Origin of the sequence: Pontitalea aquivivens (assembly GCF_046507575.1) — a bacterium.
GTDB classification, from domain to species: domain Bacteria; phylum Pseudomonadota; class Alphaproteobacteria; order Rhodobacterales; family Rhodobacteraceae; genus Pontitalea; species Pontitalea aquivivens.
This window is the reverse complement of sequence record NZ_JBKFEY010000003.1, coordinates 164,514-216,573: the sequence shown is the minus strand read 5'-3', so window position 1 is coordinate 216,573 and position 52,060 is coordinate 164,514. Positions and strand designations below refer to the sequence as shown.

Genomic DNA, 52,060 nt, shown 5'->3' with positions numbered 1-52,060 from the left:
GGCATGGATCGAACGCAACCCGTTGTGCCCGGCATGGCCGCCGCCCGTCTTGACCCGGCAGCGCCCGGGCGCCAGGTCCAGTTCGTCATGGAACACGGTCACATCATCGGGCGCGATCTTGTAAAACCGCATCGCCTCACCGACCGATTGGCCGGACAGGTTCATGAAGGTTTCGGGCTTCAGCAGGACCACCTTCGTCCCGCCCAGATTACCCTCGGATAGCTGGCCCTGAAACTTCGACCGCCAGGGCGCAAAGCCGTGATCGGCGGCGATCCGGTCCACCGCCATGAAGCCGATGTTGTGTCGGTTCGCGGCATATTTCGCGCCCGGATTGCCAAGCCCTACCCAGAGTTTCATGCCCCCTCCGTTTCGCGCGCGACCTTAACGGCGGGGCAGGGGGGCGCGCAACCCTGCCCCAAATGAAAACGCGGGGCCGGTGATGGCCCCGCGCTTCCCGGTTCGCTTGTGCGAAGATCACTCTTCGCCGGCTTCCTCATTGTCCGACGACCGCAGGCCCGAGGGCGCCGCGATGTTGGCGATGACGAAGTTGCGGTCGATCGTCGGCTTGGCGCCGGCGGGCAGGACCACGTCGTTGATGTGGATCACGTCGCCGATCTGCTTGCCGGTCAGGTCGACCACGATCTGTTCGGGGATGTCACCGGCCAGCACTTCCAGTTCCACCTCGGGGCGGACCACGGTCAGCGTGCCGCCACGCTTCAGCCCCGGCGAGGCTTCGTGGTTCACGAATTCGACGTGGATGAACAGCGCGATGCGCGAATTGCGGTGGGTGCGCATCAGGTCGATATGGGTCGGCAGATCCTTGACCACATCGCGCTGCACGCCGCGGCAGATCACGCGGACGTCTTCCTGGCCTTCAACCTTCAGGTTGAACAGCGTCGACAGGAAGCGGCCCTTGCGCAGGCGGGTCAGCAGCTTGTTGTAGTCGAGGTTGATCGGCTGCGGGTCCTTGCCGTCGCCATAGACGATGCCGGGCACATAGCCCTCGCGACGCGCTTGACGAGCGGCCCCCTTGCCTGTCCCCGTCCGCACCACAGCTTCGAGATTTTCGATCTCTTTGGCCATTGGTCTTCTCCATAGGTCAATAGGTTACCGGGCCTCCTCCAAGGGTGCAGGCCCGCAAGGTGGCCCGGTTACCCGCGATGGGCCCGAAAGGCAAGGGGGAATCTATCTGGCCCGGGTCCGGGGCGGCGGGCTATTCGTAGGCGCCCAGAAAGCCCTTGGGCAGAGCCAGGTTGTGCCGCCCCAGCGCGGTGACATCGCGTTCCCCGCACAGCGCCATGGTGATGTCCAGTTCCTTGCGGATCACCTCAAGCGCCTGGGTCACGCCGGCTTCGCCCATGGCGCCAAGCCCGTGGATATAGGCGCGCCCGATATAGGTGCTGCGCGCCCCCAGTGCCAGCGCCTTGAGCACGTCCTGCCCCGACCGGATGCCGCTGTCCATATGCACCTCGATCCGGTCGCCCACCGCCTCAACGATGTGTGGCAGCATGCGGATCGCGGACAGCGCGCCATCCAGCTGGCGCCCGCCGTGGTTCGACACGATGATCGCATCGGCGCCGAAATCGGCGGCCATGCGGGCATCGTCTTCATCCAGGATGCCCTTCAGGATCAGCTTGCCGCCCCACTGGTCGCGGATGCGTGCGATCTTGGACCAGTCCAGTTGCGGGTCGAACTGCTCGGCGGTCCAGCTCATCAGGCTTGACGCATCGCCCACGCCCTTGGCATGACCCACGATATTGCCAAAGAAACGCCGGGGCGTACCCAGCATTTCCAGACCCCAGGCCCATTTCGTCGCCAGGTTGACCAGCGTGGGCAGGGTCAGTTTCGGCGGGGCCGACAGGCCGTTCTTCAGGTCCTTGTGGCGCTGGCCCAGAATCTGCAGATCCAGCGTCAGCACCAGCGCCGAACAGTTCGCCTTCTTCGCGCGTTCGATGATGCGGTCGACGAAATCCTCGTCCTTCATCACATACAGCTGGAACCAGAACGGCTTGGTCGTATGGGCGGCCACATCCTCGATCGAGCAGATCGACATGGTCGACAGGGTAAAGGGCACGCCGAATTTCTCGGCTGCGCGGGCGGCCTTGATCTCGCCATCGGCGCGCTGCATCCCCGTCATGCCGACGGGGGCAAGGGCCACGGGCATCGTTACCTTCTGGCCGATCATCTGCGTTGCGGTGCTGCGCCCCGACATGTCCACCGCCACCTTCTGGCGCAGGCGGATCTGCGCGAAATCGGTGGTGTTTTCGCGGAAGGTCTGTTCGGTATAGCTGCCGCTTTCGGCATAATCATAGAACATCTTCGGCGTATGCCGGCGGTGCAGCCGCTTGAGGTCGTCGATGCAGGTGATCACGGGCATGCGGGACTCCTATGGCCGGATTTGGTCATTCGCTTTTACCAATCCCGGCGGGGCCGTGCAATCGGTACGGCGCGGCTTGCCTTTTTGCCGCGCCCGGTATCCAGTGCCGCAAACGGAGGGGGCGATGAGCGTCATTGTCTGGGGCCTTTTGGGGAGCCTCTGCGCCGGGCTGATGACCGGGGTGGGGGCGTTGCCCGTTTTGTTCGGCCGCAGCATTTCGCGGCAATCAAGCGATGCGCTGCTGGGCTTTGCGGCAGGGGTGATGCTGTCGGCCTCGTTCTTCTCGCTGATCCTGCCGGCGATCGAGGCCGCCGAACGGGCCGGCGGATCGACCTTTTCGGCCGCGCTGGTCGCGGCGGGGGGGATTGTTCTGGGGGCGATCGCGGTTGCCGCGATGAATGAGATGCTGCCACATGAACATTTCATCGAAGGCCGCGAAGGCGCCGATCCGGGCGCGTTGGCCCGGATCTGGCTGTTCGTGCTGGCGATCACGATCCACAATTTCCCCGAAGGCATGGCCGTTGGCATCGGCTTTGGCACGGGTGAGATTTCACACGGGATGTCCCTGGCCATCGGGATCGGGTTGCAGAACGCACCCGAGGGGCTGGCCGTGGCCGTGGCGCTGCGGGGGCAGGGCTATGACCGGCGCCGCGCCTTTGTGATCGCGCTGCTGACCGGGCTGGTCGAGCCGATCGGGGGGCTGTTGGGGGCGGGGGCCATGACGCTGGCCGCGCCGCTATTGCCCTGGGGGCTGGCCTTTGCGGCGGGGGCGATGCTGTATGTCATCAGCCACGAAATCATCCCCGAAACCCACCGCCACGGTCATCAGAACAGGGCGACCGCCGGGCTGATCCTGGGTCTGGTGCTGATGATGATCCTGGATGTGACACTGGGCTAAGGGCGCGTCCCGGGGCCGATCAGGCCCCCCGGTTCAGGCCCCCTGGATCAGGCCTTGTGCGCCCCGCCGGCCAGCGCGGCCACGCGGTCCAGCACCTCGGGCACGGGCTTGCCCTCGCCGATCAGCTTGACGATGGCCGATCCCACGACGCAGCCATCCGCAACCCCGGCAATGGATTCGGCGGCCTCGGGCGTGGTGATGCCAAAGCCCACGATCACGGGCAGATCGGTCTGCGCCTTGATCCGTGTCACCTCGGGGGCGACATCGCCGGCCTGCGCCGCCGCGGCCCCGGTGATGCCGGTGATCGAGACATAATAGACAAAGCCCGACGTGTTCTGCAGCACCTTGGGCAGACGCTTGTCATCGGTGGTGGGGGTCGCCAGGCGGATGAAGTTCAGCCCGGCCCTTTGCGCGGGAATGCACAGTTCGCTGTCTTCCTCGGGCGGCAGGTCCACCACGATCAGCCCGTCGATTCCGGCGGCACGCGCATCGTCCAGGAACCGGTCCACACCCCGGTTGTAGATCGGGTTGTAATAGCCCATCAGCACGATCGGGGTGGTGTCGTCGCCCTTGCGGAATTCGGCCACCATATCCAGCGTCTTTTGCAGCGTCTGCCCGCCATCCAGCGCGCGCTGGCCGGCCAGCTGGATCGTCGGGCCGTCGGCCATCGGATCGGTGAAGGGCATACCCAGTTCGATGATGTCCACGCCCGCGCCCGGAAGCCCCTTCATCACCTGAAACGATGTTTCAGGATCGGGATCGCCCGCCATGATATAGGCGACGAAGGCTTTCTTGCCCGCAGCCTTCAGTTCCGCGAATTTGGCGTCGATCCGAGTCATCTTGGCTTCCTCTTCTGCCCCGGTCCGGGTTTGCGGCATGGGGCGGGGAAAATCAATGGGCCTTGGCAGGGGATCGGGGAAGGGGGGATCGGGGCAGGCGGCCTGGCCCCGGTCTCTTGCCTTGCCTTGCGGCCCCCGCGCGCGTAATAGGCGCGCAAGGTCAGCGAAGGGGAAAGATCATGGGTTTCAAGATGGGCATCGTCGGGCTGCCGAACGTTGGCAAATCGACGCTTTTCAACGCACTGACCCGCACTGCCGCCGCGCAGGCCGCCAATTTCCCCTTCTGCACCATCGAACCCAACGTGGGTGAGGTTGCCGTGCCCGATGCGCGGCTGGACAAGCTGGCCGCCATCGCCGGGTCCAAACAGATCATTCCCACGCGCATGACCTTTGTGGATATCGCGGGTCTGGTAAAGGGCGCGTCCAAGGGTGAGGGGCTGGGCAACCAGTTCCTGGCCAACATCCGCGAGGTGGACGCGATCGCCCATGTGCTGCGCTGCTTTGAAGACGGCGACGTGACCCATGTCGAAGGCCGCGTCGATCCGGTCGCGGATGCCGAGACGATCGAGACCGAGCTGATGATCGCCGACATGGAAAGCATCGAAAAGCGGCTGGCGAACCTGCAACGCAAGATCAAGGGCGGCGACAAGGAAGCGGTCGAACAGGAACGCCTGCTGAAATCCGCGCTGGCCGCGCTGGAGGCGGGCCGCCCCGCGCGCACCGTTGCGGTGGCCGATGATGACCGCAAGGCCTGGGCCATGCTGCAACTGCTGACCGCCAAGCCCGTGCTCTATGTCTGCAACGTCGAAGAGGCCTCGGCCGCCAGTGGCAACAGCCAATCCGCCCGCGTGGCCGAAATGGCCGCGGCGCAGGGTGCGGCTTCGGTCGTGATTTCAGCCAGGATCGAGGAAGAAATCAGCCAGCTGCCCGAGGATGAGGCCGCGATGTTCCTGGACGAGATGGGCCTGGCCGAGGCCGGCCTCGACCGGCTGATCCGCGCGGGATATACGCTGCTGGGCCTGCAAACCTATTTCACCGTCGGCCCGAAAGAGGCGCGCGCGTGGACCATCCGCAAGGGCACCCTGGCCCCGCAGGCCGCCGGCGTCATCCACGGCGATTTCGAACGCGGTTTCATCCGCGCCGAGACCGTCGCCTATGAGGATTACATCGCCTTCAAGGGCGAGGCAGGCGCGAAAGAGGCCGGCAAGTTCCGCGTCGAGGGCAAGACCTACGAGGTCAAGGACGGCGACGTCCTGCATTTCCTGTTCAACGCCTGAGCCAAAGCCCCGGAACTTCGCGCAGATGCAGAATTTGCCCTTGTCGGGCGCGAGCAGGGCGGATAAACGGATCAGCGGAGACGTGGCCGAGCGGTCGAAGGCACACCCCTGCTAAGGGTGCAGACGGGAAACCGTCTCGAGGGTTCGAATCCCTTCGTCTCCGCCACATACCATTGACTTTATTGGATAATTCGGTGCTTTCGCGATCCCTTGCATGTCGCACTGCATGTCGGGGAAAGGTCTAGATCGGGCCGGTTCGCAGCCCAGAAGCGGCGCGGGCGATCACGCGAACGTGAAGATTCCGTGCGCGAGACCGCGCTAATTGCCGACCGAGAGATACAGCTTGCCTGTAAGCTTTTGCAGTAGCTGTTGCCAGTAGTCGAACAACTCTTCCGCACATGTGTCGAAGCTGATCTGGTTTCCGCCGTCATCGAAGACAACCTTGGTGCCCCCGCCATAGGCTTGACCGTAGCTTTGGCCGTAGCCAATCGCGACGATGTGGGTGTTGGCGATGTGGGACATGCCGGTAGAAGGCTTCATATTGCCCGCCCCAGAAATCCTCACATGTTTTGAAGCATTGGTCACATCGCGAATGTAGCCAAAGTTAAGGTTTGTAGCCTGAACCGCTCCCCAAAAATCGCCCTTCTTCGCGAAGGACTTTCCAAATTCCGTTTCCAATTGAGACTTGAATTCATCGAACAGCCATTCGTGAAAATGAAACAAGGATGTGGCAAAGTTAATCGCCGTAGCAAATTCGCTGGATGACCCAAAGAACGATTTTTTGTTTGGGCTAAGAACATTGAGGAAATAATCTTCGCAGCCTGAAAGAACTTGTGTATTCTGGCCTGTGCCGCTCATTTTCAACCCTCTGCTAAGTTCATACTGAACGATGCGCCGAAGACTGTCACGAAGCAACGAAAAAGCCCCGACCGAAGCCGGGGCAGTTTGGCCTTGCTGATCTTCCGCCACAGGCCCGCGACGGAAGCTTGTGAGCGGCACCGGCTGGACGGGCCGCAATGGGGTCATTCTTCGGCGGGCGGTTCGGCGAAGGGCGCTTCGGCGTCAACGAAGGTTTCCCGCGCCTTGTTCGACTGCGCCGTGTCATAGGCGGCTTGCCGCAGCTTCGACATGCCTTGTTCGATCTTGTCGGCTTCATTGCCCACATTGATCGCATGAACCATCGCTTCGGCATCTTCGGGCGAGAAGTGCGTTACAGCGGTCATCACAAGGTCCATGCGGCGGGTTTCGCTCATGTCCGAGTTAAAGGCCGGGGCCGCGTTAAGGGCGGCGGCAATGTCGCTTGACGACTTCACAAGGCGCGTTGCTTCGGCGGGCCAAGCCGGATCGCCCTTCGCAGCCATTTCGCGAAAGATGGCACGGGTTTCAGCGTATAGCGCGGCCTTGTCGGGGTCGGCTGCAATGGGCGAGAAAGCGCGTTGCTTCGCGGCTTCTGCGTCCTTGTCTGCCTTGTCGCGGATATACGCAATGTCCTTGGCGACATGCGCGGCCAGCCGGTCATAAAGCTGGCGCGAAATTTCGTGCTTGTGGGGTTCCGTCTTGGTCGCGTCACCGGCCAGCTTCGAAATCCGACCAATGCAGTCTTTCACGGCGAAGTTGATGCGGTTCGCCGCCGCCGCGATAGACCCTTCGACTTCGTTTGGGCCGTATTTCCAGAAGTGAACCTTGAACCCGACGGTCGGGGTCAACATCATGTCTAGAAACTCGGCATAGGCAGGGTTTAGATATTTGGGCATGGTTCAGACTTTCCATTTCTGCCCGGTAGAAACTTCGATCTGCCATTCGGTTCCGCTGGCGTCGGTTTCATACCGGAATTTCAGGGGCTTTGCGCCGGGCGCAAGTTGATCGTTGAAGCCCACACTTGCGGGCGACGTGTCCTTGCCATGTTCAACCGTTCCTTCTTCGCTTTCGGTTAGTTCAGCTTCATAAGCCGCAAGACGCTTCATTAGGTCAGCTTGCTGATTGCGGCACCTTTCGCCGAACTCTTGGTTCGTGTAGCGCGGCACAAAGCGCAAAATCCCGTCGGCACCTTCTTCGACGTTCCACATGGGCGTTCCGTCCAGAGAATAGCCGATCAAACGCGGCGGCGCTTCGGTTGCGGCGACCTTTTTTTCTAACCGCTTTAGCCTCGCCTTGATCGACATTTCAACCGATCCTGTTTTCCAGTTCTTCAAGCTTCCGCTCGGTTTCAGCTTGGTCGGTCAAGCGGGCAACCGTTTGAAGCAAGAAGGCAAGCTTCCCGGCCAGATCAGGCGAAATCTCATTCGACCGACATTTGCGATAAAGTGTCGCCGCCTCTTTGCGAATATCTTCGATGGTATCCAGCTTCACGCGAACCCGTTTCGCCCCTTCCGGCTTGTCACCAACGGGGGCAGATACGGATTGCACGGGTGCAGGCCATGCAGAGGGAGGCGGGGCGTTCATCGTTGATTGTCCTAAAAATGCATTTTGGCAGCACGATTGGGCCGCTTAATCCAGCATAAGGGGAATGCATTCCGTTTTGTCAATACGCCTCTGATCGAATAACGCGACAAACAACACCCCATCCAAGCGCGACCCGCTATTGGGCCGCGGGAATGCAGCTATCTGCCACTAATTGCCCCAAGCCGATTGCAGTCGCAGCTTGTCCGCTTCGCTCAATTCGCGCTTCATCCATTTTAATTTGCGGCGGTGCCTTTCGGCTGACTTCCTGCCTCTTTCGATTTGCACTTCATCCAATAACTCGCCGGCGTTTTCGATTTTATTCTTTCTATTTTTCCATTTCTTGCTTTCGACCAAAACGCGACGCTGCATTTCGGCAACGTCTTCGCTCGTGAGCGGCGCACCGCGAAAGGCGTTTCGAAGTCGTTCTTCGGCATTCATTTCGTTCATACCCACATTATCCGTCCAATCTGGCCCCCATCCCCGCATCGCCGCATCGCCCCGCAGAAGGCGCAGGAAGGGCCTTCTCGGTTCCGGCACCCTGGACCAACCCCAAGCCCTGCCACGCCCTGCCTGCGGCCCGCTGGCGCAGCTAGTGCGGCCTGCCCAGAAGGGGGCGGCGGCTTGCGCTCATGTGATGTTCAAGGGTGCTGTCCCCTACAAGCACCGGCTCACGCAAACCCCTGCGCCGGTATTCGCGCCTGATCTGTTCGCGGGCGTTCGGTATGGTCGCGGCGGCGATTTGGAAGAATGCCTTATACCGATACCCGGTCAGGTCTTCGTCGCTGGCATCTTGCAAGTGTTCGATGAAAATCTTGGTCAAGATCGCGTAGTAGTCGCGAAAATAGTAGGTCGCATGATAGATAAGCTGTCTCGCGCACTCACGTTCCCGTTGATTGGACAACTTCGGCAAACCGTAGGTATTGCACAGACCCCAAAGGAAAATCTTTGCCCCGTTCTCGGCTTCGGTCCGAACAAAGCTGCAAATCCCGAACGTCGTCACGGACAACTGTTCGATGTATTCGCGGCAAAGATATTCCTCAACATCATGAGGCGGACAGATGCCGCGATGAATTATTCTGTCTTCGGCCATGTCGAAACGCTTTCTTAGCGCCTCATGTGCGCGGTTGTCGAACTCTGGCCTTAACGGCTTGTTCTTTGAAATCTTCATCATTTCGTCGTTCCTTATGCTTCCGAAGCGTAGCCATGCAAACAAACATGCAGAGAAATCTTCGGTTGGCATTATGTCTTTGATTTCGTTTCATCTTACGCCGCTGATCGCGGACGTTTACTCCGTCGAACCGTTGTTCCGCGCTGCGATAGCGGCATTGATCTGGTTGCGCATGTCGTCAATATCGACTTCGACGTAGTGTTCGCCGCGCGACAGGCAGTCAATCGCGACAACGCTTTCGGTCAACCAAAACGGCCCTTCGGCTTCGTCATGGCAAATCGCGACCGTCATTGCAGTCGGGAACTGCGGATTGCGCGCAGGGTGAAAGCTGCGGATGAACGCGGTATTCAGGATGAAGTGTTCGCCATCGACGGCACTTTTCACAAGAATAAGCATGGATCATCCCCGCGCGTGACGTGCGGAAGCCAGTTCGATGACCAATGCCTTGATCGTTTCGTCATCTGCGCCAACCGCGCGGGCTTGCATAACGGCGTCGATTTCTTCGCCGATCCAGCCAACGGCGCGGGCACCGATCTTGACCCTTTTCGGCCAAAGCCCGTGCTTTTCCCAATAGTATTGCGTAGATTTCGGAATGCCATATTCGGTATCAATCCGTTGCTGGCGCTTGATCTGCATGGCAGGTTCCTTTGTGTCTAACTGGACTTGGAACCATAATGCGCAAAGCTGTGGTGACTGGAAGCGAGGCGCTGTCCGGCAGGGTCAGGATTTGCCGGACACATCAAGAATGGACAAAATTAGTCAATGAAATCAAAGAAACGGAAACGTCACATCTACATTGACTTCGAACATGGCGAACGGTCAAGCCAGTCGTTGACCGTGCTTCGGCTTGGGATTTGGTCTACGCCCGCCGCCGCCATTTCCCGCGATAATACTTTGAACGCATTGCGCGGCTGATACCCCCGTAGTTCGACGTATCGGGCAACCCAATGCGCCTTGAAAATTGCCGAATACCTGCCGTCATCACCAACTGCGTTTGCCAAACCCAATGCCCGCATGAAACGGTCGGGGTTGATCGCGGCGGGCGCATCGGGGTCAGCTTGGGGCACAAGACCGGCCTTCACCGCCTGAAAAAACCAAAGCGCCAATTCGGGCGACACGGGTTGCCCACATGCCATTGCGTTCGCGATCTTCACAAGCCGGTCGCCGGCTTCTTCGCCGACATGTGGCAAGTGACCGTTGAACCCGCCGAAGGGAAGTTCTGCCATTAGACCGCCCCCCGCATCGGCACAACGTTTTCGCCGTCCTTCGGCTGCACGACGCTGCAATATTTCGACCAGTCAGCCATTAATTTCCGGCGTTTGGGCAACAGCGTTCCCCGCTGATAGGCGGCTTCGGCCTTGTCCTTCAAGCTATGGGCAAGCGCGTGTTCAATGACTTCTCGGGGATACGCGGTCATTTCACCGGCCCATTCGCGGAAGGTGCTACGGAAGCCGTGTTGCGTCAGATCAGCACGACCCATGCGATTCAAGACGTTGTTCAGTGCATTTTCTGACATTCCTCCGTTCCGCGACGTGCCGACGAAAACAAACGGATTGTCTTCTTCGCGCGGCAAGCCTTCCAGAAGGGCAATCATTTCATCGGTAAGCGGGATTTCGTGTTCTTTTCCCTTCTTCATCCTTTCGGCAGGAATGGCCCAAAGGCGATTTTTCAAGTCGAACTCTGCCCACACGGCAAGGCGCGTCTCGGAAGAACGGGTCGCCGTGAGTATGGAAAATTCAAGGGCGCGGGCTGCGGGTGCATCGCGGCCCCGAAGTTCGGCCATGAATGCGCCAATTTCGGGATACGGCAACGCGGCGTGATGCTTGGTAACTTGCAGGTCTTTCGGCGGGGTCAGTTCAACGTCCAGATGCCCTTTCCAGCGGGCGGGATTTTCACCTTTCGGCCTAAGACCCCGGAATGTCGCCCAATCAAGGATGTTTTCCATACGACCACGAAGGCGCATCGCGGTTTCATTTTTCTTGTTCCACAGGTTGCCGACGACTTCGCCCGACTTGTCTTGAACGTCCTGTTGCAGCACCTTCAAAACAAGGTCGGTATCAATGTGGGCAACGTTGAACTTGCCGATGATCGGGTTCGCGTAGGTTTCGAGCGTGTTACGCCATTGTTGCCGGTGCTTCGCGTTCTTGAACCCGCCTTCTTTCACGTCAACCTTCGCGGCGATGAAAGCCGATGCCGCTTCGGCGAATGTCATGATCCTGACTGCGGATTTTTCGCGCTTCCGTTCTTCCAGCGGGTCGATACCTTCGGCGATCTTCGTTCGCTCTGCCCTTGCCCGTTCACGGGCTACGGCTAGGCTGATCGCGGGGAACGGGCCAAGTCCCATCGCGCGGGGCTTGTTGCGCCCCGCCGTGGCCCCTGCGGCGCGCGTGGTGATCGTTCCGGCCAGCGCCGGGGGCACATAGCGCAGCACCCAAGACCGGCTTCCAGACGCGCCCACAGCGAGGTAAAGCCCCGGCACGGTGCCGTCGCTGTGGTATCCCGGTTTCAAGTTCCCTTCGACCGCCTTTGCGGTCAGCTTCTTTCCAGCCATGACCCATCATCCAAATGCATGTTCCTTTGCATGTTAGGATGCTGGAAAGTGTGGAATCCAACAAGGTCTAATTAGACGAGCAATCCCGGCAAGCCGTTGTGTTTCAAGGGATAATTTGGACGCCTTTGGACTTCCTTGGACGCCAGAGACGCGGACTTCCACTCCGCCACTCGCACAGTGCGAACCCGAAAACAGGTCCCTCGCGGGGCCTTTTTCTTTATGTGCCAAAGGGGTTGCAGGGACCATCCGCCCTTCGAGACGGCCCACCCGCGCGAGATCAGTCTCTGAACGCCCACCGTCTCTTTCCACCCGCCCCTCGCTCTCGGCGAGACGGGTTCAAAACCCCCGTATATTTCAGTGAACTGACGGGGTCGCGCTGCGCCCCTGTTTCACTGGTTCCGGCTTGTCTCAAAGCAGACGTAGACGCGACACGGGCGGCGTGGTGGTTGGTATGTCTTGGGAGTCTTGCGCGAAGTCTCTGATGACAAACGCAGTTTCCGCCCCTGGCCTGGTGCGATGTCAAACGGGGCCTGGACAGATCAAGAAAACGACCTGATCGTCGCGGATTACTTCGCGATGTTGGCCAACGACGTCTCTGGTCGTCCCTACAACAAGGCCGAGCATCGGCGCGGGCTCTCGCGGTCGGCAGTGCGGGACAAAGCTGGTGTTCCTGCCCACTGGATCAAGGACCGCCTTTGGTTCATGTTGGGCCTATGCGTTGCCCTGCCAATGATAACAATCCGCGCGTTCATCGCTGGACCTACACCTCTGCGGCGGATGAGGTATCGGTCGTATTGCCCGATGGATGTGTCGATATCCTTGTCTCTTCCTGTGGCAAGACCGGACGTGATCTGGTTCGCGTTACCGATTGGGATTTTTCGCCAAGACAGGTGAGGATCGCGGCGGGAATGTCCTTGATTGGCTATCGCTTGCGGCCTGGGGTTATCGTATCGCTGGCCGACCTCCAGATCGAAAACTACGACCTTTCAAATCTGGATGCAGAGATCGGGGATAGGATAAGGCATGATCAGGAAATTACCGAGATCATTGATGTCCTCGGCCTTCCAGGCAGCAGCGTGGAGCGGCTGGCCAGGCAACAGGGCGTATCCGAGCGGACCCTGCAACGTCACTTCAAGAAACTGTCCCTTCCCACCCCGGTCTTCTGGCGTCAGCTGGGACGGGCCAGACGGGCTGTTCAGGCATTGCCATACCGCGTTCCTCTCTCAGAGATCGCGTTGGAATATGGCTACAGCGATCAGGCCCATATGACGAGAGAGTTCGTGCGGTGGTTTGGACGGACGCCCGAACAACTGCGCCGAAACTCAAGCGTCATGGACGATCTGGCGCAACCTGGTCTGGGTAACTGGTCAGAGGAAATCACCCTGAAGCCTGCGGGCTTGGCGTAGAAAATCTTCGCATCGCTTTTGGGTGATGTCAGACAGGCGGGCGACTTTGATGTGACGGCGATGTTTGCCACGGCCTTCCAGAATTCCATCGGGATCGTCCAGCTGCGCGCCATGGGTAAACTCCAGGGACATGTGGCCTGTGTAGGCGAAGACACCGCAGAACTGCGATTTGGCATGCCCGGGATCGTTTTCGACAATGAGGCCGCCATATTTTTCAACGAATGCCGCGTTTGGCTCAACCGCCAGGATCAGGGCTTTCACCCGCTCGATCATCTCGTTCATCATGGCGTCACTCTGGCAGTTGCACCGCAGAGCAAATCTCGATCAGGTAGCCATTCGGATCGGCAACATATGAGGTCGTCTGCCCCCATGGCTCATCCCGCGCATCCTGAATGAGCGTAGCGCCAGCATCGATGGCCCTTTTCAAAGCGCCCTTGACGTCATCCGTCTCGAAGGCGATCTCGAATGTCGGGGCGTCCGGTCTGGGTGAAGCAGGGTTCTTTTCCAGCTGGCGCATCAGCGTTTTTGAGGAAAAGGCCAGTTTGGTGGCCCCGGTCACCAGTTCACCGTAATCGCCGCTTTCGTGAAGGAAAGCGCGTTCAAAACCGAATGCCTTTTCGAAGAAATCCACGGACGACGGGACGTCATCCACATACAAAATTGTATAGCGAAAGATCATTTGAAGGTCCTCAGACTGGGTTGGTGCAAGTTGGCACTACACCCCATTGACATTATATGTCTTGAAAAAAGCCGACAATCATCGGCTGTGCCGCGTTCGTTGTTTTGGGGTTCAGCGGTCCGCCGCTGCTCTTTTCATGAACATCGGCGTTGTCGGTCGAACTGCCCACACCTGCCGACAGTCTTCGACGGCCCCATGCCCACTTTGTCCTTGGCCAAAGCGATCTGGATCAGTTGCGTTGCGTTTTGCGCGCGCCTTTTCAATTGCGTCACTGTCTACGCCGCCGATCCGACAAAAGACCGTTAACATCCATAGCAGCACCGAATACATTTCCTGTACCTTCCTACTGGTTGGTTCAGACCAAGGCCGATGCCACCGCCCAGACGCCAAAGCCGATCAGCACCGCGCCGGACAGGCGCGAAACCCGGATCGTGAAACCTTCGGGCAGGCGGTGATGTGCCAGCGCGACACCGCCGCTCAGCAGGCCCCACCACAGCATCGACCCGGCGAAAACGCCGACCACCACCGGCCATGCGCCCGCAAACCCCGAGACCGAGGCAAGCCCCAGACCAGCAAACAGCGCCGCGAAGGACAGGATTGTCATCGGGTTGGTGATCGTCAGCAGGAAGGTTGCCGCAGTCGTGCCCAGCAGGTCGTGCGCCGATATCTTCGCTGTCGCGCGGGGCGGTTTCGGTGTCAGGCTTTTCCAGCCCAGCCACAGCATGAACGCCCCGCCGATCAGCCGCAGCGGCGTGTCGATCTGCGCCAGCACGCCTGAGAACGCGGCAAACCCCATGGCCGCGAGCGTCGCGTAGACACCATCGGCCAGCGCCGTGCCCAGACCGCCTGCCGCCCCGGCAACGAAACCGCGCTCCAGCGTGCGGTTGATGCAAAGCGCCCCGATCGGGCCGAGCGGCGCGGCGATGGCCAGCCCGAGTAGAACGGACTTCAGGAACAGGGTAGGGTCCATGACTACACTTCCTTTGGCGTGAACAAGCCGGGCACGGGCGAGGACAGGGCGATCACGGTTTCGCTGCGCCCGAGGAAACGATGCTCCTTCAGGCCGGCCAGAAACCCCTCGATCTCGGGCGGGGCGTTGACGCGGAGCTTGATCAGGTAGGCCCATGCCCCGGTGACATGGTGGCATTCCAGGATCAGCGGGTGGTTTTCCGCATAATCGCGAAAAGCCGTCTCATCCGCGTCTTCGCGCAATGCTATCCAGACGAACACCAGCGTCTGCATCCCCATCGCTGCCGGATCAAGATCGAGGGTGAACCGGCGAATGGCGCCCGAGGCAGTCAGCCGCCGGATGCGCTCGTTCACGCTGGACGGGGCCAGCCCGACACTGCCGCCGATATCAGCCAGCGATCTTTTCGCATCCAGGGCCAGAAGGCCGATGATTTTAAGGTCAATGTCATCCATGTCTGAAAAATAACCTATATTTACGCGATTTCAATATAAAATATTCCACCATAAGTGAATTTGACAGAATTTTTTATGGAAACATTCTGTCTTGCCCGTAAAATTGGTGCGAGAGCGGGGGCTTTGTAATCGCTGTTCTGGCCCCACCTTTCTGCTGAATCCGTAAGCTGCGATGCGCCCTTGTGTGAAGATTTGCACGGGAGATGTCAGTGGGAGTTCATCGGGATCGCGATATGGAGGCCGTTGGGTTCGTCGAACTTCTGGCGGCTCCGGGGCCCAAGCGACGCTGTTCGGATGAAGCGAAGGGGTGGATCGTGGCCGAGACGCTGATGGCGGATGTGACCGTGCCACGAAGCACAGGTCGTAGATGCTGATCGTGTTGGGCTCAGAGAAGGTCCGGCGCCGTGCCCATGCCCTTCGCCATCATACCCGCTGCCCGCAGCGGTGCGGGTCTGGCATGGGGAACGTCGCGCCGGCCTTTGCCGTTGGAGATGCGGGTCACGCGCCTGGCGCGCGCCTGTCATCAGGGGGCGAAGCCGGGTCTGTCCTGCGGGGTATGGATCAGCTGTTCAAGATACTTGCCGTAGTCGCTTTTCCCGAATTTCTCGGCGCGTTTCATCAGGGCATCGGCATCGATCCAGCCATTGCCGAAGGCGACCTCGTCGGGGCTGCCGGTCTGCAGGCCCTGGCGCTTTTCCAGCGTCCTGACGAAATTGCTGGCATCCAGCAGCGAGCTGTGCGTGCCGGTATCAAGCCAGGCATAGCCCCGGCCCATGCGGTTCACGCGCAGCTGGCCTTCGGTCAGGTAGCTTTCCAGAAGCGATGTGATCTCAAGCTCGCCGCGTGCCGAGGGTTGTACATCGCGCGCGCGGGCGGGCGCGGTGCCGTCCAGGAAATACAGCCCGGTCACCGCATAGTTCGACGGCGGAACGGTCGGCTTTTCGATGATCCGTGTTACCTGGCCCGCATCGTCAAAGGCGACCACGCCATAGCGTTCGGGATCGGCGACGCGATAGCCAAAGACCGTTCCCCCCGCGCCATTCTGGTCCGCCTCGCGCAGCAGGCGTTGCAGATCATGGCCGAAGAACAGATTGTCGCCCAGCACCATGGCGCTGGGGGCGCCGGCCAGAAAGTCCGCGGCCAGCAGATAGGCCTGGGCCAGACCGTCGGGCGAGGGCTGCGCGATGAAGGTGAAGGTCAGGCCCCACTGGCTGCCGTCGCCCAGCGTGCGGCGGAACTGGTCCTGGTCCTGCGGGGTGGTGATGATCGCGATTTCACGGATGCCCGCCAGCATCAGCACGCTGAGCGGGTAATAGATCATCGGCTTGTCATAGACCGGCAGCAGCTGTTTCGAGACGCCCAGCGTGATCGGGTAAAGCCGGGTGCCAGAGCCGCCGGCCAGGATGATCCCTTTGCGATTGGTCATTTAAAAACTCTCTTTCTGGTAATCATCTGCCTTCGCCCCCTGCCGCCATCTGGGTCAGGATCTGCCCCACATGGTCACGCCAATCGGGCCGCGGGATGCCAAAGGCCGCCGTCGTGGCGCTGCAATCCAGGCGGGAATTTTGCGGGCGGGCCGCGGGCAGGGGGTATTCGGCGCTGGGAATGCCGGTCAGCGTAACCGGACGGTTGGCCTGGCGGAAAATCTCGGCGGCGAAACCGTACCAGCTGACATCCGGGGCGCCCGAGAAATGGTAGATGCCCGATTTCGACGGATCGGCGATCAGCGCATCGGCAATTTCCAGGCAGGCCTCGGCAATCGCAAAGGCCGGGGTCGGGCCGCCGATCTGGTCGTCCACGACGCGCAGGCTGTCGCGGGTTTCGGACAGGCGCAGCATCGTCTTGAGAAAATTCTGCCCATGCGCCGAAAACACCCAGGAGGTGCGCAGGATCGCATGCACCGCGCCGCTGGCGCGCACGGCCTCTTCGCCGGCCAGCTTGCTGCGGCCATAGGCGCCCAGGGGGCCCCGGGCGTGATCGGGCGCGAAGGGCGCCGAGCCTGTGCCGGAAAAGACATAGTCGGTCGAGATATGGACCAGCGGGATCCCCAGATCGGCGCAGGCGGCGGCTATGGCGCGGGGGGCGGCGGCGTTGATGGTGGTGGCCAGCGGCTCTTCATCCTCGGCGCGGTCGACGGCGGTATAGGCGGCGGCATTGATCACCGCGCGGGGCGCGGTTTCGCGGATCGCATGGGCGCAGGCGTCGGGATCGGCCAGATCCGCCCGATCGCGCCCCAGCGCCAGCACCTCGGCCTGTGCCTGCAGCTCCGTCGCGACCTGCCCGGTCTTGCCAAAGACAAGGATGGTCATGCCGTCACCCCCAGCCGTTCGCCCACCCCCTTGCGGGCCAGCAGCGGGCGCCACCAGGATTCATTGTCCAGATACCATTGCACGGTGCGGCGCAGGCCCTGTTCCACCGTGACGCTGGGCCGCCAGCCCAGTTCGGTGCGGATGCGCGTGGGATCGATCGCATAGCGCGCATCATGGCCGGGGCGGTCGGCGACGAAGGTGATCTGATCGGCATGGCTGCCGCTGGCCCTGGGGCGCAGATCATCCAGAATGGCGCACAGGCTGCGCACAAGATCCAGGTTGCTGCGCTCATTCTCGCCGCCGATGTTGTAGGACCGCCCGATCCGTCCCTGTTCCAGCACCAGCAGCAGCGCATCGGCGTGATCCTCGACATACAGCCAGTCGCGGATATTGGCGCCGGTGCCATAGATCGGCAGCGGCTTGCCCGCCAGCGCGTTCAGGATCACCACCGGGATCAGCTTTTCGGGAAAGTGACAGGGCCCGTAATTGTTCGAACAATTCGTCAGAACCACCGGCAGGCCATAGGTTTCATGCCAGGCGCGGACCAGATGGTCGGAACTGGCCTTTGAGGCCGAATAGGGGCTGCGCGGGTCATAGGGCGTGTCTTCGGTGAATTTCACCGCCGGATCATCGGGCAGCGAGCCAAAAACCTCATCGGTGGAAATGTGATGAAAGCGGAACGCCTCGGGCCGGCCCTGCGCGACCCAATAGGCGCGCGCGGCCTCCAGCAGGTTGTAGGTGCCCACCACATTGGTCTGGATGAAGTCGCCCGGCCCGTCAATCGACCGGTCGACATGGGATTCCGCCGCCAGATGCATGATCGCATCGGGGCGATGGGTGGCCAGGATGCGGTCCAGCGCCGCGCGGTCACGGATATCGGCCCGTTCAAAGGCATAAAGCGGGCTGTCGGCGACGCCCGCCACATTGTCCAGGCAGGCCGCATAGGTCAGCGCATCAAGGTTGACCACCGCATGGCCCCGCGCCACCGCCAGCCGCACCACGGCCGACCCGATGAACCCCGCGCCGCCCGTCACAAGAATTTTCATCCGTTCAGTCCTTGTAAGCAAAGGGGCTGTCGAAATCGCGCAGCAGGGGCGCGGCGGCATCCTTGTCCGACAGGACCGGCGTCTGTCCGCCCAGGCCCCAGTCGATGCCGATGTCCGGGTCGTCGAAGCGCACCGCGCCATCGCATTCGGGCGCGTAATAATCGGAACATTTGTAGATGATTTCCGTATCCGGCGCGCGGGTGACAAAGCCGTGCAGAAAGCCCGCCGGGATCAGCAGCTGGCGGCCGTTGTCAAAGCTCAGCTCAGCCCCCACCCACTGGCCAAAGGTCGGGCTGCCCTTGCGGACATCGACGGCGACATCGAACAGGCACCCGCGTCCGCAGCGCACCAGCTTTGCCTGCGCATGGGGCGGGGATTGAAAATGCAGCCCCCGCACCGTTCCCACCTCGCGGCTGAGCGAATGATTGTCCTGCACGAAATCAAGATCGATCCCGTGTTCGGCCATGCGCGCCCGGTTCCAGCTTTCGCTGAAGAACCCGCGATGGTCGCCAAACCGGCGCGGTGTCAACATATAGACGCCCGGTAGGGTGGTTTCCTGCACATCCAGCAATGACATCGTTCAAATCCTGCTCGGTCCCTGGCCGTTCTAACCTGCAATCCGCCTTACCGGAAGGCGCCGGATGCCATCATCGGAACTGCCGTGCAAATCCCGCCCGTATCCGGCCCGGAAAGCCCGGCAGATACAGGCTGGCCGTGCCGCGGGGCTTTGCCGGTGCAGCCCGGGATCGCGCGACACTGCCCCGCGCCCTTGCATGCGGCAAGCCCGGCGCGCGGGCGGCATCATGTTGGCGGCTTTGCGCGGGAAAGCACATTTTCAAGCCGCTTGAAGCTGTTTGCGATACCGGCGGGTTCGGGATCGGACAAAAACGAATCAAGCGCGGGCCAGACCCGGATGGCGGCGTCGATCATCGGGTCAGATCCGGCGGCATAAAGCCCCGCCTGAATCATCAACTCTGCCCGGTCATAGCTTCCCAGAAGCCTGCGGGCCTGCGCGATCAGGTTGTTTTCGGCCCCGGTCGCCGCATCGGGCAGCGATCGGGAAACCGAGCGCAGCAGATCGATCGCAGGATAGCGACCGCGCTCGGCGATGGCGCGGTCAAGCACCACATGCCCGTCCAGCACGCCGCGCAGGATATCGGCGACCGGCTCTTCCATGTCCGATCCGGCCACCAGAACCGAAAAGACCGCCGTGATGTCGCCGCTGCCCTGATGCCCTGGTCCGCTGCGTTCGGCCAGCGCCATGATCATGTGCGACGTTGAGGGCGGAAATCCCCGCAGACTAGGCGCCTCGCCGCCCGCAAGGGCCACCTCACGGTGGGCCTCGGCAAAGCGCGTCACGCTGTCGGCCAGAAACAGCACATGATCGCCCCGGTCGCGGAAATGTTCGGCCACGGCCATCGCCGCCCAGGCGCAGCGACGCCGGATCAGGGGCGATTGGTCGGATGTGGCCGCGATGATGACAGCACGTTGCATGCCCTCGGGGCCCAGTGTGTTTTCGACGAATTCACGCAGTTCGCGGCCCCGTTCGCCGATCAGGGCGATAACGACGACATCTGCGGCGATACCCTTGGCAAGCTGGGCCAGCAGGGTCGATTTGCCCACGCCCGAGCCTGCGAACAGGCCGATCCGCTGGCCGCGGACAATCGGCAGCAGGGTGTTGAACACCGCGACCCCGGTTTCCAGCCGCTGGCCCAACCGGCGGCGTTGCGCGGCGGGGGGGGGCGGTGCGCGCAACGGGCGTTCCACCTTGCCGCGCATCAGCGCCCGCCCATCCAGCGGTGCGCCGAACGGATCGACGATGCGGCCGACCCAGCTGTCGTCGGGGGCGATTCCGGCCTGGCCCAGCAGATCGACAGCGTCGTTGATGGCGATGCCATCGGCCGCCCCGTCGGGCAAAAGCGTCACCCTGTCGGGGCGCAGCGCCAACACTTCGGCCCCGATGTCGCGCCCGTTCTGGCACCGGATCATGGTCCGGTCGCCCAGTGCGGCGCGGGACGACAGACCGGCCACCTCGACCGTGCCCGCGCCTACCGACATGACCCGCCCGATGGTGCGCAGCCTGCCCATGTCCGCGATTTCGGCACGCAGCAGTTCCAGACTTTGTGAAACCATTCTGGCCTCCCTGTGTTCTCGAAACGTTTTCTAAATGATTCGACCTTAAGCCTTGGTGAAAGTTCGGAGGAGAAGCCCCGATGTTCGAGAAACTTGAAATCATGCAGATGGCGCAGGCCATGGCCCGCCATGCCGCGCTGCGCCAGAACGCCGTGGCGCAAAACATCGCCAATGCCGACACCCCCGGCTATGTCGCGCGCGACGCCCCCGCCTTTTCGGAAACCTACCAGCAAGCCGATGGTCGCGGCATGCAGGCGTCCCGGCCCGGTCATGTCGGCGGCGCCGACCGGCTGCAGGTCGCCATCACCGCGCGGCGCGAACCGGGCGTCATGTCGCCCGACGGAAACTCGGTCTCGCTGGAATCCGAGATGGTCAAGGGCATCGAGGTCAAGCGCCAGCACGATCTGGCGCTTGCCGTCTACAAAAGCTCGCTCAACCTGCTGCGCGCCAGCCTTGGGAAGGGATGATCATGACCGATTTTTCAAATGCCCTGGGTCTTTCGGCGTCCGCAATGAAGGCCCAGTCGATGCGGCTTCGGCATGTTTCGGAAAACATCGCCAATGCCGACACGCCCGGTTATCGCCGCAAGACGACCTCTTTCGAAGAGGTGAAGGACACCGGGCGCCCCACCGGCGCCGTCCGGCTTGGCGATGTGCGACTTGACCGGCGGGATCTGACGCGGATCCACGATCCGGGTCATCCGCTGGCGGATGAAAGTGGCTACTACGACGGCTCGAATGTCGATCTGGTGGTCGAAATCGCTGACGCGCGCGAAGCGCAGCGCAGCTACGAGGCGAACCTCAGGATGTTTGATCAGGCGCGGCAGATGTCGTCCTCGCTGCTTGAACTTCTGCGCCGATAGACGACGGGAGATCCAGAATGGATATCAGAAGCACTTTCGCAAGTCAGGCCTATGTGCAGGGCCGCAACGCGGCCGCCCCGGTCGCTGAGGCCGGGGGCGGACAATCCGCCCTTGGCCAGATGGCCGACAATTTCCTTGACACCCTGAAGGCGGGTGAGGAAACGGCGCGGGCCGCCATGGCCGGCCAGGCCGACCCGCATGCGCTGGTTCAGGCGCTGGCCGCGACCGAACTTGCGGTGGAAACCGCGGTGACCGTGCGCAACAAGGTCGTCGAGGCCTACCAGGAAATCCTGCGGATGCCTGTGTGATCATGCGGGAATTGGTTTTCTTTGACACGATGCGCCAGGGGCTTTGGGTCGCGGTGATGATTTCCGCCCCGATGCTGACGGTCGCGCTGATCGCAGGCATTGCGATCGGTCTTTTCCAGGCGCTGACCTCGGTGCAGGAAATGACCCTGACCTTTGTTCCCAAGGTCGGCGCGATGCTGGTCGTGTTCTGGGTGTCGATGTCGTTCATGACCGAGGCGCTGGTTGCCTTTTTCACCACGCGCATCGTTCCGATCATCGCAGGGGGGTAGGATGGACAATGCCATCTATGCGACGCTGACCCGGCAATCGGGCTTGATGCGCGAAATGCGCGTGGTCGCCAACAACATTGCGAATGTCTCGACCACCGGCTTCCGGCGCGAGGGCGTCTTGTTCGCCGAACATGTCGCGGCGCTGGGCGGGGCGGAACCTTCGCTGTCGATGTCCCATGCGAATGGTCGGCATGTCGACCTTACGCAGGGGTCGTTGGCCCAGACCGGCGGCACCTTCGACTTCGCCATCGAGGGCGAGGGGTTCTTTCAGATCGAGACGCCGCAGGGCGTGCAGCTGACGCGGGCGGGCAGTTTCATCCCTTCGGCCGAGGGCGAGTTGCTGACCGTGGATGGCCATCGCCTGCTGGACATTGGTGGCGCCCCGGTTTTCGTGCCTGCCGCCGCGCGCGCGATTGCGGTGGCGCAGGATGGCACGCTGTCCGCCGATGGCGCGCCCCTGGCACAGATCGGGATCGTGCTGCCCGCCGATCGCACCTCGCTCCGGCATGGCGGGGGCACGCGCTTCGCCTATGAGGGCGAGGTCGAGCCGGTCGAGGGCGCCGTTTTGCTGCAGGGCTATGTCGAGGAATCGAATGTCGATCCTATCTCCGAGATCGCGCGAATGATCGAGGTTCAGCGGGCCTATGAACTGGGTCAGACCTTCCTGGACCGCGAGGATGAGCGCATCCGCACCACCATTTCAACTCTTGGCCGATGAGGTTTCACCATGCGCGCACTTCAGATTGCCGCGACCGGCATGAGCGCCCAGCAGATGCGGGTGGAGGTTATTTCCAACAACCTCGCGAACATGTCGACCACGGGCTACAATGCCCGGCGGGCGGAATTCGCCGATCTGCATTATCAGCAAATGACGCGCCCGGGCACGATCACCGCCAATGACGGGACGGTCGTGCCGGCAGGCGTTCAGCTGGGGCTTGGCGTACGCCCGGCTGCGGTTTCGGTCACCCTGGCGCAGGGGTCGCTTGTGGCGACCAATGGCGATCTGGACGTGGCGATTGACGGGCACGGCTATCTTGAGGTGTCCTTGCCCTCGGGTCTTTCCGCCTATACGCGCGACGGCGGGCTGAAACGTTCGCCCGACGGCCAGATCGTCAATTCCGACGGCTACCCGGTGGTGCCGGGGATCACGATCCCCCAGGAAACGCGGGCGCTGGCAATCAATGCCGCAGGTGAGGTCTATGCCTATTTCTCTGACCGCACCGAGCCTGAGCTTCTGGGTCAGTTCACGTTGTCCAGTTTCACGAATGAAAAGGGCCTGGAAGCGATCGGGTCGAACCTCTTTCTTGAAACCGGCGCCTCCGGGCCGCCGCAGGTTGCCGCGCCTGGCGAGGTGGGGTTGGGCACGCTGCGTCAGGGCTATCTCGAAGAAAGCTCGGTCGATGCGGTCCGTGAGATCACCGAACTGATCAAGGCGCAGCGCGGGTATGAATTGAATGCCAAGGTGATCACGGCCGCTGACCAGATGCTTGGCGCAACGACGCAGGTGCGCTGATGCACCGGCGCGGCATCATCACGGCGCTTGGTGTGCTTGTGGCCTGCGGCACGCAGGCCTGGGGCGATACCGTCGTGGCCACACGGACGATCCGTGCCTTGTCCGTGATCCAGCCCGAGGATGTGGACATCGTGGCCGAAGTCATCCCCGGTGCGCTGACCCATCCCGAAGACGCCATCGGACTTGAGGCGCGCGTGTCGCTTTATGCCGGGCGCCCCATTCGCCCCGGCGATCTGGCGGCCCCGGCCCTGATCGAGCGCAACCAGATCATCCCGCTGATCTACCGCAATGGCACACTGACCATAAAGACAGCCGGGCGCGCCCTTGCCCGTGGCGGCGAGGGAGAGGCCATCCGGGTGCTGAACCTGTCATCCAAAGTCACCGTAACGGCGACTGTTGACGCCACAGGCGCGGCCGTCGTCGGGTCCTATTGAAGGAAATCACCATGCGTGGCGCATTTTTGATCCTGTTGCTCTCTGCCGGTCTGATGGCCTGTCAAAGGCTTGAAGAGGTGGGCAAGGCACCGGCCTTCACCCCGGCCGAGGCCGGCAATGAATTTTACGCAATGTCAAGCGTGCCCATGCCGATGGATCACGCGCCGCCGTCGGGTACGACCGAGGCATCGCTGTGGTCGGGGGGGCGTGGCTCGCTTCTGGGGGATCGCCGTGCCGCTCAGCGTGGCGATATTCTGACGGTCGTGATCGAAATCGACGAGAAAGCCGAGATATCGAACAGCAGCGGGCGCAGTCGAAGCGGATCGGAAACGATGGGTATCCCCTCGATGCTTGGCATTCCGCAGCGGCTTGACCGCAAGCTGCCCGAGGGCGCCAGCATGGCCGATGCCGTTTCCACCGATTCCAGTTCCTCTTACCAGGGAAACGGCTCGGTCGCGCGCAAGGAAAAGCTGACCCTGCGCGTGGCGGCGACGGTGCTGGACCGCCTGCCCAATGGCGTCTTGCGCATTCAGGGCAGTCAGGAGGTACGCGTCAATTTCGAGGTGCGTGAGCTGATCGTCACCGGATTCGTGCGCCCCGAAGATGTCAGTCGCCTGAATGAGGTGACCTATGACAAGATCGCCGGCGCGCGCATTTCCTATGGCGGGCGGGGGCAGATCACGGACGTTCAGCAACCACGCATCGGCCAGCAGATCGCCGATGTCCTGCTTCCGTTCTAGGGGGGAACAATGCGCAAAATTCTTCCGATCATCCTGGCCCTGATCGGGCTGGCCGGGGGCGTTGGCGCGGGATACTTCCTGCGTCCGCCCGCCGAAGCCGCGGCGGAAAGCCAGGGTGCCGATCCCCCCCCGGGCGCGCCGCCTGCGCAAGCTGCGGCGGATAGGGCCGCCGCGGTTGAATATGTGAAGCTGAACAATCAGTTCATCATTCCGGTCGTGCAAAAGGCGCGCGTCGAGGCGCTTGTGATCCTGTCGCTCAGCCTGGAGGTGAAGACCGGCGCCACGGAACGGGTCTATTCGGTCGAACCGAAGCTGCGCGATTCCTTCCTCCAGGTCTTGTTCGAACATGCGAATGCGGGGGGCTTCAGCGGCGCGTTTACCGAGACGATCAATATTTCGGCCCTGCGCCGCGCTTTGCTTGAGGCTGCCCGGAAGACGCTTCGGGATGATGTCTCGGATGTGCTGATCTCTGACATCGTCCGGCAGGATACCAGCTGATTTCGGGGTGGTGCGGTCCATGGCTGCGTCCCGGGCAGGCCGGCGCAGCCCAACCGCCCGCCTGGATGACCTTGATTTGCCGGCCTGCCTGCGGGCCCGGTGCGGCCAGGGCCTGCCGACATGCGGCACCGCGGCTGATGTGCCGATTTTCGCTTTACAAATGACATAAAGAGATAACATTATCCGTGGAGGCGGCGCGCCAGGGTGCAGGGCGGGGTACGCTGAAAGGGCCTCGTCCGGGGCCACCTGCGATGCAGAGGAGCTCGACCATGGAAATGTCATCGCTGACGGCGCGTCAAATTTATGAACATGCCAAGGCAAATCCCACCCGCCGCCGCTTTGGCTTTGGCCGCAAGCCGATGCTGATCAACATCGATCTGCAGCGCGCCTATACCGCGGTGGGTGAATTTGCCACCGCCTATGAAACCGATCCCAGGCAGCTGGATCACATCAATCGGCTGGCCGGTCTGGCCCGCGCCAAAGGGCTGCCGATCACCTGGACCTATGTCGCCTACATGCAATCGGGCGAGGATTGCGGCGTCTGGGGAACCCGCACCGACACCCCGGATTCGTTGCAGAACATCAAGGTCGGCTCGCCCCGGTCGGAACTGGATCCGCGCCTGAACGTGGACACGGTCAAGGACATCCTCATCAACAAGCGCATGGCCTCGGCCTTCCACGAAACCAATCTGCAATCGCTGATGGTCTGGCATCAATGCGATACCGTGGTGCTGACCGGGGGCTCGACCTCGGGCTGCGTACGGGCGACGGTGGTGGATGCAATCTCGCGCGGCTATCGCGTGATCGTCCCCGAGGAATGCGTGGCCGACAAGCACGAAAGCCCGCATTTTGCCAATCTTTACGATATCTCGGTGAAATATGGCGACGTGATCCCGGTGGCCGAGGCGATCGCCTGGTACGAAGCCTGCCAGCCCGAGGGGCGCTGATATGACCGAGTCCGTGAACGAAATCCGCTCGGACCTGGGGCTTTACGGTTATCTGCCCTGGCCTGGCCGGCCAAAGATCACCTGGCCCGGCGGCGCGAAGATCGCCGTCTGGATCGCGCCGAATATCGAGTTCTATGAATACGATCCGCCGAACAACCCGACCCGCACCCCCTGGGCGCGGCCCAACCCCGACGTGCTGCAATATTCGCACCGCGACTATGGCAACCGCGCCGGCTGGCAGCGGATGATGGCGGCGATGGATCGGGCGGGGTTCCGCGGGTCTGTCTCGCTGAACGTGGCGCTGTGCGATCATCACCCGGAAATCATCCGCGCCTGCGCCGATCGGGGGTGGGAATTCTTTTCCCATGGCATCTACAACACCCGCTATGTCTACAACATGACGATCGGGCAGGAACGCGCGATCATCAAGGATGCCTTTGATACGGTGCGCCGGCACACGGGCCAGGAACTGGCGGGCTGGCTGTCGCCGGCGCTGTCCAACAACCTGTGGACGATGGACATCCTGTCCGAGGCGGGCATTCAATATACCTGTGACATGTTCCACGATGACCAGCCGATGCCGGTGAAGGTCAAGTCGGGCAAGCTGATCTCGATGCCCTATTCGCTCGAGATGAACGACGTGATCGTCTACAACAGCCAGAAGGTCACGCCGCGCCATTATGGCGAGATCATCAAGCGCCAGTTCGACCAGCTTTACAAGGAAGGCGCGGAAAGCGGCACCGTGATGTGCATCCCGCTGCATCCTTATCTGGTGGGACAGCCGCACCGGATCGAGGCCTTTGCCGAGGCGATCGACTATATCGCCGGGCATGAGGGCGTGTGGAAAGCGACCGGGCGCGAGATTGCCGCGCATTACCACGCCTCGGGCGCCTATGATGCGATAACCACGGCGATTGAAGCCCATGAACGGGGGACCCGCTGATGCCGATGCCCGACAGCTATCTGGAATATCCGGCGCGCCGCTATGGCATGGACCATGACCGCTATGACTGGTCCGATATGTTCACGCGCAAGCCGATCGTCTGGCCCGGTGGGGCGCGGGTCGCGCTATCGATCGTGACGCATGTGCAGCACTTCCCGCTTGACATGCCGGCCAAGCCCTTCAAGGCGCCGGGCGCGCTGTCGATGCCCTATCCCGACTTCCGCTATTTCACCAACCGCGACTATGGCAACCGGATCGGCGTGTTCCGGGTGCTGCGGCTTCTGGCGGACAAGGGGCTGCGCACCAGCTTTGCGATCAACGGCATCATCGCTGAACGTTATCCGGCGGTGATCCGCGCGGTGGTTGAAGGCGGGCATGAGGTGGTGGCGCATGGGCTTGACATGGGCAAGGTGCACCATTCGGGCCTGGATGCCGCGACCGAAGAGGCGACCATCACGCAGGCGTTGGCGCTGTTGCGCAAGGCCAGTGGCCAGACGGTCGGGGGCTGGCTGTCGCCGGGCCGCGCGCAGGGGGGCCACACGCCGGAACTGTTGGCGAAGAGCGGCGTCGAGTGGACGCTGGACTGGGCCAATGACGACCTGCCTTATGAAATGCGCACCGGCGAAGGCCCGCTGCTGGCGATGCCGCAGGCCTATGAGACCGACGATCAGGTCGTGGCCAACGAATATTTCCATTCCGAACCCGACTGGGTGCGGCAGGTCAAGGACCGCTTCGACGTGCTCTATCGCGAAAGCGCCGAATACGGTGGCCGGGTGATGAGCCTGCCGTTGCATTCCTGGGTTTCGGGCATGCCCTATCGCGTGGAATATCTGCGTGAGGCACTGGACTACATCCTGTCGCACGAGGGCGTCTGGTCCGCGCCGACGGGCGAAATCGCGGCGGCCTTCCGCGCGCAGGTGTAAGCCATGACCGAAGCACGCACCATGTTCGCCAAGATCTGGGAGGCGCATGAGATTCTGCGCCACCCTTCGGGCCCGTCGCTGCTGTATATCGACCGGGACATGATCCACGAAGGCAGCTTTCACGCCTTCGCCGATCTGAAGCGGCGGGGGCTGAAGCCGCGCCGGCCAGGCCAGATATTCGGCATCGCCGATCACTATGTGCCCACCACCGGGCGCAGCGCGGCGCAGGCCGCAAGCCCCGCCATCGCGCGGATGATCGACACCTTTGACGAGAACATGGAATGGGGCGGGGTGCGGCACTTCAGCCTGTCCAGCCGCCAGCAGGGGATCGTGCATGTGGTGGCGCCTGAACAGGGGATCACCCTGCCGGGGCTGACCATCGTCTGTTCGGACAGCCACACCTCAACCCAAGGTGCGCTGGGCGCGATCGCCTTTGGCATCGGACAGTCGGAAAACGCCCATGTGCTGGCCACGCAGACGCTGTGGCAGACCCGGCCGAAAACCATGCGCGTGACGGTGGATGGCGCGCTGGGGCGGGGTGTCAGCGCCAAGGATGTGATGCTGACGCTGATCGCGCAGATCGGCGCGGCCGGGGCAGGGGGCCATGCCATCGAATTCGCCGGATCGGTGGTGCGGAACCTCTCGGTCGAGGGGCGGCTGACGCTGTGCAACATGTCGATCGAGGCGGCGGCGCGGCTGGGCATGGTGGCGCCCGATGAAACCACCTTTACCTATATCCGGGGCCGTCACTATGCCCCAAGCGACCAGGAATGGGATGGCGCGCTGGATCAATGGCGCCGCCTGCCCACCGATGCGGCCGCCGTCTTTGACCGCGAGGTCACGCTGGATGGGGCCGCGATCGCGCCGATGGTCACCTGGGGCACCAGCCCCGAGGATGCGCTGCCGATCACCGGCCGTGTGCCCGACCCCACCAGCTTTGCCGGCGCCGACAAGCGCACGGCCGTGGCCCGGGCACTGGACTATATGGACCTGACGCCCGGCACCCCGCTGGAGGGTCTGGGGATCGACAAGGTCTTCATCGGGTCCTGCACCAATGCCAGGATCGAGGATCTGCGCGCCGCCGCCGCCGTTCTGAAGGGGCGCAAGGCCGTGGTGCCCGCGATCATCGTGCCGGGGTCCACCCCCGTGCGCGATCAGGCCGAGGCTGAGGGAATCGCGCAGCTCTTCCGCGACGCGGGCTTTGACTGGCGCCAGTCGGGCTGTTCGATGTGCGCGGCGATGAACGGCGATGTGGTGGGGCCGGGGGAACGCTGCGCCTCGACCTCGAACCGCAATTTCGTGGGCCGCCAGGGTCCGGGCGCGCGCACCCATCTGGTCAGCCCCGCCATGGCCGCCGCCGCCGCGATCACCGGCCGGCTGACCGATGTGCGCCGGATCTGAGAGGACAGTATGAAAGCCTTCATTCGTGAAACCTCGGCCGTGGCGGTGGTGCCGATCGTCAATTGCGACACCGACCAGATCATCCCGGGCAGGTTCCTCAAGGCCGACCGGGCGCAGGGCTATGGCCAGTTCCTGTTCCATGACATCCGCCGCGATGCCGGCGGGAACCTGGACCCGGCCTTCGCGCTGAACCGTCCGGGGGCGGAACGTGCCACGATCTTGCTGGTGGGTGACAATTTCGGCTGCGGATCATCGCGCGAAGGGGCGGTTTATGCGCTGGCCGACCACGGCATCCGCGCGCTGCTGGCACCCGGCTTTGGCGACATCTTCTATAACAACGCGCTGAAGAACGGCCTTGTGCCGGTGCGCCTGGCCGCGCCGGTCTGCGACGCGCTGGCCGATCACCTGGCCCGCCACCCCGAAGACCCGGTGACGGTCGATCTTGAGGCCGGACAGGTGCTGTTGCCCGCCGGTCTGGGCCCCCATCCGATCACGATCGAACCCTTCGCGCGCGACTGCATCCTGCGTGGCCTGGATGAGATTGAACTGACCCTGACCCATCTGGACCAGATCGAGGCGTTTGAGGCGGCCCGTATCGCCGCCAACCCCTGGCTGGGCCGCTGAGACCGAAAAAGGACCGACAGATGACCCTTACCCGCACGAAACGACTTCGGCAGGCCCTTGCGGGCGACCGGGCGATCATGGCCCCGGGCGTGGTCGATGCGATGTATGCCCGCCTGGTGGCCGAGGCCGGATTTCCGGCGATGTACATGACCGGTGCGGGCACCTCGGCCACGCGGCTGGGCTATCCCGATGTGGGCCTGTTGACGATGACGGAAATGGTCGACAACGCCACCCGCATCGCCGATGCATCCGACGTGCCGCTGATCGCGGATGCCGACAACGGCTTTGGCGGGCCCTTGAACGTGCGCCGGGCGATCCAGCTTTATGAACGCGGCGGGGTTGCGGCGGTCCATCTGGAGGATCAGGTCCTGCCCAAGCGTTGCGGCCATTTGTCGGGCAAGCAGCTGATCCCGGCCGAGGATATGGTGGCCAAGGTCAAGGCCGCTGTGGATGCGCGGGTGGACCCGGATTTCGTGGTCATCGCGCGTACCGACGCACTGGCGCTGCAGGGCCGCGACGCCGCCTTCGACCGGGCCGAGATGTATCGCGAGGCCGGCGCCGATATGATTTTCATCGAAAGCCCCGGCCCCGATGACCTGTCCCATATCGCGCCGCGCTTCCCGGGCGTGCCGCTGTTGTACAACATGGCGACGTCGGGCAAGACACCATTCCTGTCGCGGTCCGAGGTTGAGGCGCTGGGTTTCAAGCTGATCATCTACCCCAACTGGCTTTTGCTGTCGGCCTGCGAGGCGGCGCGCCGCACGCTGGAGGTGATGAAGACCGAGGAAAGCATCGCCTCGATCGCGCCCACCGTCATGAGCTTCAAGCAGTTCTTCGACATGGCCCGGATGGCCGAGGTGCAGGAACTTGAGGCGCGCTATGGCACGCCCGAACACAGCCGCACCGATTATTGAAACCATCCCGGCGCCCCCGGCGCCGCCTTGCCAAAGAGGCCGAAGATGGCAGTTCTGTCCGCCGAAGGCGTAAAGTTCGATTTCGAAATGCCGGTCGTTGTGGTCGGCGCGGGGGCCTGTGGCCTTGTCGCGGCGCTGGCGGCACATGACGCGGGCGCCGAGGTGATGATCCTGGAACGCGACGAAAGCCCGCGCGGATCGACCTCGCTGTCGGCCGGGCTGATCCCGGCGCCGGGCACGCGGCTGCAACGCGCGGCCGGGATCGAGGACAGCGCCGAACTGTTCGCCGCCGATCTGGTGGCCAAGACCCACGGCCACACCCCGCCGGACATGGCGCTGGTTGCGGCGCAGGCGGCGGGCCCGATGATCGACTGGCTGATGGACAGCCACGGCATCGAATTCGAACTGGTGACGGGCTTCCTGTATCCCGGCCATTCGCGGATGCGGATGCATGGCCCCAAAAGCCGCACCGGCGCCGATCTGGAACAGGCGCTTCTGGCGGCGGTGGCGGCGGCGGGGATCGACCTGGTCACCGGCGCCTCGGTCGAGGATCTGTATGCCGATGCCGACGGGCGCGTCACCGGGTTGCGGTTCCGTCGTCCCGATGGCGCGCTGGAAAGCCTGGGTTGCCGGGCGCTGGTGCTGGCCTGCTGCGGATTTGCGGGCGATGTCGACATGGTGCGCCGTTTCATCCCCGAAATCGCCGATGCCGAATGCTGTGGGCATCTGTCGAACACGGGTGATGCGGTGAAATGGGGCGAGGGGCTGGGCGCCGCGCTGGCCGACATGGGCGCCTATCAGGGCCATGGCTCGGTCGCGCATCCGCATGGTCTGCCGCTGACCTGGGCGGTGATCACCAAGGGTGGGGTGCTGGTGAATACAGAGGGGCGGCGCTTTTCGAATGAAATGCGCGGCTATTCCGAACATGGCGCCGAAGTGGCGGCGCAGCCCGGCCACATCGCTTGGGACATTTTCGATGCCAGGGGCGAACACGAGGCGCTGGGCTTTCACGACTATCGTGAAATCCGTGCGCTGGGCGCGGTCAGGACCGCCGCGACGCTGGGCGAACTGGCCGCGGCCACCGGCCTGCCGCTTGCGGTGCTGCACGCGGAATTCGACGCGATCGCCAAGGCCGCCCGTACCGGCACGCCCGACCGTTTTGGCCGCCGCTTCACGCCCGACGATCTGCTGCAGCCGCCCTTTCATGCGGTCAAGGTCAATGGCGCGCTGTTCCACACCCAGGGCGGGCTTGTGATCGATGCCAAGGCGCGGGTGCTGCGGCCCGATGGCCGCGCGCTGCCCAATCTGATGGCGGGCGGTGGTGCCGCGCGGGGGGTGTCGGGCGATTCCAATTATGGCTATCTGTCGGGCAACGGCCTTTTGTCGGCCACCGCCTTCGGGCGCCTGGCCGGGATCAGCGCCGCGCGCATCGCCGGCTGATCCGGGCGCCTAGCCCGGCTGCGTGCCGTCCAGGGTGAAATCCTTGCCCTGATCGCGCCGCAGCGTGACGCGGTATTCGTAGCGATCCGCGCAATACAGGATTTCTGCGGCGTAAAAAGGTACCAGCGCGGTATCGTAGAACACCCGGTTGACCCGCATCAGCGGCGCCCCCACCGGGATCTGCAGGTGCTGCGAGGCATGTTCATCCGCCAGCGTCGCGGTCAGCGCCTGTTCGACCTGTTCCACCTCGGCGCCTGCGCGCTGGACCAGATCGATCATGTTCGTTGTCGCCAGATCCTCATGGCGCAGTGCGGCCCCGACCCTGGGAACCAGATATGCCATCGACAGCGAATAGGGCTTGCCGTCCAGGTCGCGCACACGCACCGCGCGCACCAGTTCGGCGGTTGGTGCCACGCCCATCTGCGCGCAGATCCGCGGCGGGGCCTCGCCCCGGTCCAGGCTGATGACGCGCAGGCGCGTGCTTTGCCCGACCGCGTTCAGATAATTCAAAAGCCCGCTGACATTCGACACGACCGCGCGGTTGAGCGTGTTTTCCCGCGCGCGGTCGGTGACAAAGGTGCCGCGGCCGCGGGTGCGGGTCACCAGGCCTTCGGCGGTCAGCATTTCCATCGCGCGGCGGACCGTGATCCGGCTGACGGAAAAGTTTTCGGCCAGGTCCGCCTCGGTCGGGACGGGAACGTCCGCCGGATAGTAGCCGTTCACGATCCGCTCACGCATGACCGCGTAGATCCTGTGATACAGCGGGGTGGGCGAGCTTGTCTCGGCCATGTGCGGGGTCACCTCTTGCGCGGGGGCAGATCATACACACCGAATGGGCCGCCCAAGTCAACGCCCCCCGCGGCTGTGGCGCTGCTGCGCCCGGTCAGCGCCCCTGCCAGCGGGGCGGGCGGCGTTCCAGAAAGGCACGCGCGCCTTCGGTCGCATCCGCGCTGGCCATGACCCGGCGCAATGTCGCCGTGTTTTCCGCCCAAAGTGCGGGAAACGCGGCGCGTTCGGCCGCCCGGCTCAGGCCAAGCGAGGCGGATACCGCAAGCGGCGCGTTCTGCGCGATCTCTTCGGCCAGGGCCAGCGCGGCATCCAGCGCGCCGCCTTGGGGGGCGCGGCGCGCGATCAGGCCCAGATCCCAGGCCTCGGCCGTGTCGATCAGCCGTCCCGTCAGGATGATTTCGCGCGCCCGTCCCGGCGCGATCACGCTGGCCAGCCGCAGCGCGCCGCCGGCGCCCGCGACCAGCCCGCGCATCACCTCGGGCAGGCCAAAGCGGGCGCCTTCTTCGGCCACGATCAGATCGCAGGCCAGCGCCAGTTCGAACCCGCCTGCCAGGGCCGCACCATGCACCGCGGCGATCAGCGGCTTGGTCCGCGATGCCTCGGTCAGACCGGCAAAGCCGCCGGGGCCGAACAGCACGGCTTCGACCTGGCCGTCGGCGAAGGCCGCCAGATCCATACCCGCGCAGAACACCGGGCCATCGCCACACAGCACCGCCACGCGCAGGTCGGGGTCGGCCTCGAACCGGGCCAGCGCGTCTGTCATCGCGGCGGTGGTGGCCGCGTCGATCGCATTGCGCCGGTTTGCGCGGTCCAGCGTCAGGATCGCGATGGCGCCGCGGGTTTCGAAACGCAGGGGCAGGGCTGTCATGCCGGGGTCTCCTTGTTCAGGCGGTTGCGCAGTTCGGCGCGGATGATCTTGCCGGTCGTGGTTACCGGCATGTCCCGGATCACATGGATCGCGCGGGGGTATTCATAGGCGGCCAGCCGGGTGCGGACATGATCGGCGATTTCGGCGCGCAGCGCGGGGCTGTCTTCATGGCCGGGGCGCAGCGTGACGAAGGCGGCCACGATTTCGCCGCGCAGGGGATCAGGCTGGCCGACAACACCGGCCATGGCGATGGCGGGATGCGCGATCAGGCAATCCTCGATTTCCGCGGGGCCGACGCGATACCCGCCCGTCGAGATGATGTCATCGTCGCGCCCCTTGAACACCAGCCGCCCGTCGGGCCGGCGCAGGCCGCGGTCGCCGGTCACCAGCCAGCGCCCCTCGGGGCCGATGATGAATTTTGCCGCCGTGGCCGCGGGCTGGTTCCAGTAGCCCAGAAACATCACCGGATCGGGCGACAGGATCGCGATCGCCCCCTCGGCCCCGTCGGGCAGGCGGTGGCCATTCTCGTCGATCACATCGGCGCGGTGGCCCGGCACTGGCCAGCCCATGACACCGTTATCGGGGGGCGCCAGCGCGCCGCAGCTGGACACGACCATGTTGCATTCCGTCTGGCCGTAGAATTCGTTGATTGTCACGCCAAGCGCCTGGCGGCCCCAATCCAGCAGTTGCGTGCCCAGCGGTTCCCCCCCCGACGCGACCGAGCGCATCTTCAGCCCCCAGTTCGGGCTGTCAGGGTCTGCCTTCATCATCTTGAGCGCGGTGGGCGGCAGGAAGGCGTTGCGCACGTCAAAACGGCGGATCAGGTCGGCTGCCGCGCGGGCCGAGAATTTGCGAAAGCGGCAGGCCACCACCGGCACGCCATGATGCAGCGCGGGCATCAGCACATCCAGAAGCCCGCCGATCCAGGCCCAGTCGGCCGGGGTCCAGATCCGGTCGCCGGGCCGGGGCAGGAAATCATGGCTCATTTCGACACCCGGCAGATGACCGGGCAGCACACGATGGGCATGCAGCGCGCCCTTGGGGTTGCCGGTGGTGCCCGAGGTGTAGATCAGCAGCGCAGGCGCATTGGCCAGCGTCCGCACCGGCGCAAAGCCGTCCGCGGCGGCGGCGCAGGCGGCGTCGAAATCCAGTGCCCCGGGGGCCGGGCCGTCAACGGTGAAGATCACCTGCAGATCGGGCAGGTCCGCCCGGATGTCCGCGATCAGCGGCAGGCTGGCGTGATCGGTCACCAGAACGCGCGCGCCGCTGTCGCGCAGGCGGTGCAGCAGCGCCTCGGGGCCGAACAATGTGAACAGGGGCAATGAAATGCACCCGGCCTTGAAGGCCGCGATATGGGCGACGGCGGTTTCGCGCCGCTGCGGCAGCAGGATCGCCACCCGGTCGCCCGGGTCGCGCCCGTTGCCGCGCAGGCCCAGGCCCACCAGCACATTGGCAAAGCGATCCGAGGCCGCTCGCAGCTGGGCAAAGGTGGTCTGCCGGGCGGGGCCATAGCCATCCTCGGCCACCTCGATCAGCGCGACGCGGTCCGGATCGGCCGCCGCCCAGCGATCGCAGACATCGACGCCGATGTTGTAGAATTCGGGGATATCCCAGCGAAATGCCGACATGGTCGCGGCATAGCTCTCCCTGCGAGACAGCACCATTTCCTCCCGTTTGCCGGGGCCGCGCCCTGCGCAGGGCGCGGCCCGTTCCTTCGGGGAAAGTGAAATCATCCACGGGGGGCTTGTCCACCGCCGGAAAAGTTGACGCTAGGTAAGGTAATCGGCATCCCGCCCCCTCAGGTGATCAGGAACCGCGCCCTTTCGCTGCGCGCGACGCGCTGCAGATATTCCGACACGACGCGCACCCGGGCCAGGTCTTCGGTGCTTTGGTGGCTGAGAATCCAGGCGGTGCGCTTCAGGACGTAATCCCCCGTCAGCACCGGTTCCAGGCCGGGGTCGTCCAACGCCATGAACCGGGGCAGGATCGCCAGCCCCGCGCCTTCGCGGGCGGCCTCGCGCTGGGCGATCATCGAGGTTGAAGAAAAGCCCACCGGGGTGGTGATGCCCAGTTCCTCCAGATAGCGCAGTTCGGGGGAAAACAGCATCTCGGGGATATAGCCCACCAGCCGGTGGCGGCGCAGATCCTGTAGCTTCGTAGGGCGCCCATAGCGGCGCAGATAATCGGGGGCGGCAAAGAAATGCAGGTGATAGTCGGTCATCTTGCGCGCCAGCAGCCGGCCGCTTTCGGGCAAGGACAGATCGATCGACAGATGAACCTCTTGATGCGACAGCTGGAACTGGCGCGAACGGATCACCAGCGATACCTCGACATCGGGATTTTCCTGCTGAAACCGCGCCAGAAGCGGGGTCACGACATAGGTACCAAGCCCATCGGGCGCGCCGATGCGCACCATGCCCGCCAGCCGGCCGGCCTCGCCCACGATCTGTTCATGTACGCGCGTGCTGGCCCGTTCGATTTCCAGCGCGATCGGCAACAACCGCTCACCGGCCTTGGTCAGCGCATATCCGGCGGCATCGCGGATGAACAGATGCGCCCCCACGGTCTTTTCCAGCGCCTTGATCCGGCGGGCCACCGTGGTCTGGTCGATCGCCAGTGCCCGCCCCGCCGCCGTCATCCGTTTCAGCCGGCAGAGGGCCAGAAAGAACTTCAGATCGTTCCAGTCAAAACTGTCGTGCATATCTGCAGACTATATCTGCAAATATATCCATGTCAAACCGGCGTATCCCGCCTTTTAATCCGGATCGCAAAGGCTGCGCGAAGAGGCACAGGCCGACCGCGTCAATAATATGGGAGGGGAAGCGATGCTTCTGATCCGTCTGATCGACGGCATCAATGAGATCGTGGGCCGAATCGTGGCATTCGTCGCGGTGATCTTCGCGCTCATGATCATCTATGACGTCGTGATGCGTTACGGGTTCAATGCCCCTACGCTGTGGGCATTCGATCTTACGAAACAACTGTTCGGGTTTTATTTCGTCCTGTTGGGTGGCTATGCGCTGCGCCATCAGGCGCATGTGCGTGTGGACCTGGTGACCGAAAAGCTAAGCCCCGGGATGCGCCGCGTTCTGGATGTGCTGGGCTATCTGATCTTTTTCTTTCCCTTCGCCTGGGTGTTCTCCACCCGCAGCTGGGAATTCGCGATGCGTTCGCTGAACCAGGGGGAAACCACCTATGGTGCGATTCAGCTGCCGGTCTATCCGGTCAAGATCGCGATGGCGCTGGCGGCGGGGCTGTTGCTGATCCAGGGCGTGTCCGAGCTGCTGAAGCTGATCCTGAACAAGCCGGAGCCGCATCATGTCGGGTGAAATCATTGGTCTGATCATGGCGGGCCTGTTGTTGACGGGGCTGTTCATGGGCCACCCGCTGGCCTTCGTTCTGGGCGGCACGGCGGTTCTGGGCGCGCTGATCGCGGGCAAGCCGATGGTGCTGGGCATCGTCATCAACCGCATCTTCGGCGAGGTGCTGGACAATTACATCCTGATCGCGATCCCGCTGTTCGTGCTGATGGCGCGGTTCCTGTCGGATTCGGGCGTCACCGACCGCATGTTTGAAACGCTGCGGCTGTTGATGGGCCGGGTGACGGGGGGGCTTGGGCTGGCGGTCGTGTTCATCTCGATCCTGCTGGCGGCGACCACCGGCATCATTGGTGCCTCGATCACGGTGATGGGGGTGATGGCGCTGAAGCCGATGCTGCAATATGGCTATTCCAAGCGTCTGACCACCGGCGTCATCGCGGCCTCGGGCTGCCTTGGCATCCTGATCCCGCCCTCGATCATGCTGATCCTGATGTCGTCGAATTCGGGGCTGTCGGTGGGCGAGCTGTTTGCCGGTTCGATGGTGCCGGGCGTGATCCTGGGGCTGCTTTATGCGGGCTATGTGGCGCTGGTGGCGCTGATCCGGCCCGATCTGGCCCCGCCTGTGGCGCTTGAGGAACGCGTGCCCGTGGGCCAGCTGGTGCGGATGCTGCTGCTTGAGGCGCTGCCGCCGCTGGTGCTGATCTTCGGCATCCTGGGCACGATGCTGGCCGGGATCGCCACCGCGACCGAGGCTTCGGCCATCGGGGCGGCGCTGGCGCTGGGGATCGTGCTGATGCGCGGGCGGTTCGAATGGGCCACCTTCGCCTCGGCGCTATGGGAAACCGCGCGCACCTCGGCGATGATCCTGTTCATCGTCGTGGGGGCCACGGCCTTCACCGGCGTGTTCAACATCACCGGCGGTCTGCATGCGGCGCAGAACCTGATGCGATCGCTGGAGATGGAGCCCTGGATGCTGATCACGATGATGATGTTCATCGTTTTTGTGCTGGGCATGTTTCTGGACTGGACGGGGATCGTTCTTTTGTCCTTCCCGATCTTCCTGCCGGTGGTGCGGGAAATGGGCATCAGCGAGCTGTGGTTCGTCGTGCTGACCGCGGTGGTGCTGCAGACCTCGTTCCTGACGCCGCCCTTTGGTTATGCGCTGTTCTACATGCGCGCCCTGGCCCCGCGTGAGGTGAAGACCTCTGATATCATCCTGGGCGTGATGCCCTTCATCGCGCTGATCGTGATGATGGCCCTTGCCCTGGCGTTCTTCCCGCAGCTGATCACCTGGCTGCCGGATGTTCTTTACAAGACCAAATGACATGGAGGAGAAGCTGATGCATACCAACAAAGCGTTGAAAACCGGGTTCCTGTCGCTGATGCTGGCGGGGGCCGGTGTGGCCGCCCAGGCGGAAACGTCCTGGCAGATGACCACGACCTGGCCGAACTCGCTTGAACTGATCGAGATGGACAAGCATTTCGTCGAACTGGCGAACAAGCTGACCGCGGGCGAGCTGAAGATCGAATTCTTCGAAGGCGGCAGCCTGGTGCCTGCGGGCGAGGTGTTCGGCGCTGTCGAAAGCGGCACGATCCAGGCAGGCGGCGACTGGCCGGGCTATTGGGCGGGGCGTGATGCGGCCTTTTCGCCGCTTTCCACCACCGCCAGCCTGTTCAATGCCGTCGACTATGTGAACTGGATCCAGCAGTGGGGCGGCAAGGAACTGTATAATGAGATCTACGGCAAGTTCGGCATGGTCTATCTGCCCTATGCGGTGACCAACAACGAATCCGGCTTCCGCACGAAAGAGCCGATCCGTTCCATTGACGATCTGCAGGGCAAGCGCCTGCGTCTGTCGGGGCTGGAACAGGGCCGCCTGCTGACCCAGCTGGGCGGCAGCCAGGTGTCGATGGCCGGCGGCGAGATCTATCAGTCGCTGGAACGCGGTGTGATCGACGGGGCCGAATTCTCGACCCCGAACGTGGACTGGTCGGGCGGTTTCCAGCAGGTGACCCAATACTGGGCCACGCCGGGCTGGCACCAGTCGGCCTCGATCTTCGGGGTGATGATCAACAAGCAGGCCTGGGATGCGCTAAGCCCCGAGGCGCAGGAAAAACTGCAGATCGCGGCGGATGCGAACCTGATCTGGTCGCTGGCCTTCACCGAAAAGCGCGCCAACGATGCCTACAAGCAGTTCCAGGAAGTGAATGAGATCACCCGCATGGATGATGCCGCGCTGGAAAAGATCCAGACCATGGCCAATGCCGTGATCGAAGATGTCGCCTGCGAAAACCCGTCCTCGGCCAAGGTCTACCTGAGCCAGCTGGAATACCTGCAGGACTATGCCAACTGGCGTGAAGCGTCGGCCCCGTTCAACCTGGGCCGCACCCCGAACGGGCCGGATATCGAAAAGATCCGCGCCTGCGCCAACAAGTAAGCCGCATCGCGGTGACCGGACGGGGCCCTGCGGGGCCCCGTTTTTCTTGACGGGCCCGTCCCCGGGTGCAGGGGGGGCGGAGCGTGTCCGTGACACCAAGGCCCCCGTGCCCATCCCGCAGGAAGGCGCTGATCCAGTCTTTGGCGTATGTCTGGGGTTGGCTTTGTCGCAGCCTGTTTGCAGACGCGGCAAGCCCGTTCCGAGCGTATATTTTACCATGGTGCAGAGTCGTAAAAGTGGTGCCCAGAGCCGGAATCGAACCAGCGACACGCGGATTTTCAATCCGCTGCTCTACCAACTGAGCTATCTGGGCACCGGGCCATTGCGTGGCATCTGGCGTTGGTGGGGTGTAACTAGACGAGGGCGGGGGGGCTGTCCAGAGGGTTTGCGCGAAAAATTTTGCCTTGGGCGCAAATCCTGGTGCGGCGTGATCAGGCAGGGCCAGAAGACCCTGTGGCGATCCTCGCTGGCGGGCGGTGGCTCAGTTCAGCGGGGGTTCCGGGGCCGTCGGGGGGCGGTCTTCTTCCTCGGCCAGGTCGCCGGGAATCACATAGGACCCGTTTAGCCATCGTGCCAGATCCACGTCGGCGCAGCGGCGCGAACAGAAGGGGCGATACTTTGGATCGCCTGGCTTGTGGCAGATCGGGCAGCTCATGGCGCGCGATTCGCCAGTGCCTGCGCCAGTGCGACCCGGTCGCGCTTACGCTGCAGTTCGAAATTGCCCAGCGGCGTCCATCCGGCCAGGCTCGTCTCGGCGGCCTCACCCTTGAAGGCGACGCGCAGCTGCTGTTCAAGCGTGGCGCGGTCGCGTTTCGGCATCGGCGCGAAATCGACCGTGACCTGCCCGCCCAGACCGCGCAGGCGCAGTTGGCGCGGCAATTCGCGCGCGGCGGCGATGTTCGCCTTCAGGCTGGCGGCGGGCGAGCCGTCATTGCCGGTGTTCACATCCACCGAGATCAGCGCGCGCGTCGGTTCGATCATCATATGCGCGCCGCCGGGCAGGGGCACCTGCGCGGCCAGCAACGCATCGATCGCATCAAGCACGCCATGATCGGCCATTTCGCCTGTAATCACCTCATCGGAGGCGGGGTCGGCCCAGTCGCGCCAGGCTTCCTCATGGGGGCCGGGCGCATCGACCAGAAGTTCCGGTGCGCCGGACGTATCGGCCATGACCGTCTCGGCCAGATCACGCATCGCGGCAATATCCTCGACGATTTCGCCGTCCTCGGACCCCTCGCAGGCCGAGCGCAGGATAAGCCCCATGTCCGAGCCTTGCATCACCACGCCCGCCAGCGCGGCCAGATCCTCGCGCAGCTGCGGATCGCGCACCCTGCGCGAGACATTCAGGCCCGGCGCGCCGGGCGTGACAATGGCCAGGCGTGACTTGAACAGAACCCGCAGGCTGACCGGCAGGGCCTTGCCCGGTTCGGCGCCGCCGGTGATCTGACAGATCACGCTCTGGCCGGGGGACAGGCCCTTGACCTCGCGCAGGAAGCCGCGTTCCTCGCCCGGCAGGCGCACGAACACGCCGCCCTGGCCCTTCATCTGGCGATCGACCGTGGCGCGGCAGATCGCGCCCGGCGCAAGCGGCACCACCGCAGAGGTGTCGATCAGCAGGTCTTCAAGCCGGCCATCGACCATCAGCGCGGCGGCCTCGCGGCCCTGGATTTCGCCCAGAATGACGACACGTCCCTTCATCAGTCAGGCTCCTTCGCGGTGATGCCGAAACTGGCCAGAAGCGTCGCGGTTTCGGCAAGCGGCAGTCCGACGACGCCGGTGAATGAACCCTGAATCCACGGAATGAACGCCCCGGCGCGGCCCTGGATGGCATAGCCGCCGGCCTTGCCCTTCCATTCGTGCGATGCAAGGTACAGGTTCACATCGGTGTTCGAAAGCGGCCGAAAACGGACGGTGGTATCAACCAGCCGTTCGCGCAGGCCGGCGGGGCCGCGAACGGCCACCGCGGTCAGCACATGGTGGCGACGGCCCGACAGCGCCCACAGGAATTCGGCCGCTTCGGCCGCATCCCGCGGCTTGCCCAGGATGCGCCGGCCCAGCGTCACCGTGGTATCGGCGCACAGCACCACCTCATCGGGGGCGCAGGGGATGGCGGCGGCCTTTTCGCGGGCGATCCGGGCGACGTAATCGCGTGGCGCCTCGCCCTTTTTCGGATCTTCGTCGATTTCGGGGGCACGCACGGCATCGGGCACCAAGCCAAGCTGCGCCAGAAGCTCGCGCCGGCGGGGGCTTGCAGAACCGAGAATCAGACGCGGCACGGGATGGCCGCGATCACTTGAAACGATAGTTGATGCGGCCCTTCGTCAGGTCATAGGTGTTCATTTCCACCTGCACCTTGTCGCCTGCGAGAACCCGGATGCGGTTCTTCCGCATCTTTCCTGCCATATGCGCGATGATTTCATGGCCGTTTTCCAGCTCGACCCTGAACGTCGCATTGGGCAGGAGTTCCTTCACGACGCCGGGGAATTCGAGCATTTCTTCCTTGGCCATGGTCACTCCTGGATATGCCGCCCGCCTGATCCGGCGGGCGCGCCCTAGATGCGCCCGGATCACGAAATTTTCAAGGGCAATGTCGATGCTGTGGGCGTCAGCGGGGCGTTTTGCCCGCGAAAGGCGCATTTTTGGCGGCAATCGCGTCCCCAAGATGGCGCAGCCAGAACTGTAGCGGCTTGCGGGTCTGCTGCGCATCGCCGTGGTCGGTCCAGTTGAACTGCGCGATCACGCCGGGCAAAGGCGCATAGCCACGGGCGCGCCAGAAGGCATCCAGCGGCCGGTAGGCGGTGGGTCGCGCGGGATGGTCGGCTGGGCGGATCACGGCGCAAAAGGCGCTGAAGCGGCGCCCCAGCGCGCGGGCATGGGTTTCGCGCGCGTCAAAGAACGCATGCCCGATGCCGCGCCCGCGATAGGTGGGCAGCAGGACCGATTCCGCGCAGTAGAAGATTTCGTCCAACGGGTAGGGCGTCGCGGCGAAAGCTGTGGCGAAATCGGTGGCATGATCCTCCATCGGGGTGCCGGTCGCGGCCCCGACCAGACGGTCGCCGTCGAACGCGCCAACCACGATCGCGCCCGGGCTTGTGCGATAGGCGTCCAGATAGCGCCGTTCGTAATCAGGATTGCCATCGTAAAGATAGGGCCAGTCGCGGAACACGGTGATCCGCAGCCGCGCCAGATCGTCAAGAACCGCCATCAGATCGTCACCCTTCAGAACCCGGATGTCCATATCTTCCCCCCCAGATCCGGGTCATTCTGACCTGATCCGCGGGGGACGGAAAGACCATTCCGGTCCGGCGGTCAGGCCTGGTCAACAAGGTCGAAGACAATGACGGCCTGCATGGCCGCTGTCGCGGCAAGGGCCTGGCCGGTGCCAGGCAAAAGGTGGAAAATTGTGATCATGAAACGGCGCTCGCAAGGGGGCGAATGCCTTCACGTTACGATGCCGGGCCTGATGAAGCGTTACGCCGCGTCCACCTGCGCCAGCCAGTCGGCAAGATTGTAATAGGTGGTGATCCGCGCGATCTGGCCATCGCGGAGGGTGAAGAACGACCCCGCCGGCAACACATAGGTCTGGCCCCGCGCCGCGGGCAGGCCGGAATCAGTGGCCAGATAAGTGCCATGCACGGTGAATTCGGCTGCGGCCCGGCTGCCATCTTCGGATACGAAGATCGTCATGTCGTCCAGACGTTCGCGATAGCAGCACGCCATATGGGCGTTGAATTCGGCAAAGGCCGCGCGCCCGCGGCGGATCTGGCCTTCGTTGACGTGATGCGCCAGATCGTCGCTGACCAGCGCCATCATCGCTTCGGTATCACCGGCGTTGAAGGCCCGGAAATAGGACGTGATCAGCGTCCTGGTTCTGTCCTGCGTCATGCGGTTTCCTCGGTTGGGGGGCCAAAGCGTTCGACCATCCTGCCCACGATCTGATCGCGGGTCTTGCGATAGGCGGCCAGCTTGGCCTCGCGCCCCTCGGCCAGGCCGGTGGGGTCCATGATCGGCCAGTATTCCACGTCCAGGTGGTAATAGCGCGTCAGTTCCAGCGCACGGCGCTGGCTGGCCGGCGACAGGGCCACGACCAGATCGAAGCTGGACAGATCGTCGCCCCAATCCTGCATCTCGTCAAAAGACCGCGCGCGGTGGCGCGACAGTTCCACACCGATTTCCTTGCATACGGCGATGGTGAAACCGTCGATTTCCATGTCCGATTTCACGCCGACCGACTGCACATAGCAGCCCTGGCCGTAGAACTTTTTCATGATCCCCTCGGCCATCGGCGAACGGATGGCGTTGTGGTCGCAGCAGAACAGGACCGAATGGGGAAGATCGCCCATCACTTCACCGGAGCAAGCACACAGATCAGGGTGAACAGGCGGCGCGCGGTGTCAATGTCCAGCGTGGCCTTGCCTTCCAGGCGTTCCTGCAGGACGCGCGCGCCTTCGTTGTGAATGCCGCGCCGGGCCATGTCGATCGCTTCGATCTGGCTGGGGGGCAGTTTCTTCACCGCCTCGAAATAGCTGGCGCAGATCTGAAAGTAGTCCTTCACCACCTGCCGGAAGGGGCCAAAGGACAGGTGAAATTCGGCCACCTTTCCCCCCGCTTCGGTGGTCGTGTCAAAGACCAGCCGCCCGTCGCGCACCGACAGATGCAGCGCAAAGGGGCCATCGGGTGCAGGCCCATCGCCACGACCAGGCAGGGAAAAGCTGTTGTCTTCCAGCAGGTCATAGACCGCAACGCGGCGTTCCTGTTCGATCTCGGGGGTGGGGGCGGGCAGACCGGCTTCGTCGATTTCGATGCGGCAGATGCGGGACATCACTTTTCCCTTTCGTTCAGGGCATCAAGACGGGCGCGTACGGACAGGCCATGCGCCTCAAGGCTTTCGGACCGTGCCAGCCGTTCGGCCGCGGGGCCGATCGCGGCCAGCGCCGCGGGCGTCATCCGGGCCATCGTCGTGCGCTTCAGGAAGTCCATCACCGACAGGCCCGAGGAAAACCGCGCCGAGCGCGCGGTGGGCAGCACATGGTTCGGGCCGCCGACGTAATCGCCGATCGCCTCGGGTGTCCAGGCGCCCAGGAAGATCGCCCCGGCATGGGTGATCCGATCGGCCAGCGCTTCGGGGTCGGCCACGCACAGTTCCAGATGTTCGGGCGCGATGCGGTTGGACAGCGCCGCCGCCTCGGCCAGGTCGCGCACCATGATCACGGCGCCATAATCGCGCCAGCTTGCCCCGGCGATCGTGCGCCGTTCCAGCGTTTCCAGCCGCACCGCGACCGCCGCCGCCACCGCCTGGCCAAAGGCGGCATCGTCGGTGATCAGGATCGATTGCGCGCTTTCGTCATGTTCGGCCTGGCTCAGCAGATCCAGTGCGATCCAGTCGGGATTGTTGTCATGATCGGCGATGACAAGTATTTCGGACGGCCCCGCGATCATGTCGATCCCGACCTTGCCGAACACCCGCCGCTTGGCTGCCGCGACATAGGCATTGCCGGGTCCGGTGATCTTGTCGACCGGCTGCACGGTCCGGGTGCCATAGGCCAGCGCCGCCACGGCCTGCGCCCCCCCGATGCGGTAGACCGTGTCCACGCCCGCAATCTCGGCCGCCAGCAGCACCAGCGGGTTCACCACGCCACCTGGCGTCGGGCAGGCAACCACCAGCCGTTCTACCCCGGCCACCTTGGCCGGGATCGCGTTCATCAGAACCGAGGACGGGTAGGATGCAAGCCCCCCCGGCACATACAGCCCCGCCGCCGACACCGGCGTCCAGCGCCAGCCCAGCGTGGCGCCCTCGGGGTCGGTCCAGCGCGCATCCTCGGGCATCTGGCGGACGTGATAGGCGCGGATCCGTTCGGCCGCCAGTTCCAGCGCGGTGCGATCTGCGGGGGCGACGCGGGCGATTTCGGCGGCAATCTCGGCCCGGGAAAAGGCCAGCGTTTCAGCCGTCAGGTCCAGCCGGTCAAAGCGCGCGGTCAGATCGATCAGTGCCGCATCGCCGCGGGCGCGCACATCGGCGATGATCGCCGCCACGGCGGCATCCACATCGGGGGCATCTTCCCGCTTCATGCCCAGAAGCGCGCCAAACCGCGCCTCGAAATCCGCATCGGTGGTTGACAGGAACTGCGGCATCGGCCCCTCCTTGGTTGGGTCAGGACTTAGGGCTTGCGCGCCCTTCCCGCAAGCGCCGCGCTGCGGAAAAGCGGGTTTTATCGGGTCAGTCCGGGTGATGCGGTGCCTGGCCCGAAGGCGCGCGGTAGGGCCGGGTCACGTCGCGCAGGTCGATGTTCAGGCATTCGATTCGCGCGGCAATCGCGCCATCGCCCGCAAATGTCAGCACAACCCGGCCTGCGCCATCCCCGGCCGGTTCCCAGGCAAGATCCAGCAACGACAGCACCAGGTCCGGGTCCGTGCGGTCAATGCCCATGCTGGACACGCCGGTCACATCGGTAATCACCAGCAGCGCGCGGGTGCGTTCATAGGGGCGGCGGGCGGCTTCGGCGCGGTCCTTGTCTTCCCAGCGAAAGCGGTTGACCAGCAGGGCAAGCCGGCGCGCCCGGGCGTTCCAGACGATATCGGCGGTCGACAGCACCGCATCCTGCACAAGCGCCGCGATCACCGGCAGGTCTTCGGGGGATTCGGCGCGCAGCGCCAGCGCGCCTTCCCCCGCATCCTCGAAGCGCGCGTCCTGTGTCATTCGCCCTTCACCCTTTCGATGGTTGCGCCCACGGCCGACAGCTTCTCTTCCACCCTCTCATAGCCGCGATCCAGATGATAGACCCGGCTGACCACGGTTTCACCCTCGGCCGCCAACCCCGCCAGGATCAGCGAAACCGAGGCGCGCAGATCCGTCGCCATCACCGGCGCGCCGCGCAGCCGTTCCACCCCGGTTACCGTGGCATGGCCGCCATGCACATCGATCCTTGCCCCCATCCGCATCAGTTCGGGGGCATGCATGAAGCGGTTTTCAAAAATCTTCTCTTCCAGAACGCTGACGCCATCGGCGGTGCACAGCAGCGCCATCATCTGCGCCTGCAGGTCGGTGGGAAAGCCGGGGAAGGGTTCAGTCACCACATCGACCGCCTTCACGCGCCCGTTGCGGCGGCTGACCTTCAGCCCGCGGTCCGTTTCCTCGACCGAGACGCCCGCCGCATCCAGTTTTTCGCAAAACGCCCGCACCAGTTCGATCCGGCCGCCCAGACATTCCACCTCGCCGCCGCAGATCGCCGGGGCCAGCATGTAGGTGCCCAGCTCGATCCGGTCGGTGACGACCGGATGCGTCGCCCCGCCCAGCCGGTCCACGCCCTGAATGGTGATGGTGGATGTGCCTTCGCCTTCGATCTGCGCACCCATCTTGCGCAGGCATTGCGCCAGATCGACGATTTCGGGCTCGCGCGCGGCGTTCTTCAATACCGTGGTGCCGCGCGCCAGCGTCGCCGCCATCAGCGCGTTTTCCGTGGCGCCGACCGAGGCAAAGGGAAATTCGATCACCGCCCCGCGCAGCCCGCCCTGCGGGGCGCGCGCATGAACGTAACCGTCGCGCAGGTCCAGATCCGCCCCCATCGCTTCCAGCGCCTTCAGGTGCAGGTCCACCGGGCGTGCCCCGATCGCACAGCCCCCGGGCAGGGATACGATCGCATGGCCATCGCGCGCCAGCATCGGCCCCAGCACCAGAATCGACGCGCGCATCTTGCGCACGATGTCATAATCGGCGGTGTGGTTGTTCAGGTCATGGCTGGACAGCGCCAGCACCTGACCGCCCTGCAGGCTGGCCACCTCGGCCCCCAGCGAGGACAGAAGCTGCGTCATCGTGCGGATATCCGACAGCCGCGGTGCATTGGTCAGCGTCAGCGGTTCATCCGACAAAAGCGTCGCGGGCATCAGCGTCAGGCAGGCATTCTTGGCCCCGGCAATCGGAATTTCGCCCCGAAGCTCGGCCCCGCCTTTCACAATGATCTGGTCCATGGGACTAGTCTTCCTTCCGTTCTTCATCCGCGGCATCGTCCAGCTGCGCCGTGCGGGCGCGGGCCTGGGCCTTGCGCCGTTGCAGGTTGGCACGCAGCGCCGCGCGCAGCCGTTCCTCACGGCTGGTCTCGGTGCCGTTCGGGGGGGGCGTCTGGCCGGTCTTGCGGGGTTTGTCCGTCATCGAGATCTTCTCTATCCTGTCGGCCGAAATGCGTCCAGTGCGGGCGCGTGACTTTGCGCTTGCACCCGCCCGAGAATGCGTCTACATCGCCGCCACGGTCGTAACAGACCACACCGGCGCTGCGGTAGCTCAGTGGTAGAGCACTCCCTTGGTAAGGGAGAGGTCGAGAGTTCAATCCTCTCTCGCAGCACCATAAATTCACAAAGGCCATTATCCGGGCCAGTGGTGCTTCCTGGCATATTGAAAGGGAGCGAAGTTTCAAAAAACTCCATGCCCGTTAATCGCGCAGGATCCGGGTGGCTTTGCAAAGGCCAGACGGTCACCCCGCCGAGGCGCGGACGCATCGTATTTCGCGGCGTCCGGCAGGATGCGCGCTTGTCTGAAAGGGTTATCCCTGCCATGCGCGGGGCCATGCGCGCGGGGGGGCGATTTTTCTGGCGCTGACCGACCCTGCGGCCCTAAACTATGGGTTGTCAGTTGAAGGAGGACCCAAATGCCCGGCTTGCGCCCCGATGTCGATCCCGATGGTCTGGCCGAATTTTCGGTGGTGTTCACCGATCGATCGCTCAACCACATGTCGGCCCGGTTCCAGGGCGTGATGCGTGACATTTCCGCCATGCTGCGCGACGTCTATGGCGCCGAGGCGGTGGCGCTGGTGCCGGGCGGGGGCAGCTATGCGATGGAATCCGTCGCGCGCCAGTTTGCCGTCGGCCGCCATGCGCTGATCCTGCGCAACGGCTGGTTTTCCTACCGCTGGAGCCAGATCCTTGAGGCGGGCGGTTTCGCCGCCGAAACCACCGTGGTCATGGCGCGACCGGCTGGCAATGACCCGCGCGCGCCCTATGCCCCGCCCCCCATCGACGAGGTCGTGGCAAAGATCCGCGAGGCGCGCCCCGACGTGGTCTTTGCCCCCCATGTCGAAACCGCCGCCGGCCTGATCCTGCCCGATGGCTACATCGCCGCGATGGCCGCCGCCGCGCATGAGGTGGGCGCGCTGATGGTGCTGGATTGCATCGCCTCGGGCTGTGTCTGGGTCGACATGCGTGAAACCGGCGTCGATGTGCTGATTTCCGCGCCGCAAAAGGGCTGGTCGGCCTCGCCCTCGGCAGGGATGGTGATGCTGTCGCCCCGCGCCGCAGCCCGGATGGAGGAAACGGCGTCGAATTCCTTCGCGCTGGACCTGAAGAAATGGCGCGCGATCATGGCGGCCTATGAAGGCGGGGGCCATGCCTATCACGCCACCATGCCCACCGATGCGCTGGTGGGCCTGCGCGACGCGATGGCGGAAACCAGGGCGCAGGGGTTTGCGCAGATGAAGGCGGCGCAATGGGAACTGGGCAATACCGTACGCGCGATGCTGGCGGCCAAGGGGGTGGCGTCGGTTGCGGCGCCCGGCTTTGCCGCGCCGGGGGTGGTGGTCAGCTATACCGACGATCCCGATATTCAGAACGGCCGGAAATTTGCCGCGCAAGGCCTGCAGATCGCCGCCGGTGTTCCCTTGCAGCTGGGCGAGGGGGGGGATTTCCGCACCTTCCGCATCGGCCTGTTCGGCCTGGACAAGCTGACCGATGTTCCGGCCACGGTGGCACGTCTGGGCCCGGCGCTGGACGCGGTGCTGTAGCGCGGCGTCCGGGGCCGCGCGCGCGCGGGGCGGGGGCAGGCGCGTTAACCTTTTCCAAAGCGAGCCCGGCGATTATGCTGGCGTGCGTCCGGGCCGGGTATCGTTTTGCCGGTCCGCGCCGATCACAGCCCCGGAGGCGCGGCATGCGACATCAGACCAAGGTCAGGCCGGCGCGGCCGGCAACGCGCGGCGGCGCACCCGCGCCGGGCCGGCGGCTGCCGTCAGGTTGGTGGGTCGCGGTGGCCCTTGCGCTTGGCGCGGCGCTGTGGGTGCTGATCCTGTGGGCGGTTTTCGGCTAGGCGTTCAGGCCGGGTCGCCGGGTGTCGGGATGTCGTTGCGCCTGGCGCGGCGGTTTTGCGTGCCGCGCAGCATCGCACCCGTATACAGCGCCAGCGCCGTCCAGATCATCGCAAAAGCAATCAGCCGGATGCGGCCGAAGGGTTCGTCAAACAAAAAGACCGCGACAAAGAACACCATCGTGGGCACGATATATTGCAAGATCCCGATCGTTGACAGCCGCAGCAGCTTGGCCCCGTTGGCATAGAACAGCAGCGGCACCGCCGTCACGATTCCGCAGCCCAGCAACAGCGCCGTATCGGTGCCATTCCCGGTCAGGAAATGGCTTTCCCCCCGCAGCGTCAGCCAGACCAGCCAGGCCAGCGCAAAGGGCAGAAGCAACAGCACCTCCAGCAGGAACCCCTGGTTCGGGCCGATCGGCAGCATCTTCTTGCAATAGGCATAAAGACCCCAGCTGAGCGTCAGGCCGATCGCCACCACCGGCAGCCGCCCCGTGCCGATGGTCAGCAGCGCCACCGCGGCAAAGGCCAGCCCGATCGCCAGCATCTGCACCCCGCCAAGCCGTTCGCGCAGCAGAACCGCGCCCAGAAGCACGCTGAACAGCGGGTTGATGTAATAGCCAAGGGCGGCGTCCAGCGTCTGGCCCGCGCTGATCGCCCAGACATAGATCCCCCAGTTGACCGAGACCAGCGCCGCCGTCACCGCCGCCATGCCGATCGTGCGCGGGCTGCGCAGCGCCGCGCGCAGATCGCCCGTGCGGCCCATCGCCAGCAGGACCAGCCCCGCCAACGGCACCGACCAGATCACCCGGTGCACCAGCACCTCGGCCGCGGGGACATGCGCCAGCGCCTTCATGTAGATCGGCATGAACCCCCACAGCACATAGGCGGTGGCGGCCAGGACGAATCCCTTTGGCGTATCTTCGTTGCGCATGGCTGCCCCCGTCGCTTGCCGGTGGGGACTGCGCTAGCCCAATCGCGGGGCAAAGGCCATCCCTGACGCCGGGGCTGGCGCGCAAGGCGGCTAGCGCGCCAGCACATAGCGCCCCGGCGCCTTGCTCAGACCCTTGCCGCCCGTGTCGGGCTTGCCCATCTGCGGCGGGGCGACCTGCCTGCCCGATTGCGGCACAAGCCAGTCGCACCAGGCCTGCCACCACGATCCTGGCGTGGCGGGATGTTCACGCGCCCAGACCTCGGGGTCGCGGTGGTTGGCGTCGGGCAGATGTTCCAGCAGCCGGAAATGCGCCTTGGGGTTGCCGGGCGGGGCAACGATGCCGGTATTGTGCCCGCCCGATACCAGCGCAAAGCTCAGCCCGCCATGCACCAGATGTGTCAGCTTGTAGACCGATTTCCAGGGCGCGATGTGGTCATGCTCGGTCGCGACGGCAAAGATCGGCACCCGGATATCGGCCAGATAGACCGGCTGCCCGCCCGCCGTGAACCGCCCCGCCGACAGATCGTTGCGCAGGAACAGCCGGCGCAGATAGTCCGAATGCATGCGATAGGGCATGCGCGTGGCATCCGCGCTCCAGCTGCCAAGATCGGTGGGCCGGTCGCGTTCGCCCATCAGATAGGCGCGCGTCATCCGCGACCAGATCAGATCCTGCGAACGCAGCATGTTGAAGGCCCCGGCCATCCGGCGCTGATCCAGATAGCCATCCTCCCACATCATGTCCTCGATCAGCGCGATCTGGGGTTCCGATGTGAACATCGACAATTCGCCCGCTTCCGAGAAATCGACCTGGGCTGCCAGAAGCGACAGGCTGGCCAGCCTGTCATCGCCATCACGCGCCATCGCCGCCGCCGTCACCGACAACAGCGTACCGCCCAGGCAATAGCCAAGCCCATGCACCCGTGGCGCGCCGGTGATCGCACAGGCGATGTCCAGCGCCGCCATCACCCCTTGCGTGCGGTAATGATCGAAGCCGAAATCGCGATCCCCGGCCCCGGGGTTCTTCCAGGAAATGCAGAACACCGTGAACCCCTGCGCCACCAGCCAGCGGATCAGCGAGTTTTCGGGCGACAGGTCGAGGATGTAGTATTTCATGATCCAGGCCGGCACGATCAGGATCGGCACGGCCTGCACGGTGGGGGTCGTGGGGGCGTATTGGATCAGTTCCATCAGCGCGTTGTGATAGACCACCTTGCCCGGCGTCAGCGCCACATCGCGTCCGGGCAGGAAATCCAGCGGGCGGGGCGTGGTGTCACCCGCCAGCACG

66 protein-coding genes, 3 tRNA genes and 1 pseudogene (2 of these 70 only partly in view) are annotated in these 52,060 nt (G+C 63.9%); 28 read left to right on the top strand and 42 right to left on the bottom strand.

Annotation, left to right across the window (positions count from 1 at the left end; genetic code table 11):
- The 3 genes from pth to ACK8OU_RS07175 form a co-directional block, all read right to left on the bottom strand.
- A protein-coding gene (gene pth / locus ACK8OU_RS07185; protein ID WP_410302692.1) for an aminoacyl-tRNA hydrolase crosses the window boundary here: on the bottom strand, positions 1-357 show its 5' portion. 351 nt of this gene lie to the left of the window's left edge; 357 of the gene's 708 nt are visible here — the first part of the coding sequence; its start codon is at positions 355-357; the stop codon falls past the left edge of the window.
- 117 nt (positions 358-474) lie between these two features.
- Positions 475-1,083: a 50S ribosomal protein L25/general stress protein Ctc gene (locus ACK8OU_RS07180; protein WP_410302691.1), complete on the bottom strand. Its 609-nt coding sequence runs from the start codon at positions 1,081-1,083 to the stop codon at positions 475-477.
- 130 nt (positions 1,084-1,213) lie between these two features.
- Complete coding sequence (locus ACK8OU_RS07175; protein ID WP_410302690.1) at positions 1,214-2,377, bottom strand: alpha-hydroxy acid oxidase; 1,164 nt, start codon at positions 2,375-2,377, stop codon at positions 1,214-1,216.
- A 124-nt stretch (positions 2,378-2,501) separates the two neighbouring features.
- On the opposite strand from ACK8OU_RS07175, the gene ACK8OU_RS07170 reads away from it, so the two are divergent.
- On the top strand, positions 2,502-3,275 hold the full coding sequence (locus ACK8OU_RS07170) for a ZIP family metal transporter (RefSeq protein WP_410302689.1): 774 nt from the start codon (positions 2,502-2,504) through the stop codon (positions 3,273-3,275).
- A 47-nt stretch (positions 3,276-3,322) separates the two neighbouring features.
- On the opposite strand, the gene trpA is transcribed toward ACK8OU_RS07170, so the two are convergent.
- Complete coding sequence (trpA, locus tag ACK8OU_RS07165) at positions 3,323-4,114, bottom strand: tryptophan synthase subunit alpha (protein WP_410302688.1); 792 nt, start codon at positions 4,112-4,114, stop codon at positions 3,323-3,325.
- A 179-nt stretch (positions 4,115-4,293) separates the two neighbouring features.
- On the opposite strand from trpA, the gene ychF reads away from it, so the two are divergent.
- Positions 4,294-5,391, top strand: coding sequence for a redox-regulated ATPase YchF (gene ychF, locus ACK8OU_RS07160; protein WP_410302687.1), 1,098 nt, complete (start codon positions 4,294-4,296; stop codon positions 5,389-5,391).
- Between the two features lie 76 nt (positions 5,392-5,467).
- Positions 5,468-5,557: transfer RNA gene (locus tag ACK8OU_RS07155), tRNA-Ser, on the top strand.
- A 152-nt stretch (positions 5,558-5,709) separates the two neighbouring features.
- On the opposite strand, the gene ACK8OU_RS07150 is transcribed toward ACK8OU_RS07155, so the two are convergent.
- The 10 genes from ACK8OU_RS07150 to ACK8OU_RS07105 form a co-directional block, all read right to left on the bottom strand.
- Positions 5,710-6,417: a hypothetical protein gene (locus ACK8OU_RS07150; RefSeq protein ID WP_410302686.1), complete on the bottom strand. Its 708-nt coding sequence runs from the start codon at positions 6,415-6,417 to the stop codon at positions 5,710-5,712.
- Positions 6,414-7,145, bottom strand: a complete 732-nt coding sequence (locus ACK8OU_RS07145; protein WP_410302685.1) for a hypothetical protein — start codon at positions 7,143-7,145, stop codon at positions 6,414-6,416. The genes ACK8OU_RS07150 and ACK8OU_RS07145 overlap by 4 nt, the downstream gene beginning before the upstream one ends.
- 3 nt (positions 7,146-7,148) lie before the next feature.
- Positions 7,149-7,553 carry a hypothetical protein gene (locus tag ACK8OU_RS07140; RefSeq protein WP_410302684.1) on the bottom strand — a complete coding sequence of 135 codons (405 nt, stop codon included), beginning with the start codon at positions 7,551-7,553 and terminating at the stop codon, positions 7,149-7,151.
- A 1-nt stretch (position 7,554) separates the two neighbouring features.
- The gene (locus ACK8OU_RS07135) at positions 7,555-7,740 is read right to left on the bottom strand and encodes a hypothetical protein (protein ID WP_410302683.1); all 186 of its coding nucleotides are present in this window, start codon (positions 7,738-7,740) and stop codon (positions 7,555-7,557) included.
- 261 nt (positions 7,741-8,001) lie between these two features.
- Positions 8,002-8,280 (bottom strand): hypothetical protein, encoded by a 279-nt coding sequence (locus tag ACK8OU_RS07130; protein WP_410302682.1) that lies wholly within the window; start codon positions 8,278-8,280, stop codon positions 8,002-8,004.
- 142 nt (positions 8,281-8,422) lie between these two features.
- The gene (locus ACK8OU_RS07125; protein ID WP_410302681.1) at positions 8,423-9,004 is read right to left on the bottom strand and encodes a hypothetical protein; all 582 of its coding nucleotides are present in this window, start codon (positions 9,002-9,004) and stop codon (positions 8,423-8,425) included.
- Positions 9,005-9,118: 114 nt separating this feature from the next.
- The gene (locus ACK8OU_RS07120) at positions 9,119-9,397 is read right to left on the bottom strand and encodes a hypothetical protein (protein ID WP_410302680.1); all 279 of its coding nucleotides are present in this window, start codon (positions 9,395-9,397) and stop codon (positions 9,119-9,121) included.
- Positions 9,398-9,400: 3 nt separating this feature from the next.
- Positions 9,401-9,637, bottom strand: a complete 237-nt coding sequence (locus tag ACK8OU_RS07115) for a helix-turn-helix transcriptional regulator (RefSeq protein ID WP_410302679.1) — start codon at positions 9,635-9,637, stop codon at positions 9,401-9,403.
- A gap of 155 nt (positions 9,638-9,792) precedes the next feature.
- Positions 9,793-10,227: a hypothetical protein gene (locus tag ACK8OU_RS07110; RefSeq protein WP_410302678.1), complete on the bottom strand. Its 435-nt coding sequence runs from the start codon at positions 10,225-10,227 to the stop codon at positions 9,793-9,795.
- Positions 10,227-11,552: a tyrosine-type recombinase/integrase gene (locus ACK8OU_RS07105; protein ID WP_410302677.1), complete on the bottom strand. Its 1,326-nt coding sequence runs from the start codon at positions 11,550-11,552 to the stop codon at positions 10,227-10,229. Before ACK8OU_RS07105 ends, ACK8OU_RS07110 begins: the two co-directional genes overlap by 1 nt.
- Positions 11,553-12,068: 516 nt before the next feature.
- Between ACK8OU_RS07105 and ACK8OU_RS20625 the strand changes: the two are divergent.
- Positions 12,069-12,188, top strand: a pseudogene (locus tag ACK8OU_RS20625) (DUF3883 domain-containing protein); the annotation flags it as partial.
- 77 nt (positions 12,189-12,265) lie between these two features.
- Positions 12,266-12,958: an AraC family transcriptional regulator gene (locus tag ACK8OU_RS07100; RefSeq protein ID WP_410302676.1), complete on the top strand. Its 693-nt coding sequence runs from the start codon at positions 12,266-12,268 to the stop codon at positions 12,956-12,958.
- Here ACK8OU_RS07100 and ACK8OU_RS07095 read toward each other — a convergent pair.
- From ACK8OU_RS07095 to ACK8OU_RS07080, 4 genes are all read right to left on the bottom strand, one after another.
- Positions 12,920-13,240, bottom strand: a complete 321-nt coding sequence (locus ACK8OU_RS07095; RefSeq protein WP_410302675.1) for a DUF1801 domain-containing protein — start codon at positions 13,238-13,240, stop codon at positions 12,920-12,922. The genes ACK8OU_RS07100 and ACK8OU_RS07095 overlap by 39 nt on opposite strands.
- Before the next feature lie 7 nt (positions 13,241-13,247).
- A complete protein-coding gene (locus ACK8OU_RS07090) occupies positions 13,248-13,637 on the bottom strand; it encodes a VOC family protein (RefSeq protein ID WP_410302674.1) in 390 nt (129 codons plus the stop codon).
- Positions 13,638-13,992: 355 nt separating this feature from the next.
- Positions 13,993-14,607: a LysE family translocator gene (locus tag ACK8OU_RS07085; RefSeq protein ID WP_410302673.1), complete on the bottom strand. Its 615-nt coding sequence runs from the start codon at positions 14,605-14,607 to the stop codon at positions 13,993-13,995.
- A 2-nt stretch (positions 14,608-14,609) separates the two neighbouring features.
- Positions 14,610-15,059, bottom strand: coding sequence for an Lrp/AsnC family transcriptional regulator (locus tag ACK8OU_RS07080; protein WP_410302672.1), 450 nt, complete (start codon positions 15,057-15,059; stop codon positions 14,610-14,612).
- 203 nt (positions 15,060-15,262) lie between these two features.
- Between ACK8OU_RS07080 and ACK8OU_RS07075 the strand changes: the two genes are divergently transcribed.
- On the top strand, positions 15,263-15,433 hold the full coding sequence (locus ACK8OU_RS07075) for a hypothetical protein (RefSeq protein WP_410302671.1): 171 nt from the start codon (positions 15,263-15,265) through the stop codon (positions 15,431-15,433).
- Between the two features lie 149 nt (positions 15,434-15,582).
- Here ACK8OU_RS07075 and rfbA read toward each other — a convergent pair whose 3' ends face one another.
- The 5 genes from rfbA to ACK8OU_RS07050 form a co-directional block, all read right to left on the bottom strand.
- Positions 15,583-16,485, bottom strand: coding sequence for a glucose-1-phosphate thymidylyltransferase RfbA (gene rfbA / locus ACK8OU_RS07070; protein WP_410302670.1), 903 nt, complete (start codon positions 16,483-16,485; stop codon positions 15,583-15,585).
- A gap of 22 nt (positions 16,486-16,507) precedes the next feature.
- Complete coding sequence (rfbD, locus tag ACK8OU_RS07065) at positions 16,508-17,368, bottom strand: dTDP-4-dehydrorhamnose reductase (protein WP_410302669.1); 861 nt, start codon at positions 17,366-17,368, stop codon at positions 16,508-16,510.
- The gene (rfbB, locus tag ACK8OU_RS07060; RefSeq protein ID WP_410302668.1) at positions 17,365-18,414 is read right to left on the bottom strand and encodes a dTDP-glucose 4,6-dehydratase; all 1,050 of its coding nucleotides are present in this window, start codon (positions 18,412-18,414) and stop codon (positions 17,365-17,367) included. Before rfbB ends, rfbD begins: the two co-directional genes overlap by 4 nt.
- Before the next feature lie 4 nt (positions 18,415-18,418).
- A complete protein-coding gene (gene rfbC / locus ACK8OU_RS07055; RefSeq protein ID WP_410302667.1) occupies positions 18,419-18,991 on the bottom strand; it encodes a dTDP-4-dehydrorhamnose 3,5-epimerase in 573 nt (190 codons plus the stop codon).
- 224 nt (positions 18,992-19,215) lie between these two features.
- Positions 19,216-20,547, bottom strand: coding sequence for a FliI/YscN family ATPase (locus ACK8OU_RS07050; protein ID WP_410302666.1), 1,332 nt, complete (start codon positions 20,545-20,547; stop codon positions 19,216-19,218).
- 80 nt (positions 20,548-20,627) lie between these two features.
- Between ACK8OU_RS07050 and ACK8OU_RS07045 the strand changes: the two genes are divergently transcribed.
- The 16 genes from ACK8OU_RS07045 (at position 20,628) to ACK8OU_RS06970 (ending at position 32,363) form a co-directional block, all read left to right on the top strand.
- On the top strand, positions 20,628-21,014 hold the full coding sequence (locus tag ACK8OU_RS07045) for a FlgB family protein (RefSeq protein WP_410302665.1): 387 nt from the start codon (positions 20,628-20,630) through the stop codon (positions 21,012-21,014).
- Positions 21,015-21,016: 2 nt separating this feature from the next.
- Positions 21,017-21,409, top strand: a complete 393-nt coding sequence (gene flgC, locus ACK8OU_RS07040; RefSeq protein WP_410302664.1) for a flagellar basal body rod protein FlgC — start codon at positions 21,017-21,019, stop codon at positions 21,407-21,409.
- 17 nt (positions 21,410-21,426) lie between these two features.
- Positions 21,427-21,717 (top strand): flagellar hook-basal body complex protein FliE, encoded by a 291-nt coding sequence (fliE, locus tag ACK8OU_RS07035; RefSeq protein ID WP_410302663.1) that lies wholly within the window; start codon positions 21,427-21,429, stop codon positions 21,715-21,717.
- 2 nt (positions 21,718-21,719) lie between these two features.
- Complete coding sequence (locus tag ACK8OU_RS07030) at positions 21,720-21,986, top strand: flagellar biosynthetic protein FliQ (protein ID WP_410302662.1); 267 nt, start codon at positions 21,720-21,722, stop codon at positions 21,984-21,986.
- A 1-nt stretch (position 21,987) separates the two neighbouring features.
- Entirely contained in the window at positions 21,988-22,704 is a 717-nt protein-coding gene (locus ACK8OU_RS07025; RefSeq protein WP_410302661.1) for a flagellar hook-basal body complex protein, read from the top strand.
- 9 nt (positions 22,705-22,713) lie between these two features.
- Positions 22,714-23,499: a flagellar basal-body rod protein FlgG gene (gene flgG / locus ACK8OU_RS07020; RefSeq protein WP_410302660.1), complete on the top strand. Its 786-nt coding sequence runs from the start codon at positions 22,714-22,716 to the stop codon at positions 23,497-23,499.
- A complete protein-coding gene (gene flgA, locus ACK8OU_RS07015; protein ID WP_410302659.1) occupies positions 23,499-23,933 on the top strand; it encodes a flagellar basal body P-ring formation chaperone FlgA in 435 nt (144 codons plus the stop codon). The genes flgG and flgA overlap by 1 nt, the downstream gene beginning before the upstream one ends.
- An 11-nt stretch (positions 23,934-23,944) precedes the next feature.
- The gene (flgH, locus tag ACK8OU_RS07010) at positions 23,945-24,673 is read left to right on the top strand and encodes a flagellar basal body L-ring protein FlgH (protein WP_410302658.1); all 729 of its coding nucleotides are present in this window, start codon (positions 23,945-23,947) and stop codon (positions 24,671-24,673) included.
- Positions 24,674-24,682: 9 nt separating this feature from the next.
- Positions 24,683-25,171 (top strand): flagellar basal body-associated FliL family protein, encoded by a 489-nt coding sequence (locus ACK8OU_RS07005; protein ID WP_410302657.1) that lies wholly within the window; start codon positions 24,683-24,685, stop codon positions 25,169-25,171.
- 269 nt (positions 25,172-25,440) lie between these two features.
- Complete coding sequence (locus ACK8OU_RS07000; protein ID WP_410302655.1) at positions 25,441-26,118, top strand: isochorismatase family protein; 678 nt, start codon at positions 25,441-25,443, stop codon at positions 26,116-26,118.
- A 1-nt stretch (position 26,119) separates the two neighbouring features.
- On the top strand, positions 26,120-27,061 hold the full coding sequence (locus ACK8OU_RS06995; RefSeq protein WP_410302654.1) for a polysaccharide deacetylase family protein: 942 nt from the start codon (positions 26,120-26,122) through the stop codon (positions 27,059-27,061).
- Entirely contained in the window at positions 27,061-27,984 is a 924-nt protein-coding gene (locus ACK8OU_RS06990) for a polysaccharide deacetylase family protein (protein ID WP_410302653.1), read from the top strand. Before ACK8OU_RS06995 ends, ACK8OU_RS06990 begins: the two co-directional genes overlap by 1 nt.
- Positions 27,985-27,987: 3 nt before the next feature.
- Positions 27,988-29,385, top strand: a complete 1,398-nt coding sequence (gene leuC, locus ACK8OU_RS06985; RefSeq protein ID WP_410302651.1) for a 3-isopropylmalate dehydratase large subunit — start codon at positions 27,988-27,990, stop codon at positions 29,383-29,385.
- 9 nt (positions 29,386-29,394) lie between these two features.
- Positions 29,395-30,009: a 3-isopropylmalate dehydratase small subunit gene (gene leuD, locus ACK8OU_RS06980; protein ID WP_410302650.1), complete on the top strand. Its 615-nt coding sequence runs from the start codon at positions 29,395-29,397 to the stop codon at positions 30,007-30,009.
- 20 nt (positions 30,010-30,029) lie between these two features.
- Positions 30,030-30,923, top strand: a complete 894-nt coding sequence (locus ACK8OU_RS06975) for an isocitrate lyase/PEP mutase family protein (protein ID WP_410302649.1) — start codon at positions 30,030-30,032, stop codon at positions 30,921-30,923.
- A gap of 45 nt (positions 30,924-30,968) precedes the next feature.
- Complete coding sequence (locus ACK8OU_RS06970) at positions 30,969-32,363, top strand: FAD-dependent oxidoreductase (RefSeq protein ID WP_410302648.1); 1,395 nt, start codon at positions 30,969-30,971, stop codon at positions 32,361-32,363.
- A gap of 9 nt (positions 32,364-32,372) precedes the next feature.
- On the opposite strand, the gene ACK8OU_RS06965 is transcribed toward ACK8OU_RS06970, so the two are convergent.
- From ACK8OU_RS06965 to ACK8OU_RS06950, 4 genes are all read right to left on the bottom strand, one after another.
- Entirely contained in the window at positions 32,373-33,152 is a 780-nt protein-coding gene (locus ACK8OU_RS06965) for a GntR family transcriptional regulator (protein WP_410302647.1), read from the bottom strand.
- 94 nt (positions 33,153-33,246) lie between these two features.
- Entirely contained in the window at positions 33,247-34,020 is a 774-nt protein-coding gene (locus tag ACK8OU_RS06960) for an enoyl-CoA hydratase-related protein (protein ID WP_410302646.1), read from the bottom strand.
- On the bottom strand, positions 34,017-35,681 hold the full coding sequence (locus tag ACK8OU_RS06955; RefSeq protein ID WP_410302645.1) for an AMP-binding protein: 1,665 nt from the start codon (positions 35,679-35,681) through the stop codon (positions 34,017-34,019). The genes ACK8OU_RS06960 and ACK8OU_RS06955 overlap by 4 nt, the downstream gene beginning before the upstream one ends.
- A gap of 137 nt (positions 35,682-35,818) precedes the next feature.
- Positions 35,819-36,721: a LysR family transcriptional regulator gene (locus tag ACK8OU_RS06950; RefSeq protein WP_410302644.1), complete on the bottom strand. Its 903-nt coding sequence runs from the start codon at positions 36,719-36,721 to the stop codon at positions 35,819-35,821.
- A gap of 124 nt (positions 36,722-36,845) precedes the next feature.
- On the opposite strand from ACK8OU_RS06950, the gene ACK8OU_RS06945 reads away from it, so the two are divergent.
- The 3 genes from ACK8OU_RS06945 to dctP are packed head-to-tail and all read left to right on the top strand — an operon-like array spanning position 36,846 to position 39,778.
- Entirely contained in the window at positions 36,846-37,349 is a 504-nt protein-coding gene (locus ACK8OU_RS06945; RefSeq protein WP_410302643.1) for a TRAP transporter small permease subunit, read from the top strand.
- A complete protein-coding gene (locus tag ACK8OU_RS06940; protein ID WP_410302642.1) occupies positions 37,339-38,664 on the top strand; it encodes a TRAP transporter large permease in 1,326 nt (441 codons plus the stop codon). The genes ACK8OU_RS06945 and ACK8OU_RS06940 overlap by 11 nt, the downstream gene beginning before the upstream one ends.
- Positions 38,665-38,722: 58 nt before the next feature.
- The gene (gene dctP / locus ACK8OU_RS06935) at positions 38,723-39,778 is read left to right on the top strand and encodes a TRAP transporter substrate-binding protein DctP (RefSeq protein WP_410302760.1); all 1,056 of its coding nucleotides are present in this window, start codon (positions 38,723-38,725) and stop codon (positions 39,776-39,778) included.
- A gap of 237 nt (positions 39,779-40,015) precedes the next feature.
- Here the strand turns inward: dctP and ACK8OU_RS06930 are convergent.
- From ACK8OU_RS06930 to ACK8OU_RS06870, 13 genes are all read right to left on the bottom strand, one after another.
- A tRNA-Phe gene (locus ACK8OU_RS06930) sits at positions 40,016-40,091 on the bottom strand.
- Between the two features lie 168 nt (positions 40,092-40,259).
- A complete protein-coding gene (locus ACK8OU_RS06925; RefSeq protein WP_410302641.1) occupies positions 40,260-40,433 on the bottom strand; it encodes a DNA gyrase inhibitor YacG in 174 nt (57 codons plus the stop codon).
- Positions 40,430-41,476 carry a ribonuclease E/G gene (locus ACK8OU_RS06920; protein ID WP_410302640.1) on the bottom strand — a complete coding sequence of 349 codons (1,047 nt, stop codon included), beginning with the start codon at positions 41,474-41,476 and terminating at the stop codon, positions 40,430-40,432. The genes ACK8OU_RS06925 and ACK8OU_RS06920 overlap by 4 nt, the downstream gene beginning before the upstream one ends.
- Positions 41,476-42,054, bottom strand: coding sequence for a Maf family protein (locus tag ACK8OU_RS06915; protein ID WP_410302639.1), 579 nt, complete (start codon positions 42,052-42,054; stop codon positions 41,476-41,478). The genes ACK8OU_RS06920 and ACK8OU_RS06915 overlap by 1 nt, the downstream gene beginning before the upstream one ends.
- A 13-nt stretch (positions 42,055-42,067) precedes the next feature.
- Positions 42,068-42,286: a translation initiation factor IF-1 gene (gene infA, locus ACK8OU_RS06910; RefSeq protein WP_010397442.1), complete on the bottom strand. Its 219-nt coding sequence runs from the start codon at positions 42,284-42,286 to the stop codon at positions 42,068-42,070.
- Positions 42,287-42,383: 97 nt separating this feature from the next.
- Complete coding sequence (locus ACK8OU_RS06905; protein WP_410302637.1) at positions 42,384-43,016, bottom strand: GNAT family N-acetyltransferase; 633 nt, start codon at positions 43,014-43,016, stop codon at positions 42,384-42,386.
- Positions 43,017-43,249: 233 nt separating this feature from the next.
- The gene (locus ACK8OU_RS06900) at positions 43,250-43,663 is read right to left on the bottom strand and encodes a ketosteroid isomerase-related protein (RefSeq protein WP_410302635.1); all 414 of its coding nucleotides are present in this window, start codon (positions 43,661-43,663) and stop codon (positions 43,250-43,252) included.
- The gene (locus ACK8OU_RS06895) at positions 43,660-44,121 is read right to left on the bottom strand and encodes an arsenate-mycothiol transferase ArsC (protein WP_410302634.1); all 462 of its coding nucleotides are present in this window, start codon (positions 44,119-44,121) and stop codon (positions 43,660-43,662) included. The genes ACK8OU_RS06900 and ACK8OU_RS06895 overlap by 4 nt, the downstream gene beginning before the upstream one ends.
- On the bottom strand, positions 44,121-44,600 hold the full coding sequence (locus ACK8OU_RS06890; protein WP_410302632.1) for a UPF0262 family protein: 480 nt from the start codon (positions 44,598-44,600) through the stop codon (positions 44,121-44,123). The genes ACK8OU_RS06895 and ACK8OU_RS06890 overlap by 1 nt, the downstream gene beginning before the upstream one ends.
- Positions 44,600-45,910 carry a histidinol dehydrogenase gene (hisD, locus tag ACK8OU_RS06885; RefSeq protein WP_410302631.1) on the bottom strand — a complete coding sequence of 437 codons (1,311 nt, stop codon included), beginning with the start codon at positions 45,908-45,910 and terminating at the stop codon, positions 44,600-44,602. Before hisD ends, ACK8OU_RS06890 begins: the two co-directional genes overlap by 1 nt.
- A gap of 85 nt (positions 45,911-45,995) precedes the next feature.
- Positions 45,996-46,475: a DUF2948 family protein gene (locus ACK8OU_RS06880; protein WP_410302629.1), complete on the bottom strand. Its 480-nt coding sequence runs from the start codon at positions 46,473-46,475 to the stop codon at positions 45,996-45,998.
- Positions 46,472-47,743, bottom strand: coding sequence for a UDP-N-acetylglucosamine 1-carboxyvinyltransferase (gene murA / locus ACK8OU_RS06875; protein WP_410302628.1), 1,272 nt, complete (start codon positions 47,741-47,743; stop codon positions 46,472-46,474). The genes ACK8OU_RS06880 and murA overlap by 4 nt, the downstream gene beginning before the upstream one ends.
- Before the next feature lie 4 nt (positions 47,744-47,747).
- Positions 47,748-47,924, bottom strand: coding sequence for a hypothetical protein (locus tag ACK8OU_RS06870; RefSeq protein WP_410302627.1), 177 nt, complete (start codon positions 47,922-47,924; stop codon positions 47,748-47,750).
- Positions 47,925-48,042: 118 nt separating this feature from the next.
- Here ACK8OU_RS06870 and ACK8OU_RS06865 point away from each other — a divergent pair.
- The 3 genes from ACK8OU_RS06865 to ACK8OU_RS06855 all read left to right on the top strand — a co-directional run bounded on the left by ACK8OU_RS06865 (position 48,043) and on the right by ACK8OU_RS06855 (position 49,844).
- Positions 48,043-48,117: transfer RNA gene (locus ACK8OU_RS06865), tRNA-Thr, on the top strand.
- 300 nt (positions 48,118-48,417) lie between these two features.
- Positions 48,418-49,545, top strand: coding sequence for an aminotransferase class V-fold PLP-dependent enzyme (locus tag ACK8OU_RS06860; protein WP_410302626.1), 1,128 nt, complete (start codon positions 48,418-48,420; stop codon positions 49,543-49,545).
- A gap of 143 nt (positions 49,546-49,688) precedes the next feature.
- On the top strand, positions 49,689-49,844 hold the full coding sequence (locus ACK8OU_RS06855) for a hypothetical protein (protein WP_410302624.1): 156 nt from the start codon (positions 49,689-49,691) through the stop codon (positions 49,842-49,844).
- A gap of 4 nt (positions 49,845-49,848) precedes the next feature.
- On the opposite strand, the gene rarD is transcribed toward ACK8OU_RS06855, so the two are convergent.
- Entirely contained in the window at positions 49,849-50,775 is a 927-nt protein-coding gene (rarD, locus tag ACK8OU_RS06850) for an EamA family transporter RarD (RefSeq protein ID WP_410302623.1), read from the bottom strand.
- A gap of 90 nt (positions 50,776-50,865) precedes the next feature.
- On the bottom strand, positions 50,866-52,060 hold the 3' portion of the coding sequence (locus tag ACK8OU_RS06845; RefSeq protein WP_410302622.1) for a PHA/PHB synthase family protein. 638 nt of this gene lie beyond the right edge of the window; the window shows 1,195 of its 1,833 coding nt (coding positions 639-1,833); its start codon lies beyond the right edge, outside the window — the gene reads right to left on this strand; the stop codon is at positions 50,866-50,868.

What these genes read in the sequence shown, in the direction of transcription:
- ACK8OU_RS07100 (WP_410302676.1), top strand. Translation starts at nt 12,266, where the DNA reads ATGCGTTGCCCTGCCAATGATAACAATCCGCGCGTTCATCGCTGGACC.
- ACK8OU_RS07075 (WP_410302671.1), top strand. Translation starts at nt 15,263, where the DNA reads ATGTCAGTGGGAGTTCATCGGGATCGCGATATGGAGGCCGTTGGGTTC.
- ACK8OU_RS07115 (WP_410302679.1), bottom strand. Translation starts at nt 9,637, where the DNA reads ATGCAGATCAAGCGCCAGCAACGGATTGATACCGAATATGGCATTCCG.
- ACK8OU_RS06905 (WP_410302637.1), bottom strand. Translation starts at nt 43,016, where the DNA reads ATGGACATCCGGGTTCTGAAGGGTGACGATCTGATGGCGGTTCTTGAC.
- leuC (WP_410302651.1), top strand. Translation starts at nt 27,988, where the DNA reads ATGACCGAAGCACGCACCATGTTCGCCAAGATCTGGGAGGCGCATGAG.
- ACK8OU_RS07005 (WP_410302657.1), top strand. Translation starts at nt 24,683, where the DNA reads ATGCGCAAAATTCTTCCGATCATCCTGGCCCTGATCGGGCTGGCCGGG.
- ychF (WP_410302687.1), top strand. Translation starts at nt 4,294, where the DNA reads ATGGGTTTCAAGATGGGCATCGTCGGGCTGCCGAACGTTGGCAAATCG.
- ACK8OU_RS06960 (WP_410302646.1), bottom strand. Translation starts at nt 34,020, where the DNA reads ATGACAGCCCTGCCCCTGCGTTTCGAAACCCGCGGCGCCATCGCGATC.
- ACK8OU_RS06870 (WP_410302627.1), bottom strand. Translation starts at nt 47,924, where the DNA reads ATGACGGACAAACCCCGCAAGACCGGCCAGACGCCCCCCCCGAACGGC.
- ACK8OU_RS07085 (WP_410302673.1), bottom strand. Translation starts at nt 14,607, where the DNA reads ATGGACCCTACCCTGTTCCTGAAGTCCGTTCTACTCGGGCTGGCCATC.
- ACK8OU_RS06970 (WP_410302648.1), top strand. Translation starts at nt 30,969, where the DNA reads ATGGCAGTTCTGTCCGCCGAAGGCGTAAAGTTCGATTTCGAAATGCCG.
- ACK8OU_RS07110 (WP_410302678.1), bottom strand. Translation starts at nt 10,227, where the DNA reads ATGGCAGAACTTCCCTTCGGCGGGTTCAACGGTCACTTGCCACATGTC.
- ACK8OU_RS06925 (WP_410302641.1), bottom strand. Translation starts at nt 40,433, where the DNA reads ATGAGCTGCCCGATCTGCCACAAGCCAGGCGATCCAAAGTATCGCCCC.
- ACK8OU_RS07120 (WP_410302680.1), bottom strand. Translation starts at nt 9,397, where the DNA reads ATGCTTATTCTTGTGAAAAGTGCCGTCGATGGCGAACACTTCATCCTG.
- ACK8OU_RS06990 (WP_410302653.1), top strand. Translation starts at nt 27,061, where the DNA reads ATGCCGATGCCCGACAGCTATCTGGAATATCCGGCGCGCCGCTATGGC.
- murA (WP_410302628.1), bottom strand. Translation starts at nt 47,743, where the DNA reads ATGGACCAGATCATTGTGAAAGGCGGGGCCGAGCTTCGGGGCGAAATT.
- ACK8OU_RS07095 (WP_410302675.1), bottom strand. Translation starts at nt 13,240, where the DNA reads ATGAACGAGATGATCGAGCGGGTGAAAGCCCTGATCCTGGCGGTTGAG.
- fliE (WP_410302663.1), top strand. Translation starts at nt 21,427, where the DNA reads ATGGATATCAGAAGCACTTTCGCAAGTCAGGCCTATGTGCAGGGCCGC.
- ACK8OU_RS07125 (WP_410302681.1), bottom strand. Translation starts at nt 9,004, where the DNA reads ATGATGAAGATTTCAAAGAACAAGCCGTTAAGGCCAGAGTTCGACAAC.
- ACK8OU_RS07170 (WP_410302689.1), top strand. Translation starts at nt 2,502, where the DNA reads ATGAGCGTCATTGTCTGGGGCCTTTTGGGGAGCCTCTGCGCCGGGCTG.
- ACK8OU_RS06995 (WP_410302654.1), top strand. Translation starts at nt 26,120, where the DNA reads ATGACCGAGTCCGTGAACGAAATCCGCTCGGACCTGGGGCTTTACGGT.
- rfbD (WP_410302669.1), bottom strand. Translation starts at nt 17,368, where the DNA reads ATGACCATCCTTGTCTTTGGCAAGACCGGGCAGGTCGCGACGGAGCTG.
- trpA (WP_410302688.1), bottom strand. Translation starts at nt 4,114, where the DNA reads ATGACTCGGATCGACGCCAAATTCGCGGAACTGAAGGCTGCGGGCAAG.
- leuD (WP_410302650.1), top strand. Translation starts at nt 29,395, where the DNA reads ATGAAAGCCTTCATTCGTGAAACCTCGGCCGTGGCGGTGGTGCCGATC.
- flgG (WP_410302660.1), top strand. Translation starts at nt 22,714, where the DNA reads ATGCGCGCACTTCAGATTGCCGCGACCGGCATGAGCGCCCAGCAGATG.
- ACK8OU_RS06940 (WP_410302642.1), top strand. Translation starts at nt 37,339, where the DNA reads ATGTCGGGTGAAATCATTGGTCTGATCATGGCGGGCCTGTTGTTGACG.
- ACK8OU_RS06880 (WP_410302629.1), bottom strand. Translation starts at nt 46,475, where the DNA reads ATGACACAGGACGCGCGCTTCGAGGATGCGGGGGAAGGCGCGCTGGCG.
- rarD (WP_410302623.1), bottom strand. Translation starts at nt 50,775, where the DNA reads ATGCGCAACGAAGATACGCCAAAGGGATTCGTCCTGGCCGCCACCGCC.
- ACK8OU_RS06950 (WP_410302644.1), bottom strand. Translation starts at nt 36,721, where the DNA reads ATGCACGACAGTTTTGACTGGAACGATCTGAAGTTCTTTCTGGCCCTC.
- ACK8OU_RS07000 (WP_410302655.1), top strand. Translation starts at nt 25,441, where the DNA reads ATGGAAATGTCATCGCTGACGGCGCGTCAAATTTATGAACATGCCAAG.
- ACK8OU_RS06895 (WP_410302634.1), bottom strand. Translation starts at nt 44,121, where the DNA reads ATGGGCGATCTTCCCCATTCGGTCCTGTTCTGCTGCGACCACAACGCC.
- ACK8OU_RS07105 (WP_410302677.1), bottom strand. Translation starts at nt 11,552, where the DNA reads ATGGCTGGAAAGAAGCTGACCGCAAAGGCGGTCGAAGGGAACTTGAAA.
- ACK8OU_RS06965 (WP_410302647.1), bottom strand. Translation starts at nt 33,152, where the DNA reads ATGGCCGAGACAAGCTCGCCCACCCCGCTGTATCACAGGATCTACGCG.
- infA (WP_010397442.1), bottom strand. Translation starts at nt 42,286, where the DNA reads ATGGCCAAGGAAGAAATGCTCGAATTCCCCGGCGTCGTGAAGGAACTC.
- ACK8OU_RS07130 (WP_410302682.1), bottom strand. Translation starts at nt 8,280, where the DNA reads ATGAACGAAATGAATGCCGAAGAACGACTTCGAAACGCCTTTCGCGGT.
- rfbB (WP_410302668.1), bottom strand. Translation starts at nt 18,414, where the DNA reads ATGAAAATTCTTGTGACGGGCGGCGCGGGGTTCATCGGGTCGGCCGTG.
- ACK8OU_RS07150 (WP_410302686.1), bottom strand. Translation starts at nt 6,417, where the DNA reads ATGACCCCATTGCGGCCCGTCCAGCCGGTGCCGCTCACAAGCTTCCGT.
- ACK8OU_RS07050 (WP_410302666.1), bottom strand. Translation starts at nt 20,547, where the DNA reads ATGGTTTCACAAAGTCTGGAACTGCTGCGTGCCGAAATCGCGGACATG.
- ACK8OU_RS07090 (WP_410302674.1), bottom strand. Translation starts at nt 13,637, where the DNA reads ATGATCTTTCGCTATACAATTTTGTATGTGGATGACGTCCCGTCGTCC.
- ACK8OU_RS06945 (WP_410302643.1), top strand. Translation starts at nt 36,846, where the DNA reads ATGCTTCTGATCCGTCTGATCGACGGCATCAATGAGATCGTGGGCCGA.
- ACK8OU_RS07025 (WP_410302661.1), top strand. Translation starts at nt 21,988, where the DNA reads ATGGACAATGCCATCTATGCGACGCTGACCCGGCAATCGGGCTTGATG.
- ACK8OU_RS07145 (WP_410302685.1), bottom strand. Translation starts at nt 7,145, where the DNA reads ATGCCCAAATATCTAAACCCTGCCTATGCCGAGTTTCTAGACATGATG.
- ACK8OU_RS06920 (WP_410302640.1), bottom strand. Translation starts at nt 41,476, where the DNA reads ATGAAGGGACGTGTCGTCATTCTGGGCGAAATCCAGGGCCGCGAGGCC.
- ACK8OU_RS07140 (WP_410302684.1), bottom strand. Translation starts at nt 7,553, where the DNA reads ATGTCGATCAAGGCGAGGCTAAAGCGGTTAGAAAAAAAGGTCGCCGCA.
- ACK8OU_RS06860 (WP_410302626.1), top strand. Translation starts at nt 48,418, where the DNA reads ATGCCCGGCTTGCGCCCCGATGTCGATCCCGATGGTCTGGCCGAATTT.
- ACK8OU_RS07175 (WP_410302690.1), bottom strand. Translation starts at nt 2,377, where the DNA reads ATGCCCGTGATCACCTGCATCGACGACCTCAAGCGGCTGCACCGCCGG.
- rfbC (WP_410302667.1), bottom strand. Translation starts at nt 18,991, where the DNA reads ATGTCATTGCTGGATGTGCAGGAAACCACCCTACCGGGCGTCTATATG.
- dctP (WP_410302760.1), top strand. Translation starts at nt 38,723, where the DNA reads ATGCTGGCGGGGGCCGGTGTGGCCGCCCAGGCGGAAACGTCCTGGCAG.
- ACK8OU_RS06975 (WP_410302649.1), top strand. Translation starts at nt 30,030, where the DNA reads ATGACCCTTACCCGCACGAAACGACTTCGGCAGGCCCTTGCGGGCGAC.
- ACK8OU_RS06855 (WP_410302624.1), top strand. Translation starts at nt 49,689, where the DNA reads ATGCGACATCAGACCAAGGTCAGGCCGGCGCGGCCGGCAACGCGCGGC.
- hisD (WP_410302631.1), bottom strand. Translation starts at nt 45,910, where the DNA reads ATGCCGCAGTTCCTGTCAACCACCGATGCGGATTTCGAGGCGCGGTTT.
- ACK8OU_RS07180 (WP_410302691.1), bottom strand. Translation starts at nt 1,083, where the DNA reads ATGGCCAAAGAGATCGAAAATCTCGAAGCTGTGGTGCGGACGGGGACA.
- flgH (WP_410302658.1), top strand. Translation starts at nt 23,945, where the DNA reads ATGCGTGGCGCATTTTTGATCCTGTTGCTCTCTGCCGGTCTGATGGCC.
- ACK8OU_RS06890 (WP_410302632.1), bottom strand. Translation starts at nt 44,600, where the DNA reads ATGTCCCGCATCTGCCGCATCGAAATCGACGAAGCCGGTCTGCCCGCC.
- flgA (WP_410302659.1), top strand. Translation starts at nt 23,499, where the DNA reads ATGCACCGGCGCGGCATCATCACGGCGCTTGGTGTGCTTGTGGCCTGC.
- ACK8OU_RS07045 (WP_410302665.1), top strand. Translation starts at nt 20,628, where the DNA reads ATGTTCGAGAAACTTGAAATCATGCAGATGGCGCAGGCCATGGCCCGC.
- flgC (WP_410302664.1), top strand. Translation starts at nt 21,017, where the DNA reads ATGACCGATTTTTCAAATGCCCTGGGTCTTTCGGCGTCCGCAATGAAG.
- ACK8OU_RS07080 (WP_410302672.1), bottom strand. Translation starts at nt 15,059, where the DNA reads ATGGATGACATTGACCTTAAAATCATCGGCCTTCTGGCCCTGGATGCG.
- rfbA (WP_410302670.1), bottom strand. Translation starts at nt 16,485, where the DNA reads ATGACCAATCGCAAAGGGATCATCCTGGCCGGCGGCTCTGGCACCCGG.
- ACK8OU_RS07030 (WP_410302662.1), top strand. Translation starts at nt 21,720, where the DNA reads ATGCGGGAATTGGTTTTCTTTGACACGATGCGCCAGGGGCTTTGGGTC.
- ACK8OU_RS06900 (WP_410302635.1), bottom strand. Translation starts at nt 43,663, where the DNA reads ATGACGCAGGACAGAACCAGGACGCTGATCACGTCCTATTTCCGGGCC.